This is a genomic window from Endozoicomonas sp. NE40 (genome assembly GCF_040549045.1).
GTDB lineage: Bacteria > Pseudomonadota > Gammaproteobacteria > Pseudomonadales > Endozoicomonadaceae > Endozoicomonas_A > Endozoicomonas_A lisbonensis.
Genome location: NZ_JBEWTB010000001.1, coordinates 230,685 through 288,355, shown reverse-complemented (window position 1 = coordinate 288,355; position 57,671 = coordinate 230,685). Strand labels below are relative to the sequence as shown.

Annotated in this window: 46 protein-coding genes (2 of these 46 cut by a window edge); 13 read left to right on the top strand and 33 right to left on the bottom strand. The window is 49.4% G+C overall.

Features of this window, described 5'->3' with window-relative positions; translation table 11 throughout:
- From V5J35_RS01010 to V5J35_RS00975, 8 genes are all read right to left on the bottom strand, one after another.
- Nucleotides 1–1,355, bottom strand: partial view of a glycoside hydrolase family 3 N-terminal domain-containing protein gene (locus V5J35_RS01010; protein WP_354011608.1) — the 5' portion only. It extends 811 nt beyond the left edge of the window; only the first 1,355 of its 2,166 coding nucleotides appear in the window; the start codon lies at nucleotides 1,353–1,355; the stop codon falls past the left edge of the window.
- Nucleotides 1,356–1,367: 12 nt separating this feature from the next.
- Nucleotides 1,368–1,862 (bottom strand): hypothetical protein, encoded by a 495-nt coding sequence (locus tag V5J35_RS01005; protein ID WP_354011607.1) that lies wholly within the window; start codon nucleotides 1,860–1,862, stop codon nucleotides 1,368–1,370.
- Nucleotides 1,862–2,683 carry a carbohydrate ABC transporter permease gene (locus V5J35_RS01000; protein WP_354011606.1) on the bottom strand — a complete coding sequence of 274 codons (822 nt, stop codon included), beginning with the start codon at nucleotides 2,681–2,683 and terminating at the stop codon, nucleotides 1,862–1,864. The genes V5J35_RS01005 and V5J35_RS01000 overlap by 1 nt, the downstream gene beginning before the upstream one ends.
- A 3-nt stretch (nucleotides 2,684–2,686) precedes the next feature.
- On the bottom strand, nucleotides 2,687–3,562 hold the full coding sequence (locus V5J35_RS00995) for a carbohydrate ABC transporter permease (RefSeq protein ID WP_354011605.1): 876 nt from the start codon (nucleotides 3,560–3,562) through the stop codon (nucleotides 2,687–2,689).
- A 116-nt stretch (nucleotides 3,563–3,678) separates the two neighbouring features.
- A complete protein-coding gene (locus tag V5J35_RS00990; RefSeq protein WP_354011604.1) occupies nucleotides 3,679–4,887 on the bottom strand; it encodes an extracellular solute-binding protein in 1,209 nt (402 codons plus the stop codon).
- A gap of 258 nt (nucleotides 4,888–5,145) precedes the next feature.
- Nucleotides 5,146–8,544 (bottom strand): GH36-type glycosyl hydrolase domain-containing protein, encoded by a 3,399-nt coding sequence (locus V5J35_RS00985; protein WP_354016232.1) that lies wholly within the window; start codon nucleotides 8,542–8,544, stop codon nucleotides 5,146–5,148.
- Nucleotides 8,545–8,635: 91 nt separating this feature from the next.
- Nucleotides 8,636–9,751 carry an ABC transporter ATP-binding protein gene (locus tag V5J35_RS00980; RefSeq protein WP_354011601.1) on the bottom strand — a complete coding sequence of 372 codons (1,116 nt, stop codon included), beginning with the start codon at nucleotides 9,749–9,751 and terminating at the stop codon, nucleotides 8,636–8,638.
- 616 nt (nucleotides 9,752–10,367) lie between these two features.
- Entirely contained in the window at nucleotides 10,368–11,741 is a 1,374-nt protein-coding gene (locus tag V5J35_RS00975) for a hypothetical protein (RefSeq protein ID WP_354016231.1), read from the bottom strand.
- A 301-nt stretch (nucleotides 11,742–12,042) separates the two neighbouring features.
- Between V5J35_RS00975 and V5J35_RS00970 the strand changes: the two genes are divergently transcribed.
- Entirely contained in the window at nucleotides 12,043–13,032 is a 990-nt protein-coding gene (locus tag V5J35_RS00970) for a LacI family DNA-binding transcriptional regulator (protein ID WP_354011599.1), read from the top strand.
- Nucleotides 13,033–13,107: 75 nt separating this feature from the next.
- Here V5J35_RS00970 and V5J35_RS00965 read toward each other — a convergent pair whose 3' ends face one another.
- On the bottom strand, nucleotides 13,108–14,526 hold the full coding sequence (locus V5J35_RS00965) for a CehA/McbA family metallohydrolase domain-containing protein (RefSeq protein WP_354011598.1): 1,419 nt from the start codon (nucleotides 14,524–14,526) through the stop codon (nucleotides 13,108–13,110).
- A 137-nt stretch (nucleotides 14,527–14,663) separates the two neighbouring features.
- Entirely contained in the window at nucleotides 14,664–15,950 is a 1,287-nt protein-coding gene (locus V5J35_RS00960; RefSeq protein ID WP_354011597.1) for a putative glycoside hydrolase, read from the bottom strand.
- 502 nt (nucleotides 15,951–16,452) lie between these two features.
- Between V5J35_RS00960 and V5J35_RS00955 the strand changes: the two genes are divergently transcribed.
- The 3 genes from V5J35_RS00955 to V5J35_RS00945 all read left to right on the top strand — a co-directional run bounded on the left by V5J35_RS00955 (nucleotide 16,453) and on the right by V5J35_RS00945 (nucleotide 19,614).
- On the top strand, nucleotides 16,453–17,844 hold the full coding sequence (locus V5J35_RS00955) for a putative glycoside hydrolase (protein WP_354011596.1): 1,392 nt from the start codon (nucleotides 16,453–16,455) through the stop codon (nucleotides 17,842–17,844).
- A 613-nt stretch (nucleotides 17,845–18,457) separates the two neighbouring features.
- Nucleotides 18,458–18,814 carry a hypothetical protein gene (locus tag V5J35_RS00950; RefSeq protein WP_354011595.1) on the top strand — a complete coding sequence of 119 codons (357 nt, stop codon included), beginning with the start codon at nucleotides 18,458–18,460 and terminating at the stop codon, nucleotides 18,812–18,814.
- A 236-nt stretch (nucleotides 18,815–19,050) separates the two neighbouring features.
- Nucleotides 19,051–19,614, top strand: coding sequence for a hypothetical protein (locus tag V5J35_RS00945; RefSeq protein WP_354011594.1), 564 nt, complete (start codon nucleotides 19,051–19,053; stop codon nucleotides 19,612–19,614).
- A 279-nt stretch (nucleotides 19,615–19,893) separates the two neighbouring features.
- Here V5J35_RS00945 and V5J35_RS00940 read toward each other — a convergent pair whose 3' ends face one another.
- A complete protein-coding gene (locus V5J35_RS00940; protein WP_354011593.1) occupies nucleotides 19,894–20,958 on the bottom strand; it encodes a hypothetical protein in 1,065 nt (354 codons plus the stop codon).
- A 588-nt stretch (nucleotides 20,959–21,546) separates the two neighbouring features.
- Here V5J35_RS00940 and V5J35_RS00935 point away from each other — a divergent pair.
- Nucleotides 21,547–23,046, top strand: coding sequence for a sulfatase family protein (locus V5J35_RS00935; protein WP_354011592.1), 1,500 nt, complete (start codon nucleotides 21,547–21,549; stop codon nucleotides 23,044–23,046).
- A gap of 118 nt (nucleotides 23,047–23,164) precedes the next feature.
- Here V5J35_RS00935 and V5J35_RS00930 read toward each other — a convergent pair whose 3' ends face one another.
- From V5J35_RS00930 to V5J35_RS00905, 6 genes are all read right to left on the bottom strand, one after another.
- Nucleotides 23,165–23,548 carry a hypothetical protein gene (locus V5J35_RS00930; protein ID WP_354011591.1) on the bottom strand — a complete coding sequence of 128 codons (384 nt, stop codon included), beginning with the start codon at nucleotides 23,546–23,548 and terminating at the stop codon, nucleotides 23,165–23,167.
- Between the two features lie 299 nt (nucleotides 23,549–23,847).
- On the bottom strand, nucleotides 23,848–25,317 hold the full coding sequence (locus V5J35_RS00925) for an ABC transporter ATP-binding protein (protein WP_354011590.1): 1,470 nt from the start codon (nucleotides 25,315–25,317) through the stop codon (nucleotides 23,848–23,850).
- Nucleotides 25,310–26,107, bottom strand: coding sequence for an ABC transporter permease (locus tag V5J35_RS00920; RefSeq protein WP_354011589.1), 798 nt, complete (start codon nucleotides 26,105–26,107; stop codon nucleotides 25,310–25,312). The genes V5J35_RS00925 and V5J35_RS00920 overlap by 8 nt, the downstream gene beginning before the upstream one ends.
- Nucleotides 26,107–27,054, bottom strand: coding sequence for an ABC transporter permease (locus V5J35_RS00915; RefSeq protein ID WP_354011588.1), 948 nt, complete (start codon nucleotides 27,052–27,054; stop codon nucleotides 26,107–26,109). Before V5J35_RS00915 ends, V5J35_RS00920 begins: the two co-directional genes overlap by 1 nt.
- Nucleotides 27,047–28,582: an ABC transporter substrate-binding protein gene (locus V5J35_RS00910; protein WP_354011587.1), complete on the bottom strand. Its 1,536-nt coding sequence runs from the start codon at nucleotides 28,580–28,582 to the stop codon at nucleotides 27,047–27,049. Before V5J35_RS00910 ends, V5J35_RS00915 begins: the two co-directional genes overlap by 8 nt.
- A gap of 176 nt (nucleotides 28,583–28,758) precedes the next feature.
- Entirely contained in the window at nucleotides 28,759–30,264 is a 1,506-nt protein-coding gene (locus V5J35_RS00905) for a sulfatase family protein (RefSeq protein ID WP_354011586.1), read from the bottom strand.
- A gap of 360 nt (nucleotides 30,265–30,624) precedes the next feature.
- On the opposite strand from V5J35_RS00905, the gene V5J35_RS00900 reads away from it, so the two are divergent.
- Both V5J35_RS00900 and V5J35_RS00895 read left to right on the top strand, forming a co-directional pair.
- Nucleotides 30,625–33,270 carry a glucoamylase family protein gene (locus V5J35_RS00900; RefSeq protein ID WP_354011585.1) on the top strand — a complete coding sequence of 882 codons (2,646 nt, stop codon included), beginning with the start codon at nucleotides 30,625–30,627 and terminating at the stop codon, nucleotides 33,268–33,270.
- Nucleotides 33,271–33,690: 420 nt separating this feature from the next.
- On the top strand, nucleotides 33,691–34,911 hold the full coding sequence (locus V5J35_RS00895) for a lytic polysaccharide monooxygenase (protein WP_354011584.1): 1,221 nt from the start codon (nucleotides 33,691–33,693) through the stop codon (nucleotides 34,909–34,911).
- Between the two features lie 123 nt (nucleotides 34,912–35,034).
- Here the strand turns inward: V5J35_RS00895 and tatB are convergent, their stop codons facing one another.
- The 11 genes from tatB to V5J35_RS00840 form a co-directional block, all read right to left on the bottom strand.
- The gene (gene tatB, locus V5J35_RS00890; RefSeq protein WP_354011583.1) at nucleotides 35,035–35,298 is read right to left on the bottom strand and encodes a Sec-independent protein translocase protein TatB; all 264 of its coding nucleotides are present in this window, start codon (nucleotides 35,296–35,298) and stop codon (nucleotides 35,035–35,037) included.
- 19 nt (nucleotides 35,299–35,317) lie between these two features.
- Complete coding sequence (locus V5J35_RS00885) at nucleotides 35,318–36,679, bottom strand: DUF1501 domain-containing protein (protein WP_354011582.1); 1,362 nt, start codon at nucleotides 36,677–36,679, stop codon at nucleotides 35,318–35,320.
- Nucleotides 36,680–36,681: 2 nt separating this feature from the next.
- Entirely contained in the window at nucleotides 36,682–38,214 is a 1,533-nt protein-coding gene (locus tag V5J35_RS00880) for a DUF1800 domain-containing protein (protein WP_354011581.1), read from the bottom strand.
- A 407-nt stretch (nucleotides 38,215–38,621) separates the two neighbouring features.
- Complete coding sequence (locus V5J35_RS00875) at nucleotides 38,622–39,422, bottom strand: SH3 domain-containing protein (protein WP_354011580.1); 801 nt, start codon at nucleotides 39,420–39,422, stop codon at nucleotides 38,622–38,624.
- Nucleotides 39,419–41,251, bottom strand: a complete 1,833-nt coding sequence (locus V5J35_RS00870) for a hypothetical protein (RefSeq protein WP_354011579.1) — start codon at nucleotides 41,249–41,251, stop codon at nucleotides 39,419–39,421. The genes V5J35_RS00875 and V5J35_RS00870 overlap by 4 nt, the downstream gene beginning before the upstream one ends.
- Nucleotides 41,252–41,320: 69 nt before the next feature.
- The gene (locus V5J35_RS00865) at nucleotides 41,321–43,003 is read right to left on the bottom strand and encodes a vWA domain-containing protein (RefSeq protein ID WP_354016230.1); all 1,683 of its coding nucleotides are present in this window, start codon (nucleotides 43,001–43,003) and stop codon (nucleotides 41,321–41,323) included.
- Nucleotides 43,000–44,013: a VWA domain-containing protein gene (locus V5J35_RS00860; RefSeq protein ID WP_354011577.1), complete on the bottom strand. Its 1,014-nt coding sequence runs from the start codon at nucleotides 44,011–44,013 to the stop codon at nucleotides 43,000–43,002. Before V5J35_RS00860 ends, V5J35_RS00865 begins: the two co-directional genes overlap by 4 nt.
- On the bottom strand, nucleotides 44,010–44,834 hold the full coding sequence (locus V5J35_RS00855; RefSeq protein ID WP_354011576.1) for a hypothetical protein: 825 nt from the start codon (nucleotides 44,832–44,834) through the stop codon (nucleotides 44,010–44,012). Before V5J35_RS00855 ends, V5J35_RS00860 begins: the two co-directional genes overlap by 4 nt.
- Nucleotides 44,827–45,717 carry a DUF58 domain-containing protein gene (locus V5J35_RS00850; protein WP_354011575.1) on the bottom strand — a complete coding sequence of 297 codons (891 nt, stop codon included), beginning with the start codon at nucleotides 45,715–45,717 and terminating at the stop codon, nucleotides 44,827–44,829. The genes V5J35_RS00855 and V5J35_RS00850 overlap by 8 nt, the downstream gene beginning before the upstream one ends.
- 1 nt (nucleotide 45,718) lies before the next feature.
- On the bottom strand, nucleotides 45,719–46,699 hold the full coding sequence (locus V5J35_RS00845; RefSeq protein ID WP_354011574.1) for an AAA family ATPase: 981 nt from the start codon (nucleotides 46,697–46,699) through the stop codon (nucleotides 45,719–45,721).
- Nucleotides 46,700–46,948: 249 nt separating this feature from the next.
- On the bottom strand, nucleotides 46,949–47,581 hold the full coding sequence (locus V5J35_RS00840; protein WP_354011573.1) for a hypothetical protein: 633 nt from the start codon (nucleotides 47,579–47,581) through the stop codon (nucleotides 46,949–46,951).
- Between the two features lie 282 nt (nucleotides 47,582–47,863).
- Here V5J35_RS00840 and V5J35_RS00835 point away from each other — a divergent pair, with 282 nt between their 5' ends.
- The 3 genes from V5J35_RS00835 (at nucleotide 47,864) to V5J35_RS00825 (ending at nucleotide 49,204) form a co-directional block, all read left to right on the top strand.
- The gene (locus tag V5J35_RS00835; protein ID WP_354011572.1) at nucleotides 47,864–48,100 is read left to right on the top strand and encodes a hypothetical protein; all 237 of its coding nucleotides are present in this window, start codon (nucleotides 47,864–47,866) and stop codon (nucleotides 48,098–48,100) included.
- A gap of 16 nt (nucleotides 48,101–48,116) precedes the next feature.
- Nucleotides 48,117–48,566 carry a Tn3 family transposase gene (locus V5J35_RS00830; RefSeq protein WP_354011571.1) on the top strand — a complete coding sequence of 150 codons (450 nt, stop codon included), beginning with the start codon at nucleotides 48,117–48,119 and terminating at the stop codon, nucleotides 48,564–48,566.
- Between the two features lie 185 nt (nucleotides 48,567–48,751).
- Nucleotides 48,752–49,204: an acyltransferase gene (locus V5J35_RS00825; protein WP_354011570.1), complete on the top strand. Its 453-nt coding sequence runs from the start codon at nucleotides 48,752–48,754 to the stop codon at nucleotides 49,202–49,204.
- Nucleotides 49,205–49,247: 43 nt separating this feature from the next.
- On the opposite strand, the gene V5J35_RS00820 is transcribed toward V5J35_RS00825, so the two are convergent.
- On the bottom strand, nucleotides 49,248–49,433 hold the full coding sequence (locus V5J35_RS00820; protein WP_354011569.1) for a hypothetical protein: 186 nt from the start codon (nucleotides 49,431–49,433) through the stop codon (nucleotides 49,248–49,250).
- Nucleotides 49,434–49,524: 91 nt separating this feature from the next.
- Here V5J35_RS00820 and V5J35_RS00815 point away from each other — a divergent pair, with 91 nt between their 5' ends.
- A complete protein-coding gene (locus V5J35_RS00815) occupies nucleotides 49,525–49,767 on the top strand; it encodes a hypothetical protein (RefSeq protein WP_354011568.1) in 243 nt (80 codons plus the stop codon).
- Nucleotides 49,768–50,112 (top strand): sulfatase-like hydrolase/transferase, encoded by a 345-nt coding sequence (locus tag V5J35_RS00810; RefSeq protein WP_354011711.1) that lies wholly within the window; start codon nucleotides 49,768–49,770, stop codon nucleotides 50,110–50,112.
- A 68-nt stretch (nucleotides 50,113–50,180) separates the two neighbouring features.
- On the opposite strand, the gene V5J35_RS00805 is transcribed toward V5J35_RS00810, so the two are convergent.
- From V5J35_RS00805 to V5J35_RS00790, 4 genes are all read right to left on the bottom strand, one after another.
- Complete coding sequence (locus V5J35_RS00805) at nucleotides 50,181–51,023, bottom strand: class I SAM-dependent methyltransferase (protein ID WP_354011567.1); 843 nt, start codon at nucleotides 51,021–51,023, stop codon at nucleotides 50,181–50,183.
- A gap of 5 nt (nucleotides 51,024–51,028) precedes the next feature.
- A complete protein-coding gene (locus V5J35_RS00800; protein WP_354011566.1) occupies nucleotides 51,029–52,780 on the bottom strand; it encodes an ABC-F family ATP-binding cassette domain-containing protein in 1,752 nt (583 codons plus the stop codon).
- Between the two features lie 287 nt (nucleotides 52,781–53,067).
- Complete coding sequence (locus V5J35_RS00795; protein ID WP_354011565.1) at nucleotides 53,068–53,406, bottom strand: hypothetical protein; 339 nt, start codon at nucleotides 53,404–53,406, stop codon at nucleotides 53,068–53,070.
- Nucleotides 53,407–53,603: 197 nt separating this feature from the next.
- Nucleotides 53,604–56,816: a hypothetical protein gene (locus V5J35_RS00790; RefSeq protein ID WP_354011564.1), complete on the bottom strand. Its 3,213-nt coding sequence runs from the start codon at nucleotides 56,814–56,816 to the stop codon at nucleotides 53,604–53,606.
- Nucleotides 56,817–57,229: 413 nt separating this feature from the next.
- On the opposite strand from V5J35_RS00790, the gene V5J35_RS00785 reads away from it, so the two are divergent.
- A protein-coding gene (locus V5J35_RS00785; RefSeq protein WP_354011563.1) for a hypothetical protein crosses the window boundary here: on the top strand, nucleotides 57,230–57,671 show its 5' portion. Its footprint extends 314 nt past the window's final position; the window shows 442 of its 756 coding nt (coding positions 1–442); its start codon is at nucleotides 57,230–57,232; its stop codon lies beyond the right edge, outside the window.

Here is a 57,671-nt window from a genome sequence, read left to right as displayed (position 1 = left end):
TCGTCGGTAAAGGCGGCGTCTTCCGTCAGAAGTTCAATATCCGGTGCGTTGGCTTTTATGCCTTCGTAAATGCTGGTGATGTCCTTCACCTTGCCGTCCAGACACCAGGAGCCCAGATGCTGTCGTTTGGAGTGTGCGTGAGGACCGATCACAGCGACTTTAAGCTTCTCTTTGGCCAGCGGCAGAATGCTGTAGTCGTTTTTGAGCAGTACCAGACTCTGTTCCGCCAGCTTCAGGGCTTCAGCCACATGGTCTGCACGACGCATGACTTTTTTATGGCGGGTTTCATCGGCATAAGGCCGCTCAAACAGGCCAGCACGGAACTTGGCTCGAAGCACACGGGTCACTGCGTCGTCCAGACGCTCTTCGTTGATACGGCCAGCCTTTAACAGATTTTCCAGGTGGTCTTCATAAGCTTCGTTGGTCATGGCCATATCGATGCCAGCGTCCAGCGCACATTCAGCCGCTCCGTCAGCGCCTTCTGCCACACCAAAGTACGCCAGGTCAGAGATGGAACCCCAGTCGGAGATCACCATGCCGTCAAAGCCCTGCTGATCTTTCAGCCAGCCCTGAACCAGTTCTTTGCTGCCGGATACCGGTGTACCACCAAGATCGTTAAAGCTGGACATGACCGTACCTACTCCGGCTTTAACCGCAGCTTTAAACGGCGGCAGATGAACATTGTGCAGAGTGTTGTCAGACAGTTCAGTGGTATCGTAATCACGTCCACCTTCGGATGCACCGTAACCGACAAAGTGCTTGGCGCACGCCAGCAGGGAATCAGGATTCGCCGGACTCTCACCCTGAAAGCCCTGAACGACAGCTTCCGCAAACTGGCTGGTCAGGTAAGGGTCTTCACCACTGGTTTCAATGACACGGCCCCAGCGAGGGTCACGGGCAATATCCATCATGGGCGAGAAGGTCCAGTGAATGCCCAGGGAAGCGGCTTCGCGGGCGATACCGGTATAAGCGTGGCGCACCTGTTCCGGGTTCCAGGACGCCGCCTGCGCCAGAGGAATTGGCAGTACCGTTTCCTGACCGTAGATAACGTCACGGGCAACGATTAACGGAATGCCCAGTCGGCTGTCTTCTACTGCAGCACGCTGGATTTCATTCAGTTCAACCGGGTCAACAGTCAGGCCCGGCGCATTACCTGCCCAGGCGGTGTCTGCCAGAATACGGGAACCCCAGCGACCCTGGCGAACGCCTTCAAGGTATGCTTCTTTCTTTTGTTCAAACTCCAGCATCGGGGTCTGACACAGCTGGCCAATTTTTTCGGCCAGTGTCATACGGGACAGCAGGTCTGCAACGCGCTCTTCTACGGGCAGAGCAGCATCCTTGTATGGGTAACTCATGGAGTCGTTTCCTTATACTTCTTTAAAGTCATACTCTGGAAAGGCTTCCGCCAGAAACTCTTCCATTTCTTCTGCCAGCTCCAGGTTACCCTGCAACTGACTTCTGCTCAGCAGTTCACGGGCAGCTTCCGGCACATAACGCTGGTCCAGCTGGATGTAGAGGTCAATAAACGCCAGCAGCTCTTCATCGGAGACCTGGGGCAGAAGCTCCCCGGTGGCCGCAATCGCCTGTTCATAGAAAGCCGGACGGATGCCAAAAACACTGGACTCCCAGGTTTCAATCACCTGTTGGTAACCACCGAAGTATTCATCGTCGATACGCATTTCCAGCTTGTTCATGCCTTTGAGCGCTATAACCAGATCGCCCTCTTTGTGAATGGCTCTGGCGAATTCAAAGTAAGCGCTGGACTGACGGTAAGCGTGAATCCAGGCTGTGCAGAATGTGGTGATCACCAACAGTGCGACCAGGCCAAGCTTTTTACCCGTGGTCATCTTGATAGCAGCCATTACTTAACTCCTACACCGGTAAATGCCTTGATGAAATTCTTCTGCATAAAGAAGAACACGAATACGACCGGTACAGCGATCATGGTGGTCATCGCCCACAGCTGCTCCAGGTTGCCACCCGGTACATTGGTCTGGAATTTGAACAGAGCCAGCTGCAAAGTCAGCATGGAGTCGTCGCGGATATACAACAGTGGTCCCATAAAGTCGTTCCAGGCGTTCATAAACGTCAGGATACCTACGGTGGCCAGTGCCGGACGCAGCATGGGCAGCACGATCTTGAAGAAGATGCGGAACTCACCGGCACCATCGATACGCGCGGCTTCCAGATAAGCGTTGTCGATCTGCTTCATAAACTGAACCAGCAGGAAAATGTTATAAGCGCTGATGGAACCGGGAATGATCAGGGCGCGGAAGGTGTTAATCCAGCCCCAGTCGTACATCATCATGTACACGGGAATGGTGAACAGGATACCCGGAATCATCATGGACGACAGAATCATCTTCAGCCAGAACTCTCGCCCCGGCATGTTCGTTTTCACGATCGCGAACGCTACCATCGATGACAGCAGGCAGTTCAGGAAGGTAATGGCTGATGCGACAAAAATGGTGTTGCCGAATATCCTGAACAGGTCAATGGCTTTGAAGACTTCGATGTAGCCCCTGAAAGACCACTCTTGCGGCATCGCATTAGGCGCGTGCATGATCTCCGAACCGGTTTTGAACGAGTTCATGATCATAAAGAAGAAGGGATACAGCACCATGACACTGGCGGCAATCAGGCCGCCATAAATCAACCACTGTTGCTTTCTGTTCTTGATCACTGGTTAATCTCCCTTAGCGGTAATCTTCATCTGCAGAGTGGTCAACACAAAGATGATCACAGCCAGCAGCAGGCCGATAGTAGAAGCTTCACCCATCTTCATCTGTTCGAAACCGGTCTGGTACAGATGCAGTACCGGAGTCAGGGCAGAGTTGTACGGGCCGCCCTGCAGGTCAAAGTTCATAAACACTTCCACGAACATTTGCAGGCCGTTGATAATATTGATGGTCAGGACGAAGATAATCTGCGGCTTGATCATTGGCAGGGTGATTTTAGTCACCTTGCGCCACCAGGAGGCACCGTCCAGGTCCGCCGCTTCGTACAGGGACTTGTTGATGCTGGCGATACCGCCAAGGAAGATAATCATCTGCACGCCGAACCATTTCCAGGCACTGAAGAGCGCGATCATTGGCATGGGTAGCCATTGCTCAAACTTCCAGAACACCGGCGCGGCCAGCATCCCAATGCTCTGCAGGTTCTCCTGGATCGGTCCCACCGGGCTGACCAGAAAATCAAAGATGATCATGGCCACGGTAATGGAAGTGATAACCGGAACGAACAGAATGGTGCGGAACAGGCTCGCCATGAATTCGATTTCGTTCAGCATCAGTGCCGCCAGCAGAGCCACGACAAAGCTTAGGGTGATAAAGATGATCTGGTTGAACAGCACGTTAAACAGGGACAGCCAGAATTTGCCGTCAGAGACCACCGTGATCCAGTTACCGAGACCCACAAAACGGGTGTTTTCCGGATTCAGGACGTTGATGTCCAGAAAACTGTTCTGGAACGACAGGAAAAACGGGTACATCAGGAAAACCAGAAAAAACAGTACCCAGGGTGATAAAAACAGATAAGCAACCCAATGCTCTTTAAATTTCATGACATACAGCCTGCGAACAACTCATAAATAAGTAGTACATATATCCATTGCGTTTGATGCGCAGGCCGGGTCGCACAAAGCGACACCCGACCTGCGGTCGTTTTTGCAATGACTCGCTAGTTTCTTAGCACCTTCCGGGCCTCCTGACCCGCACGGCGCACCGCTTCTTCCGGCTCCAGCTCGCCACGCAATACGACACGGGAGTAGTAACGCAGAACGATGTTGGATACGTCTGCGACGCTGGCAAACGACTCATTCATTACGGTGTTTTGTAGCTGATTCACAAACGGTATCGCTTCTTCCGTCTGGAAATGAGGGTGCTCTTTCAGAGACCGCAGGGTTGGCAGCTGCTGCAGAGCCTGGGCTGCTTTCAGGTTGAAACGGTCTTCCATCAGCAATTCAATCAGGTTCCAGCTGTGATCTTCAATTTCATGAGTGTTTTTGAACATCATCAGCGCACGGCCATCCAGGTTGGAGTAGTGTGGATCACCTTCCTTACGAACAGGCAGCGGTGCAATGCCCACATCTTTACCAATTTCCATCGGGCCGCCCAGTGCGTCCTGCATGTTCAGCCGCCAACCGAAACCGTACTGAGGCCACATACCGATGGTGCGTGAGAAAAAGTCCTGCTCCATGGTCAGCGGAGAATACTTCTGAATCTCACGCATGGTACCCATGAATTCCGCCATGCCTGCTTCTTCACGGTCAAACACCGGGTGTGTGCCGTAACGGTTCAACAGCTGGTATTCACCATTGTTGAAGTTGTAATACATCTGCGACAGCATGCTCCAGTACCAGCTTCCGGAAGCAATTTCCTCGTTCCAGAAAACAGAACCATACACACGGCTGCCGTTACTGCGGCGTGGCAGCTGGCTGATTTTTTTCGCAGCGTAAACGTACTCATCCCAGGTGACAGGCGGTTTGTCCGGATCCAGCCCGGCTTCAGCAAACAACTCCTTGTTGTAGATCATCATCTGCGTGGTGGCGTGCCATGGAATGAAATAGTTGCGACCGAAGTTTTCAGCCATGAAGTCCTGGTCCACACGCTCGGAAACGGCATCAAAGCCATCAAACTGGTTCAGGTAGGCAAGCCGTCCCAGTTGGGCGTAGCGGGCGACCTGATAACCTAAAATACCTGCGTAAACATTAGGATAATCACCCGCGGCCATACGGGTTTCGAGGTTGCCGTCACTGGTGATAACCAGTTCAACCCCAGGGTAACGGCGTTCATATTCCGGCTTGATGACGTCACTGACGAAATTCATGTAATCGCCAGGCGGAACCATAAATTCAATGCGCTCTTTTGCCCATGCAAAAGGCGTCATTATTATTAGAGCTATTGTTAACCACTTATACATTATGTTAACCGTTACTCATCAGTGCAGGTTCCTCTCCTGCATTCTGACTTTCCGGCCCCCCGATTCAGACCCGTGCTATGAAGCACATCATCCGTTTACCATGTTGGGCTGGGGGGGGATCGTACCAATCTCCCGCCAGTGTCGTTTATTCGCTGTCGCTTGGACGCCTGTCACGGTCTTCGGATAAGGAAGGCCGTGACAGGGTTTCCTGTTTTCAGACAGGATTTACAGCCAGATTTCCAGCCTGTTAGCGGCGTCAGTCAGCTGTGCTTCCAGTACCGACTTCTCAACCAGCGCGCCACCGGTACGGTAAGCATTGGCCAGTTCAGTCATGGCAATGTCAGCGCCGTTCAGCTCAATACGCTTCGGCGTGAACTCGCCCTGATCAGGGTTGATGACCAGTTCACATGGCTTGCCGTACAAGCGGAAGTTCAGGGTTACTTTGCCCAGCTTCTTGCTGACCACCGGGTCCAGCACCAGGGAGTCGCCCTCAAAGCGAACACCCAGAACGTTGCTGATCAGCTGGTTGATGTAGATGCCAGGACCACTGGAGTAAATCTTCCAGCCGCCTTTTACTTCTACTTCACCGGTCTTCAGCTTGCCGAAGTTCTCGTAAGCGTCGTAACGGTTGTTGAACTTACCGTCGGAGCTGGAGAAGTACGCGTTGGACTGGCGCAGGTCAGCGTTAGGGACCGAACCCCGGATGCCTACCGGCAGGATCTTGTACAGGTTGTCGTATACTTCATCCACCTTACCCATCTTCGCCAGAGCTTCGATGAAACGAATGTGCGCGTGGCAGTACTGCAGACCCACTTCGCGGCCCAGGTTCGCAGCCAGTTCAGCACGCTTGAAGTAAGTTTGCTTACCCGCCTTGTACTCGGCCATGCGATCCATCAGGCGGACGCCGTCCGGGTGAACCAGTTTGTCTTCGATGATAGCCATGTGCTGTTCGGCCATTTCCCTGTCGAACGTCTCGGAAATGATGGAACGGGACGCTGGCAGCAGACGGTACTTGATACCTGTCTTCTGGTCAGATGGGTGCAGCAGGTATTCCGGCTGCTCGATGTCACCTTCAGGGAAGTGCAGGAAGCCGGTGATTACGCCGTCCTTGATCAGGAACTTACGGTAGTCCGCTTCCATCTTCTCAGTCAGATCAGCGATGCGAGCTACGAATTCAGCGTACTGCTCCTGGCCTTTCAAAGCCCTGGTCATGGTCTTGAAAGTCTGCAGGGTCAGCGGAATCGTCCAGCCACTGACCATGTTCTCACGCAGGGCCTGGTTCGCTGGCTGCAGGGTATCGTCCCAGTCACCGTCGCCGTAGCAGGACAGGTGCGTACCGGGTACCAGGTTGTCGATGATGTGCTGCACCTGACGCTCAAGGTGAGCAAACAGGGTGAACTTCTCTTCGGTAAAGGCGAACTTCTGCCCGATGCTGGTGTAAGGAATCTGACGATCCAGTACCGCCACGTCGCCGGTGGTCAGGATGTAGTCAGCAACGGCTTTCAGAGGCCATACGACGATGTCACCGTGGGACTCTTCCTGCTGGATCGTGTTGTACTGGTCGAACATGAACCACTGTGGCCATGTACCGGTTTCAACGTACTGGTGGCTGTAGATGCTGTCCAGAATGTCCACGACCTTGTCGTAACGCTGCATGGACATGAAGAACTCAAATGGCCCCTGGGAAACGTCTCGGGTACCCCATGCCCCGCCGGAGTACTGCTCCAGACCGTGTGGCGTCGCGTAGTGAACCAGTGCGTTGTGGGTGAACCACTGCATGGTGTCGTTCAGTTTCTCAGCGTTGTATTCGTCGTTCTCGAAGGAAACGCGGAAGTCGTTGATCAGGTCGTTCTGTCCACGCTGGAACGCGGCTACTTCTTTATCGAAGTCCAGAGTTTCAACCGTCTGCTGGCTGGCATCGCTCAGGGAACCGGCGATGGTGACAACGACTTTTTCACCGGAGAGGTCGCTCAGCTGGCCTTTCAGCAGCAGGTAGCGAACGGAACCGTCTTCTTCACAGGTCACTTTCTCAACGTCAGTCAGGGCGTCGTCCAGCTTCATGGTGAAGCTCAGCTCCGGGTGGTGAGCCGCGACCAGTTCGTGGTTGCCGGTCACGTGGATGTTGCGGTCGTTCTGGTTAACCGTAACAACGGCTTCACCTTCGTTGTTGCCCATGGTCAGCTGATTGCTGATCAGGATGTCCAGAGGCTCCAGACCTTTGGTTTCTACTTCCATCTGAACCGTCGTCGATTCAGTCGCGCTGAAGCTGCGAACGATGATGAAGCCACCGTTGTGCTTGTATACCCAGCGGGAGAAGTTTGCGCCGGTTTCGAACGCGGATGGCATGGTCAGTACACGATACTCGCCGTTTTCCCTGACCCAGATGCGCTGGCCGCTGGACTTGAACAGGTTCAGGAACGTACGGTCTACGCCCATCATCTTGTTGAAGGAGGTGTTGCCCAGTACGACGTGAGAGTTGAACACACCGTACATGCCGTGAGTGGAGCTCATGACGGCATTGCGGAAGTCGTGACAGTTGCCGGAGGACACCATGTGACCGGTGGAACGTTCCAGATGCCGTTCTTTTTCCTGCAGGGTCACGTAACGGCTGTCGGTGTGGAAGAAGGAGAGCAGCTTGCCGTCTTTTTCTTCAGCGAAACGACGCTCCTCACCGAAGAATCCGGTGACTTCTTCAGCAGTCAGCTCTTCACCAACCAGAACGGACTCTCCGCTCAGGGGGAATTCAGGCTTGGCGATTTCTATTGCTTTGTCGAACCCCGGAGCAACGTAAGCGGCAGCAATTTCAGCAACCGGCCTGGCTTCAGCAACGTTAGAGTCAGCCATGTGCGGCTGAACTTCAACGTAGAAGACAGTGCTGTGCTTTGCACCGGCAGCCAGAACAACGTCAGCACTCTGCAGGGCAATGTAACCCATTTCGTACTGGTATTTAACGTTAGCCAGAGTTGGCTGGAAAACGGCTTCAGGCTGGTTGGTCACCTTGTAGCTCTTACCGAAGAACTGGATACCGTCGGTGGAGAAAGCCACGACTTCAGACAGCGAGCCGACCTGGGAGCATGGGTTACCCGTGCTGCCTGGCAGGTTCTGTCGGGAACAGACGGTGTAACCAGCGCCTTCCAGCTGAAACACTTCGTGGTCCAGGTACTGAGAAGCGTAAGCTTCATTGGTCTTAACTGCGCCTGCGTCAGCCAGGGCTACGTCCTGACCGAAGATAACGTCGAATGTCATGGCTTCGCCGGAGAGGTTCTCTACGTCTGCTGTGACAAAGGCAATACTTTGGTCTTTAGCCAGGGTAGCGATGACACGGGCACGGAAAAGATCGTTAGTCGTCTGCCAAACGACTTCACCAGCATTTGTACGAAACGTTTCTGTCTCAGGGCCAAAAAAAACCAGTGGAGTGACACTGATCGCTTCACCGGACTTAACACGAAGGTAAACGTTGGAAACCGCCTGTTCAAACTCTGGTGTTTCGTGCTGACCCAGCATGACAGGGCCAGCCATGATGGTTTTCAGTACGTTACGCTCGTCGTAAGACAGGGTCAGCTGTCCATTGGTGAGCTCGTGACTCTTACTGGAAAAAGAGTGGCTGGAAACTGTGTAGTTCATTGGAGTCTGATGACCTCCGGTTAAAGATTCTTAAAATACCCAATCAAATCATTGTGAGTTGCATGTTTCATACATGCTCACCAATATTCAGTTAAATCAGGGAAATATTTTCGCCGGTTTCGTTATCAAACAGGTGACACTTATCCATGCGGAACTGGATGGGCTGCTCAGCGACTTTGTCCAGAGCCTGTTCAGGGCTGACCAGCTTGCAGATCAGCTGCTTGCCTTGCGCGTCAAAATAAACAAAGGATTCGGAACCCATCTCTTCCACAGCGTCAACCTTCACCCGGAAGCTGTCGGCAGTACCGGAAGCCACGATGGCAATATGCTCCGGGCGTAGCCCCATGGAAATGTCTTTGCCTTCATAAGCAGCGACTTTTTCCTGCATCTGCGCTGGCAGCCTGAAACGCTGCCCCAGAGTTTCAGCCATCAGCTCGTCACCGTGGCGAACCAGCCGGGCATCCATCATGTTCATGGACGGGGAACCGATAAACTCAGCCACAAACTTGTTTTTTGGACGATGATAAACGTTCATTGGCGTATCCACCTGCATCACCGCACCTTTATTCAGGATGCAGACACGGTCACCCATGGTCATGGCTTCAATCTGGTCGTGGGTCACGTAGATCATGGTGGCTGGACGACCAGAGTCTTTCAGCTGCTGGTGCAGGCGACTGATTCGCATACGCATGGAGACACGCAGTTTGGCGTCCAGGTTCGACAGCGGCTCGTCAAACAGAAATACTTCCGGCTTTCGTACCATGGCGCGACCGAGGGCGACACGCTGACACTGCCCTCCAGACATCTGACCCGGCTTGCGATCCAGCAGTTCAGTAATTTCCAGCAATTCAGCCGCTTCGGCGACACGCTTTTCAATTTCTTCTTTAGGCTTTTTTGCAGTCTCCAGACCGAAGGACAGGTTTTCGCGCGCAGTCATGTGCGGGTACAGGGCGTAGTTCTGGAATACCATGGCAATGCCACGATCTTTGGGTGGTACGTCATTACAGCGCTTATCACCGATTATCAGATCGCCGGCGCTGATGCTTTCCAGGCCAGCCACCATTCTCAGGGTTGTGGATTTCGCACAGCCTGATGGTCCGACCAGAACCATGAACTCACCGTCCTGAATATCAAGACAGACGTCGTGGACAGCATGAAAACTATTGTCGTAAATCTTGTTGATATTGTGCAGCTTGACCTGGGCCATCAGGTATCCCCATCGAAAATTTTTTGTTGCCATTACTTAAAATGACCAGGCGAGAGATCATGTTAAGTAATAACAAGGTGTGTGCAGCTGGCGTAAACCACAGAGGCTATTAGATAATTAAGCAATGCCTCAGGAGAAAGCATTTACAGGTCTTTATTAATGACTACTTCATGAAATCGATCTTGCTGCCGCACATGCTGAAACGTTTCTAACAAGGTCGTAAGCCTACGGCAATTAGCAGCATAATTCAAGAATATTCACACCTCAAAACATGCGGATAAACAACTATTTACACAGTTTATACAGCCTGGCTATACAAACAACATGAGCCGGGTGAAATTGCCTAAATAATACGATAATCGATTTATTTCACTACATATACCGTATTTTGTCTGTAATAATTCTGACCTGTGCCTGTTGCAGAACAGCAACATGATCCTGACAACAGTCAGAAAGATATACACAAAACTTGACTCATGTCACTTTGTTGAAAGCATTCAGCAAAAAAACAATCAGAAGTAGACAATAGTAGACAGAAGCAACTTAAAACAGGAAGGGAGAAGGCAAATAAAAACCCACATTCGGTCAATCGACCAAATGCAGGTTTTCCAGCATTTTACTCAGCAGCTATCAGCTTCACCTTTGATGGGCGAGTATAGTTGGCAGGCTCTGGGTTACTGTAGTCATTGTAGGCGTTAAAGAATTCGGTACCCAGATATTCAGGTAGAGAAGCCAGGCCAAACAACATGGTAGAGAAGTCCACCCCCTCGATGGCGTTCGAGCGCCACTCTGGTTGTGTCTTGCTGTAACGCCACAGCACGGTGCCACCTTCCGGCAGCTCATAAACCGCTTTCTGGCTATCATCACGATACATGGCGATAAGATCATCCTTTGCCCGCTCTGAGTGGGGAATAAAGCCGGCAATGATGGTAGGGGAAATCATCATATGCGGGTTTTTGGTCTCAATGCCTTCGTGCACTATACGGTCAACACAATAACCGTCCGGGCAGGAGCCTGCACCACTGCCCCATTCAAATTCCTTCATACCTTCAAAGCCCTGACTCTGGAACCAGGAGTAGTCTGCTCTGGCTGCGTTTGCTGAAGCCTGTTGATATTCTTCCGAGGCAGAGAAGCCGTTCAGCAGGTAATGGTTGAACAGAAAGTTGAATTTGGAGGTAAACCAGGTTCTTCCTTCAGACAGAACCGGAATATCATTGTAATAGGATACTGGCAGATTCTTTGGTGTTTCATACCAGTGATTCCAGAATCGTCTTGCGTCCCGCCCCTGCCTGCCCTTTTTGAAATCAATGGCCTGCTGATTGGCCAGAGCAGCAACGATCATATATTCGTTGAATGCTTTGGTCTTTGGAGGCATATTGTTGCCATCATCATCTTGTACCAGATAAATCTGACCTCTGTTGATGTCGGCAATAAACTGGGTCAGGTCAGTCGTTTCGTACAGCTCATCAACCAGTGTGGCTATTTCCCTGTTCTCAGGGAAGTAACGTTTGATGAACAGGGCACCGCATAACATAATGGCGCTGTCGATCGGGCTCCAGTCTACTCCAATCTGCTCGCCATTCCGGGTGTCGTAAAAGTGAATATAAGTATTAGAAGGGTTACGTGGAACCGAAATGTCCGGCCCTTTGCCAGCCAGCATTCTCAGAGTCACCAGAGCCAGTTCTTCAGCGTCAGGCTCCCAGCCCATTTCATGACCGATCGCCAGAGCTATCAGGCCCATACCGGAGTTGGCAATAGAGCCTCGATTACTGCCATGCTCGAAGTACAGTTTATCTTCATAAGAGCCGTTATCATTGCGCGCCTGCTGCCAGAACTTGTAGCTGCCTTTAAAAAGCTTCTCAATAATTTCTGAATCAGTGATCTCGGCAGCGGCGACTGGCTGTGCAGTCATCGTGGTGTCTGCAGCAATTGCACTTGCCATAGGTGATAAAGCAGCACTCATTACTAGTGTGGCCAGGATTTTTTTCATATAAGGCTCAAATCTGAATAGTCAAAATCATGAGAGGAATACAGCAAATAAATCCTATCAAAAGATTTCGTTATGTTTTGTGATCTGGATCAAATCGTATGAAACGTTTCACTTTGTATGTGTGTACACTAATACGTGTATAAAATGATTTGAATTGGATAATTTCCCATATATCAATATAATTGTTTCACTCAATTACTATCATGCAACACAGCATATCGTAATCCAGAATATGCATGTGAACAGACAAAACGTTGCAGGTGAAAATGTCACCTCATCAGACCATCAGAGATGTAAACTTGTGAAAGCCACTATTAAAGATGTAGCCAGAGAAGCGGGGGTATCCATTTCAACCGTATCTTACGCAATAAATAATAAAGACAGGATCAGTTCTGAAACCCGTAAGCATGTGCTGCATGTAGCGAAGCGACTTAACTACGTTGCAAATGGCAACGCCAAACTGCTTAAGCAAAAACATACCCGTGCTATCGGTATATTTTTCAACTCATGGTTTGGCCCTATTTACAGTGAAATTGCACGGGGGATTGAAAAAGCCGTTCATCAGGCAGGTTATGATCTGGTAGCCTGCAGCCTTTATGGCGAAGAAAACTCCACGGCTTACAAATACCTGCGTGACCGTATGGTGGATGGCGCAATTATCCTTGCTGACTCATTTGATGACGACTTTCTCAAGTCTACCGCTTCCAAAGATCTGCCGCTGGTCGTGCTGGATCGTGAAGTGGAATCACCCCATATTTTCAGTGTTCTGATTGATAACTTTGGCGGAGCTTTCAACGCCACGAAAGCATTAGTACAAAGTGGATGTAAAGATGTTTACTTTCTGGGCGGCCCCAAAGGTTCTTATGACAGCCAGAAGCGACTGGAAGGTTATATTGCGGCTCTGGGTTTCTGTGGTGCCACAATAAACAACAATCATATTCTTGAATGTGATTTTACTGAGGAGGGTGCCTATCAAAAAATGAAAGTCCTGTTTAATAAAGGCACCGTACCGAACGCCATATTCTCAGCAAATGACGAGATGGCCCTGGGCATATATCGTGCCGCCCGCGAAAATAACCTGAAAATCCCGGAGAATATAAAAGTTATCGGCTTTGATGACATTCGTGAGGCAGAATTTGCAGCTCCTCCATTAACAACGGTATCCCACCAGAAATACGAAATGGGTATAAATGCTGCCGAAATCCTGTTCGAAGCCATTAAAAGCCCGGCCAAAGACTTAAATAAGTTAAGAATTCAGGCAACCAGGCTGATTGAGCGCGAAAGCGTATAACCTGTCTCGGCGATTCGGGGACCCCACTTGCGCGTGCCTGTGGGGTCCTGAATGCTGACTTAAGCGTGCATCCTGTTATTCAGACCAGAAAATCGGATTTGAGTAGAACCACAAATCTTCCCATTCGTCGTCCGGGTTATTGCGGTCAAACGGCTGAGGCTCCAGTGTATCGGTATTGGTGCCACGCAGACGTACATAGCCTTTTTCGTAGTCAAGCGGAATCTCTACATCCAGAATGATGCGACCATTTTCGATCTTCCATTCATCCTTGTGAATACGTTTCAGCACTTTAGTCGTTGAGTTTGTATCGGGTTCGAGATCAATATCAGGATGGATCGCACCGACAATAATATCGACACGGTTCAGAACAGGCAGATCACCGTTGTGGTTAGGCTCCATTGCAGCACCGATATCAATATTCAGGTGAAGTTTTTCCACACCACCACCTGTATTGAGGGTGTCGCCCATTGTCGCACCGTTCTCGCCTCTGGCAGTACTCAAGTTGAGATCCAGCGCATTAATCAGATCACCAAAGGTGACAAAGATACGACCATAGCGTAAGCCATCCATGATATCAGAGTATTCTTTCTCGGCATAAACCCAGGTTTTAGAGTATTCACCCGGCCAGTAGTCATTACCCGGAGCAAGTTCATTCGGGTTATTACGCAACGGATAAAGGTTGCTGGTATGTTTATGGAAGTCGGAATTGGAGGTAATCCAGTAAGGGCGACCACTGCCCAGAATATGGTCCCATGCACCGCCTACGACAGCTGTCATCTGATCCATGCCGCCAACAGACGGGGCACCGCCGTAACCACCACGAACAGGAGCCGCCTGATGACCCGGGGCGCCTTCCATACCCACCTGTACTTCAGGTGCCATATCGTACCAGCCTTTCATACGGGGTGGTGTAATCTGGCGGAATTTACCCAGCTCACGGGAGGATCGGCTTGGATGGTTCAGGAATACCAGGGGCTTTTCCTGAAACCTGTCCAGCCACTCCAGGCCTTCCAGCATGTAGGCGTTACGATGACTTTCAATTCCAGCTTCCTTGCGACCAAACTGGCGCTGGAAGTCACGCATAGTCTCACGCTCAAGGTCGTTGATTGGCAGAATCAGGGTGGCATGGCCGTGTACAGGAATGTTCCATTCGTGACCGTAAAAGATCACCATATCATCCACGGCTTTACGCGTCTCAAGCAGTTCAGGATAGGCATGCTCAAAGTTGATCATGGAGTGACCCGGATCACCATGATCCGTGTTAACAATCCAGCTCAGGCCGAACTTTTTTCCCATCGTCGTGTTTGTCAGATAAGAATATTTAGCATCCCCACCTTTTATAAAATTGCCATCCATATCAAAGGTCACACTCCAGTGAGTGTGAACATGGTGATCGCCAGCCAGCCACTGACGATCTTTATCATCTGCATCTGCACCAACCGATACAGCCAGTAAGCTCGCCAGACAGGCACTCAGCACTTTTCTGCGAAACATGCTATGTCTCCGTACAACCGTTTTGTTTTAAAAAAGCCCGCCATGGGGTAACGGGCAATAGGGGAGGACAGGCTCACTCGGTAGAATGAGCCTGCAAACCTGTCAGTTCTGGAAGGTGAACAGGCCGGGGTGTCGCGTCAGGGATTTGTTGTCAGCTGAATATTGGACACTCTGAACTTAACGCCATTGAGGGTATCGTTGCCGCTAACACCCCGCGCACGAATATTCAGAGCCTTGTTCAGGTTCAAAGCCAGTGTATGCTCAATGGCTCCGTTACCGCGGGTAAAGAGAGATTTCAGGGGAATAGTGACCCATTCGCCTTTATTCTCTGCAAAGCCAGGCTCAAGATAAACCACTTGAGAGTTATTGGAGCGATCACCTTCCATATTGACCTGAATCTGTTTTGTCGGGTGAGAGGCGTAATCTTCAACAATGATCCAGAAGCGCAGGTAGCCGTTGTCAATCAGACGACTTACGTCTTTGAACTCCTGATCTGCGGTACGCAACAGGACACCACCATTGCTGCCCGGACTGGCATTGTTGTAATGCACGACCATTGACTGCCCCTGCCAGCTGATTCTTGGTGACGCCGACCCCCAGGAAGCAGGTGTTCTGGCCCAGCCTGTAGAAGGGGCGTTATCATTCATTTTGTACAACCAGGATACACCCTCATCATCTGTCCGAATGACTTCATTGGTGTCTACCGGATCAGTACAGCGTAATACATCACCCGCTGTATCCGTTTCACGAATCATAGTGACTTCACTGATATCGAAACGTACGTCAGACTCAGAGTGAATTTCGAGAGGAATCACTGTCTTGTTGAAGCTTCCGAGCGTATCACGGAAACAACTGGTCGGAACTTTAATGGTCTGGTATTCCGGAGATCCCGCAATAGCGTGAAAAGCGCTGGTGAGGTCAACATAGTACGGGTCGGCAATTTCTACATTCTTATCCGTACTCGCCGTCATCCTGATGGATTTAATGTCGTAGGAACAGTTGCCCCCTAACTCATCACATACTTCAGTTTCCAGTGGCCGGTCATGAACACGAACAGCAAACTGGATAGTCCCTCCGACTTCGTAGTAACCCAGGTCGACAGGCAGGTCGTTGGCGGTTTTCAGTCGTATTTTAGCCGGCTGCCCCTTAGTGACCTGAACACTGATATTGCCCCGCTCTTCAACGGGCTTGTCCATTACGCTGGCAATAATGTTATCGCGAACAACAGGAATGCCCGGGATGACATCAGCGGTCATGCCTGCACGATCTTCAATCTGAAACATCATGTTATAGGAAGCGTCCTGACCGTACAGGTAAGTTCTTCGAGCCAGGTTCGAGCTGTAATCGAAATCATCCTCTAAACAACCGGTGAGTAGAGATACCGATAAACCACCGAGAATCAGGGACCTGACAGCATTATTCATAGAAATATCCAGCTTCTTTATAAAAAAATAGGTATTGCCAGTGATGAGGAGAAGTAACTTCCTGAAGTACCGATAATTCAAGGGACTCATCAACATGAAAATTGAAACGTTTCATTGGTGGGGTGAGAATAAGTGAGTTATCAGTCAATATCAAGACCATGCACATCCACACATGGTGATCCAGAAGCCACGCATGATGATCCAGAAACGATATGGAAACTTTCTCAAAGCCCATAAACAAAGGCTTTTCAGAAAAATATGAGCGCCTTTCCTATACGCATCCGTCTGTTTTTTTTATAGGTTTTTATGTTGATAGATTGATGTAAATCAAAAGAACATGATAAATATTGGTATTGGTTGAATCTATTTGTCTACTGCCGTACTATCGCTTTTACGGAAACGTTTCTGCAAATCATGATGATAGATTAAGTCGTTTATTGCAGGCTTGGCACACTTCAGGCTTTAACAACCACAACAGATTTCCGTGTAGTAAGGATTTTGTATGAATAAGACCGTTAAATCGATACTTCTTGGCAGTCTTTCGCTGTCAATGTTAGCAGGCTGCAATAGTGATGATAGCAGCAGTCAGGATTCAACAGACCCGGCTCCACAGCCCCCGGAAGTTGTAGCTGAGGAAGTAGTCATTTATGGCCCGGAAACCACCCGCGATTTTCATATGCGGGTTACTAACAGAAATAATTTTACATTTGATATTCCGGAAGACCTGGCTTTGCAAGCTGGTAATATGACCACTCAGCCAGTACTCACAGTCGACCCTACTAATGGTGAACAAGCGCTTTACGGAAACCCGGTCAACATAAAAATTGCTGGCAACAATAAAGGCTCTGTCATGATGACAAGCACCACCGGGCATATCATTGACCTGTCTGAGTCAACGGTTGACGGTACCTTGCAGTTTGACCTGAAAGTCAACAGCAAACCAGCAAAAGGCTCCAGGGTCTTCCTGACAATGAGCCACGAGAATCTGTCCGTTGTAAACCCACTACCGCCAATACCAAGCCCTACCGGAATCTCAGAGCAAACGATAGACATCACGGGCGCTTTCAACGCTTTCTCTGGCGGAGAAAAGCAGACGGTACGGGTTCCTCTCGCCTGCTTCAACACTGAGGAGCATGAGTTTGATTTCAGCCAGACTATCATGCCTTTTGGCCTGCACAGCGAAAACAACCTGGATATCGACCTGAGCAATATCCGCTTTGTGCCAAATTCAACAGGCCACCGTTATGAACTGCAGTGTGAACAGTCGGACAATGTCAGAACACTGTCTTCTGAATCTGCTCATAATATGTTTACGCGCAGCAACAATGCGGATATTGATGATGGCTTCACCGGTTGGGCAAGAAAATACAAAACATGGAATGGTGGTGGAACCACAAAAATCAGAACCGAGGTTGTTAATAAGGACAACAACAATACCCGTCATCTGCTAGTGACCTTTATTGAGTCCCAGCCCGCTGGCAGGGGTGGCCTGCTGCTCGACCCGAACAATAGTCATATGGACTGGTCTGAGTTTGTGGAAAATGGTGTTCTCAGATTCCAGCTGCGCGTTGATGACTACGCCCTGCACCCAACTCGCCAGTTACAGGTAAGTTTTGAAACAGAAGGACACAACTCCAACAAAATCCAGCTTGATGAAAACTGCTCCGACGGAGGCTGGGGCTGGGTTGAAGTACCCGTTAAAGAGCTGATCACCCGTGCGGACGGCACCGTTGACACCACCATTATTCAGAACGTAAAAAACGCCCTGCACCTCGCGCCTGCTGATATCAGGGGCCAGGACACACTGCAAGGCATTGCCTACAGACTGATTAACGTAACGCTCCAGCCAGCACCAGGCAATGAAATTACGGAAGGCTACTGCCAAAGGAATTAATAAGCGAATCAGGACGCTTATTATTTAAACGGTGACGCCGACTTATTTTCAAAAGCCGAATTAACATGGTTACTTGTTAGTTCGGCTTTTTTATGTTCTTTGTACCTTGCTACTCTGTATGAACAGAAAAACCAGGGCAAAAGTCTCATCAGGTCTTTTGTTCCAGGAAAATCAGTCTTAATTTTTTTTGATCGAATAATCAAATTGTAAAAACCTCCGTTTTTCTCTTACTCATGAAGACATACCCCACTGATAAGGGAAGAACTGGCGGAATCAGCTGGCATTGTAAGTTGCAAGGTTTTCCATACTTTCCCACTTCTCGCAGCCACTCAGAATACTGGCATAAGCGATGGTGACAGGCACCGGTCACTTATTTGTAAAGAAACGTTTCGAAACATTGTCATAGCTCAAAAAAAACAGCAGCAACTATAGCTAACATATCACAACACCTGCTGGCAGTTATGCACGCAGCGTTGTTCTTAATTTGTGCTGTGTTCATAAATCACCTGAAAGTTTTAGTGTAGAAAAAGAAGATTACTCCAGGCAGATTTTTATTGCCTGTCCTGATTCTCAACATAAAGTCCACAACTGTAAGAATGAATAGGAAATAACGATGAGAAAGATTACCGGCTCTATGTGCGCTCTTTTTTTAGCCATGTCTGTCACTGGCTGTGCTACAACAGATAGCGCGCCAAGTCCAGCCCGCAATAACCAGTCGAATATTCCTGCCCAGGTTCATAAAATCAACAATGAAATGGTCAAAGTTATGGGACTGGATGAGGCTGCTTCTGCAAAGCTTCTGCAACTGAACCTTAACCGTCATAATCGCTTCCATGAAATTAACAAATCTGACAAGAACGATCATCAGAAGAAAATTGCACGTGATGCAAACTTTCAGGAATTTATGGCAGGCGTGAGTGAAGTTGCAACACCTGCACAATTGTCTGCGTGGCAAAACCGTAGACGCTGATTTAAATATCACGAAGTAAAAAGATCATGATCCGGGTAATAACTGTCTGGGCATGATCTTTTTCCGTTATTGACTTAACCGTACGTATAAAGCTTTCACACTGTCAGAAAAACTGCATCAGATCATTGAAGTCAAAGCAAATATGTTTGACTATATACCCCCCTTTTAATTAACAATTGTTGTTGTCTGTTGACACGTTGTCGAATGAAGCAACAACGCACCTGTAGTAATTAACCATGTTTAGAGCTTTACTCACCACAATGGCAGCCGGTGTATTAACCTTTGCTCCCGTTAGCTTTGCTGATTCTGCGTCAACCACTGATACAATCCCAATGAAGGCCCGCTTCGATTTTGATATTAACGAACTCCATGATTGCTATAACGACGGTGAAATCATGTTCTTTCGTAATGGCAGGATGACCTACGCAGGCGACGACTTTATTCTGAGGGAGCCGAAACAGTGGCTTGTTGGGGGGGAAGTAAACCCCGGAGATAAAATTGGTTTCGAACTCTCTGAAGTCAGAATTGAACACGAAGAAATGTCCCTTACCCTATTTGACCTGAACGGCAAACGGGAACTACGTAATCAGGACAATATGCCAGAAGCTGGTGATCAGTGGGAAATCACCATCAGCGACGGCGTTGTTGCCTTTGGTATTGGTTTTGAGCACAAAACGGCTATGCTGGCACTGTCTTTTGATCTCTTTGACTTAAATAACCCTGAAAACAGGACACGACTGGATTACAGCCTGAGCTGTAACCAGGAACCGATTCCCGAACAGAACAGGCAAAAAGGGTAATGAATTCAGTCTTCGGGTCAGATTCCGGAATGAGCTGACCAGGCACCTCGTTAAACAAAATCCCATTCCCATCCAGAATCATGGGAGTGGGTTTCGCTACAGGGATTGTCAGCATGCTATGTCAGGTACAGGGGGCTTAAAAGAGATGAAGTGCTTGCGATACTAAAAAAATCCACGAATCAGTCAATGTGGGAACACTGATTCGTGGCATATCAAAAAGCAATACAGTTGGATAGGCAATCAGGAGATTTTAACAGGTGCCTCTCCAGTCAAGAGCAGTTAAAAATGGAAGTTAATGCCAGCTTTTGTGAACAACTGCTTTCTGTCACCGGCACCTCTTAAGTTTCCTGTGTAAAAACGATCGTATTTACGATAGGAGACTTCCAGTAAAGCCTGCATGGTTTCATTAATTCTGTAAGTGTTCACGAAATTATAACGGTTTATGAAATAACCGGTATCTGTATCTTTGTTGTAGTTTTTATTTCTCTGAAAAGAGAACTCTGAACGAAAACCGTTAAATAATGAATGACTGAGTGTTACTTTACCAAACTGATTCAGGTTTGTTTGACCCAGGTGATTTTTATTTTGGTTACGCGTTAACTGAAACTGAACATGGCGATTAAGGCGATAGCGATAGCCTACCTGGTAACGAGGGTCCTGCGTTTCATAATTATTAGTCTCATCAATCTCTGAGCCATCATCAATGTAGAAGCTCTGTTCTCTGTAGCGATAGTCAACATGAGCATTAAAGTTGTGGTTACCAAAACGCTTATTACCACCGACTTTAATAATATAGGTGTCTGTATTATTTAAACGTCCACCCTGATTGCTTCTGCCAAATCCACTGAAGTTGGTATATTCAAACTCGGCAAACCAGTTAGCGGTAGGGCTTAAAACCTGTTCAAATCGTGGAGCCAGTTTCATCCAGCGGGTTGGAGCATCAATCAGCTCGCCGTTTTCTCCACGGCTGACATTTGACTCATTCATGGCATAACGGATACGCCAGTTAGGATGGAATTTGGTGTTACCGTCGAACAGAACTTTTTTAAACTCGCTGCGACGCACTCTGTTTTCATAGGTGTTATCGGATAGCTCAATACCCGAAAAGATACGGGTTCGCTTCGGACCATTTTTATACAACCAAGGATTGTTTCGTCTTCTTCGCTGTCGTTCGTTGCGTGCATTACGTGCATTGTTAGCAGACATATTGTAGCTATCAAAAACATCCGCACTGATCTCAGGAAGATTCAAACTTTCTTCCCAGGCTTCAACAACTTGTTTCTCCAGTGCCGTAACAGGTAATGCAACTGAGCCAAATACAAGAGGAAGTAGTAGCTTTTTCATATGATTTTTCCGCTAATCCTTATCCGTTACCGCTGGAATATAAAAGAGCTGCATTACCTACACGGTTTCATACGGGCAGCAAATTATTTGAACAGCGTGAAAGATAAACGTTTCGACCTTTATCGTCAATATCGAGTAAGTACATTTATTTTCGTTAAAAATGGCTACAGAACCCTAAAGTCACGGCTTTTCGCAAAATTGAACACTAAAAAAGACCTGAAAAAAGCTGCCAATGTTTGACTTGTGTCATTCTTTGCCAGTTTCCTGCTGTCTAATTCAGCCTGTTGTAAATGGTAAACGTTTCACAACTCTGTATCTGCTTGTATCAGCTATTTGTGCATTTAAACAACATTACAATTAAACAGGCCTGTTGAGCGCACGAACATTGAATGATTTGGGCAGATTACTGACTTGTATCATAGAAACAATTCTTTGGTGTTTTTTTCTCAGTTTGATCCATATAGAGTGCGCAGTTTTTACACTTATGAACTCAACTTCCTATCATTGATCTATCAGCGATAACTAGAATGACTGTCGCCTGTAGTGGAAGTGGTCCTACTTTTTACAGTAAAAGGGCACGACAACCTGATGACTTTGCCGTCTTTAAAAAAAGCTGCCTTAGGGCTGACATTTTCAGCTTTGGCGTGCAGCGCCTCTGCAGGCCCGGTTCCGGCACCACGACCCGCAGAACTTCAACAGCAGCCTAATATTGTCATCATCTTTACCGACGATATGGGCTGGGGAGATGTCGGCTACCACGGCTTTGACGATATTAAGACACCGAATATTGACAAACTGGCAGCCAATGGGGCGCACTTTCCTCAGGCTTATGTTTCCGAGTCTGTTTGTGCTCCATCCCGTTCCGGTATGCTGACCGGTGTCTATCAGCAGAGAATGGGCATTTATGGCAATTCCAGCGAAAACCATATTCCCCGTGACCAGCCGCTGGCGATGGAAATAGTGAAAGACCAGGGGTATGCGACAGCTGTCATTGGAAAGTGGCACCTTGGCGACCCGACAGGTAAGCCGAATGAGCGTGGCGCTGACTTTTTTTATGGCTTTCTGGGAGGCTCTCATGACTACTTCCGTTCCCAGACCGTAGACACAGGTAAACTACTGCTGGCTCCTATCTATCGTGATGACGAAGTGGTTCCTCCCATTCAGGAGCAGAACGGCTACCTGACTGAGATGTTCACTGATGAAGCCGTTGGCTTTATTGAGCGCTCTGTTAAAAAAGACAGGTCGTTTTTCCTGTATCTTGCCCACCTGGCTGTCCATCACCCATGGCAGGTGCCGGAATCTTATGTTGAGCGACTGAAAGACCTGCCAGTGAAGGAAGGTGTTGCTGGTGAAGAACGCCGGCACTTTGCCGGAATGGTCCTCGCGCTGGACGACAGCATTGGTCAAGTCATGGATACCCTGAAAGAACAGGGTGTTTACGACAATACCCTGATTGTTTTCATGAGTGACAATGGTACTCCTGCCGGTCAGGGCTTTGCCCAGCCACGTCGCAAAAAGCGCAACGAGACCACTATGTCCAGCCCCGGTCCCTTCAATGGCTTTAAAGGCACTAATTATGAAGGAGGTATTCGTGTACCGTTTGTCATGCAATGGCCTGGCGTCATTCCGGCTGGCCTGAAGTATGAGCCAATGGTAAGCGCGCTGGATATCGTTCCAACCATCGCCTCCCTGTTTGAAGGCACCAATACAGGCATGTTCCCGTTTGATGGCACCAACCTGCTGCCTTATCTTCGCGGTGAAAAGCCTGCGGATGCCATCCCTCACGAGACATTATACTGGCGTCGTAACGAAGAGTACGCCATTCGCGATGGCGACTGGAAGCTCACTTTTAACCGTTCACATGGTCCTCGAACCATCCGTCTGTTCAATATGGCGGAAGATCCGGGTGAGTGGGATGACCTTGTCGGCAGGGAGCCAGAGAAAGCTCAGAAGCTCAAGGATAAGTTTGATGCCTGGGAGGCCAGTCTGCCGGTCAACAGGCTCAGCCACAGACCTACGAACCGAAACTTTGATTACGATAAGGGGCATCGGGTAAACGTCAAAGAGTTTAACCGTAATACACCTTAATGCCTTGATTATGCAGATGAGGGCATCTGTTGCTGATGCCCCTGGATCACAGAAGGGGTTGTTCAGGAGAAATAAAAAGAGCCTGAAAGATCAGGCTCTGTCGGTCAGGTGGCCAGTATTACGCCTTGTTGTTACGGCGTGACGCTCTCCACTTCTGCATGTCCCTGCGCTGCCTTCGTGTAAGCATGTTGTTGACGGAGTTGTTGTAACTGGCTCGGTTAGCTTTGCGGGCAGCATTACGGGCATTCTTGTCATTTGGAAACTCTTTGTTTGCGGCCTGCTGCTGTCGGTACAGATTTTTCTTCAGCTCCATCAGTTGCTTCTGCTTGTCTTCAGACAGGTTGAGTACGCGAGTCTTTTCCTGAACCTGTTGCCTGTAGCGCATCATGAACTGCGGTGGCACCTGATCGGCGTGGGCTGTTGGAGTAGCCTGAGCTGTGGCAACGCTCATGGAAGTACTCAGAACGATACCTGACAATACGCTTACGATAGCCTTTTTCATCTTTTACTCTTAAACAACAACGATTAGAAGAATTTATACGAATTGTTTCGACAATATTAACTTTACAGAAGGTAAAAGGTGAGTTCAATGCTCTTTTAACGCTTATGATCAGGAGTAGCTCAAAATATTACGCAAAGTTAAACAATTCTGATACAGGTCAATTTATTCATCATAAGAACCGGCGGTGTACTGAGTGATAGTGACCTGCTTTTAAAGTAGTTGCGAGTTGAAATGTTGCGTTTCCACCCCGGGTATGAAAACGCATGAGTAACTCAACGCTGGTCGGCTTGCGGGAAGGCTCAGTCTCCACCAAGTTTTATTATTCGGCCGCAAATTTTATTTAATGCTACCTTGTCATGGCTGATCAGTATTAAAGCGCAACCAATTCTCCGGGTATGTTTTAGCAGTAATGAGAGTGTTTCAGAAGCGACTATCGGGTCCAGCCGGGAGACAGGTTCGTCTGCAACCAGAAGTTTCGGTCTCATCATCAACGCCCTAAGTAAAGCAAAGCGTTGCAGCTCACCGCCTGAAACCTGCGAGGGTCTTCTCTCAAGCAGTTCTTTATCCAGTCTGAGCCTGTCAAGCCACTGTGGTATTTCAGCTTTATTAAGGCTGTGTAGGCTGCACAGATCGTTCAGGTTCTGGCTCAGTGTTATGGACCGGGGGAAAGCAGAGGGCGGATCCTGATACAGTTTTAACATTTTTCCACGGGTAAGTTCGGGCGAGTGCCAGACGGTCCCTTCATCGGTTTTAACAAGTCCCAGTATCATGTCTGCAAGAGTGGATTTACCGGCTCCGCTGTCCCCTGACAGGCCGATTATTTCACCTTCGGCGATGGCCAGGTCCAGGTTTGAAAACAGTGATTTGCCACCACGCGTTTTGCTGGCCTGCCTGAAAGTCACCAGAGGGCTTTTGTCGTATGAAACCTTTGTGGTTACTGCTGGGAACTCCGGGGAGTGGGCGGCAATCAGTGCCTTGCCGTAAGCAGAAGCCGGGTTTTGAAGAATGTCATGAGCTTTCCCCTGTTCAACACAAGCTCCCTGTCGCATGACTATCAGGTCACCTCCTATTGCCCTGGCGACATCAATGTCGTGGGTGATGGTGAGTAATGAGCCTTTGTCGCTTTGTTTCTTTAACAGGTCAATAACCCGTGATTTATGGCTGGCATCCAGCCCTTTGGTCGGCTCGTCTGCAATCAGGACATCTGCACCTGCCGCGGTTGCGCATAGATAAGCAAGGCGCTGCGCCATACCTCCGGATAGCTGGTCAGGCACTTTCTCTCCATCAGTGCCAAGACCCAGTTCAGTCATACGTTTCAGGGTAATGTTTGCCGATTCTTTTTCTGACAGACCATTAACCAGCTGTTCAACCAGGGCAACCTGCCGTTTGCCTGCCATAATCGGATCAAGAGAAAGCCAGGGTTCCTGGGGAAGCATGGCAATATGGCCCCCCCAGAGTTGTTCCAGCTCATCCGGCGTGTGATCGTCACGGCCAAAACGCCTTATATGACCAGAACAGGTGAGTCCGGCAGGCAAAGCCCCCATAATACTTTGGGCCAGCAGGCTTTTTCCGGAACCGGTTTCGCCAAGAATGGTAACAGGGTTGCCAGTGGTCAGCGTCAGGGATAAGCCAGAGACAATACATTCATTTGCAGAATGAATGGAAAGATTTTCTATCTCGATAACGGGAGTCAACTCTCTTGGGCCAGCGGTTGCTTCATCGAAGGAAAGCTGGCTGCGTGCTACAGAATAACCTGTAAAACTATTCACGTTCACCTCCTGCAATCAGGTGAAATCCAAGTACCAGTAAAATGACTGCGGTCAGAGGTTGGAGCAGCACCCATGCGGCGTCAGAGTAATAAGGAAACAGTTCGACCATCATCAGCCCCAGTTCTGCGTGGGGAGGTCTGAGCCCAACATAAACAAAACCAATGGAAGCCAGTGCAAGCACAGAGTTACCGGCACCAAAGCAGGCCAGGGTATAAATATCTTTCTTGCAGGCAGGCCACAGATGACGTTTAAATACATACCACGGGCCAAATCCGTACAGCAGGGAGGCTTCAACTTCCGGGGAGTTCATGACAGTGATGGTTCTGGCACGAATCACCCGAAAGTATTCGACCCACAGAACCAGAGAGATCGCTACATATAAAATGAAGAATGAACCGGGAACCAGTGCGCCAAATAGCAGCACCAGAACCAGTCCCGGCAACGCCAGCAGAATATTGACGACAATGGACAGAATCCGGTCAATCCAGCCCCGCTTCCAACCGGCGACAACGCCCAGTGACACACCAAGGGTAGCGGACGTCAATACACTGAATACAGCCATCAGGATAGAAGTCTGTAACGCTGATGAAAGACGGGCCAGGTTGCTTCGACCAAACTGGTCTGTGCCAAGAGGCTCAGCCAGGGTAGGCGCATGAAAGGCCTGATCCAGATTCTGACTTGCCGGATTGTGTCCCCAGAACAGGGTTTCCAGCACCACCAGGCTCAACAGGAACAACAGCAGTGCAGCCCCCCGGTACTGTGAGGGCCTTAATTGAATGTCGGCTTTCATTACGATAAGGCCTCTTCTCTCTGTCTCGGGTCAAGCTTGAATACAATAAGGTCTGCTACCGTATTGATCGCTACAAATATCAGGCCCATAACCAGCGCAGCCCCCTGAATCATCGGTACGTCCCGGGCGAAGATGGCATGGGCCAGCGCATGGCCGATACCCGGCCAGGAAAACAGGGACTCTATCATGACGATACCTTCAATCAGGTTGATCGCCTGTATGCTGACAAAGGCGACAACCGGTAAGGCTATATTGGGAGATGCGTGATGCGTAAAGGCCTGCTGTTCTGTTAATCCCTTGAAGCGGGCAAACCGGTAAAAAGGTGATGCCAGGACATCGCAGGTTGAATTGCGAATCATCCTGCTGGATAGGGCGGCCAGCGTCAGAGCCAGAGAGAGGGCTGGCAGAATAAGGTATTCGCTGCTGCCAAAACCGGCGACGGGAAACCATCCCAGTTGCAGGGAAAAAGCAAGAACCATCAACAGGCCAATGACAAACACGGGCTGCGCCCTGAGTATGACCGATACCATTAACGACAGTCGGTCACCTGCTTCGCCGGTATGTCGTCCGGCATAAAGTCCAACAGGGACAGCAATAAGCAGGGCAAAGAAACTGGCAAAAACAGCCAGTTCCAGGGAGCTTCCCAGCTGATGGGCAAGTTCCTGAGTGACCGGATTTTCTGAAACCAGAGAGTCACCCAGGTTAAACCGGAGCAGATTTACCAGCCATTCCAGATATTGAACAATAGCGGGACGATCAAGGCCCAGGTCTGCCCTCACGGCTTCTGCCGCCGCCTGGCTGACATAATCATAGCCGTAGCGTCCGGCGGCGATACGGTAGGCAAAGTCGCCGGGCAGCAGTCGCATCATAATAAACGTCAACGTCCCTACGCTCCAGGCAACAAAAGCAGCCTGTGCCGTACGCCTGAGAAGAATTTGCTTAATCAAAATACATCTCCGAAGTACGGTAGTTTTGCTCAAAAGGATCGTAGAAAAAGTTATTGAGTCGTTTGTTGACAGCGATCTGCTGAGTGTAAAAAGTCACCGGAATAACAGGCATCTCTTCTGCAAGAATCGAAGCGGCTTGCTGTGACAGTTTGAAATAGGCTTCGCTGTCCAGGGTCAGGGTCATTTCACTGAGAAGTTGGTTTAACTCCCCTGAGGACCAGTTCATGTGTCCCCAGTCGCTGCCAAGGTGGGTTCTGGTATCGTCAAGCAGCAATGCCAGGGGATCATTGGCCCAGGCGAAATTCCGGGCCACCAGTGCCAGTTCAAGTGTACCCTGATGATGCAGGTAAGGGATGTCACTGGAATTGCCGACATAGATAGTCACTTCAATGCCCAGATCCCAGAACTGCGCCTGGATAGCTGTAGCCACAACCGTCATTTCAGGGCGGTCGGCGTAGGTCACGAGCCCCAGGCTGAAACGTTTGCCATCGCGAACGCGAACACCGTCAGCACCGGGAATCCAGCCCTGAGCTGTCAGGATTTCTCTGGCTTTTTGCAGGTTTTTCTGACCTTCCAGCTCCTTCAGGTGCCAGTCCCCCAGGGCGGGCGGGAACAGCTGGTAGGCCTCGGAGCCGGGTACCCTGATAATTCTTTCGGCAATGCCTTCACGGTCCAGGGCAAGGCTCAGGGCTCGCCTTGTTTCAACAGTATTCAGATAAGGGTGTTCATTATTCATCTTCAACAGCAGCGCACGGGGGATAGACTCGCTGTAAACATCGACATTCGGTGCCTGCTCCAGCATGCTGATACTGGCCGGGTCAAGTGTATAGATGATATCTGCCTGTCCGCTTCGTGCCTGCAGGGCGCGGCTTTCAGCACGGTGGCCGGTAAGGTACTGAATCTGCCTGATTCTGGCCGGTTCTCCCCAGTAGTTGTCAAAACGTTCCACGTCCAGTTTGTGAGGAGGGGACAGGAGCTGGATCTGGTAAGGACCTGTGCCTTTCAGTATGGCAATAGCCCTTCCACTTTTTTGCTCAAAAGACGATGGAGAAGCGATTGCGGTTGAAAAGTGGGACAGTACGGAGAGTAATGGTCGATAGGGTTGTTCCAGTTCAAGAACGACTTCAACATCGCCTTCAGGATAGAGCTTATTTAATGGTACCTGATGAATAATTCCGGGCTTTTCCAGTGCCTGTTGCAGGGAAAAGACAACAGCTTCTGCCGTCATTACTGTCCCGTCATGGAATAGTACGTCAGGGCGCAGGGTGAAACGCCATGTCAGACGGTCGTCGCTGGTTTGCCAGTGGGTAGCCAGTTTAGGTTGTATACTGCCGTCTGGCTGAATTTCTACCAGGGTTTCAGTGACCTGAAAGCGTGAAAAGATGTAGCCGTCTTTGGATAAATCCTGGCTGGTGTACTCAAAAGGGGCGCCAATCACCAGCGTCTGATTCGGGTCAACGCCCTTATACGACGTTGCCAGCCAGAGGGTCAGTATGATCGCTACAACGATAAAAGCTTTTTTAAACATTTAGAAAATTCTTAGGTTGTACTTTGAAACACTTCTACTAATTAACTGGTGATAACAGCCCTACACGCATAAGCCTTACCGGAAGCCTGTGTCGGGGCTAAAAACGTTTTGTATGAAAAAAACCCGCTAGTTAAGCGGGCTGGAAGTAAGTGGGTAAATCGTCAGGAGATCAGTGCTTATCTGCCACTGGCTTTTTTGTTGTATTCCTTGACGTCGGTAATTTCACCAGCGTAGAAGCCCATGTTACGGTTCTGAGGTTTGTAGCTCAGCTTGTTAACAGGCAGAGTCGCTTCCCAGGCGTCAAACTTGTTCTGCAGCTCCTGGGCTTTCTCCGGGTGCTTGCTGACCAGGTCGTCCCATTCGCCCGGATCGTTTTCGATGTTGAACAGACGGATAGTCTGAGGGCCACTCTGGCTGTTCCAGGTGAGTTTCCAGTCACCATCGCGGATCGCGTAATCGTCGTCACGACGCCAGTACATGGTTTCATGGGGTCCATCTGCACCCATTTCACCTTTCAGGTAAGGCATCAGGTCTTTACCGTCAAACGGTGTAGCGCCAGACCAGGGCGCAGTGCCGGCCGCTGCGGCAATCGTTGGCAAGATGTCCATAGAGGAAACCATTTGCTTGTATTCCTGGCCTGCAGGAATTTTACCTGGCCAGCGTGCAACAAACGGTACACGGATACCCCCTTCATAGGTATCACCCTTGAAACCGTTGAATGGGCCGGGACTGGACATAGTGGTTTCGCCGCGCTGCTTCTGGACAGGCTGCGCAAAGCCCTGGCCACGGGGTGTACCGTTGTCACTCATGAAAAATACAATGGTGTTATCGTCAATGCCGTGATGCTTCAGGGAGTCCATCACTTCACCGATGCCATCGTCCAGTGCCAGGGCCATGCCTGCAAAGTGTCTGCGCTCCTCACCGGCAACGCCTTCAGCGACCGGCAAATCTTTCAGCCGTTCAACGTAGCTCTCGGGTACCTGCCATGGGTGATGAACGGCAAAGTGAGCCAGATACATAAAGAATGGATCTTCACTTTTCACTGCCTCATCAATAAAGTCAATGGCCTCATCAGTAAACAGTTCCGTCAGGTAGCCATTGCTTTGCTGAATAGGCGGCTCCATTTCGGTGTCGCGATAGATGGGCGCGAAACGCATGTGGGCATCAGGGTTGGTGGTGGACTTAAAGTAGTCGTGGCTACCGTCCAGGAAGCCATAGAAGAAGTCGGCACCTCGTTCGTTAGGCAGGCCGGTTAGTTCACCCAGATGCCACTTACCGATGACGGCAGTCTGATAGCCGATGTCCTTCATCATTTCCATGGCCAGGGGCTGGCTGGATGGAATATGGTTTTCGTTAAAGTTACCGTAGATACCAAAGCGCTGCTGGTGAACACCGGTGATCATACCGGCACGGGACGGGCCGCAGATGGAAGCGGATACGTAAGCCTGTGAAAACCAGGTGCCTTCTTCTGCCAATGCATCAATGTTTGGGGTTTTTATATCTTTGTAGCCATGGTAGCCAACGTCACCCCAGCCCATGTCGTCTACATAGATGATGATGACGTTAGGCCTGGTAGCTTCTGTATTGACAGAGGCGGCCGGTACAGGTGCTGCAACAACTGCCGCACTATGGACAGTCGCTGAAACGGCCATTGCCAGCAAAGCTTTTTTAAGCTTGGACATTCCTATTAAACCTTTTGGTGCAAATTGGTGCAAAGTGCGTATAAACGTTTCTCTTGTTTGCCGTAAATCTACAGAGTCGACATCGTTATATCAATACAGCGCTGCCAAATAATCTGATCCAGTGTACGCAATGCGCTTTAAAGTTGATGTATGTCACTTGTATTGTAATTATTTTGATTAAAGACAATAGAGGTGGTGACTTATGGGAGCGAGTGAAAGATGATGCAAAAAAAATCATGTTACGAAACATTTCTGCATTATCTGCCAACTTTTAAAGCTTTCTTCACAGGAGCTGCATCTTTATGTATCAAATGATGGGTTACAGATATAAGTCGAAATAAATACATCGAGTGGAACTCAATGATAAAGCTAAAGCGGACACTATTGTGTGTTTGTATTTCAGCCTCACTGTTAGCCGGTTGTAACGATCAGTCCGGAAGTGATAATCCCCCTTCTACTGTTGAAGGTGTGCCACCAACCGGGGACACCTCTCCAGGTACTCCTCCTCCCGCTTCAGATATCGCCACAAAGCTGCTTGTTGGATACGAACCGGACGAAACATTACCAGAACTCAGCGTGAATGGCGGAAGCGCAGCGGTTGAAATCTCAATGGTCAGACAGGGTCGTCGCGCTTATCCGACAGAAAAAGATTATTTCCTCAGTCTTGCCTGGGAAAATCATAGAGATGATTACCTGTCTATTCGCCATGATTTCTCGTCAAACGTGGTTGACTACGACAAAGCCGACTTCATTATGCTGGATCTTTATGTGCCGGAAGGGCAGAAGGTCTCTTCAGTGGAGATGAAACTGGAGGGACAGCTTTTTTCCAGTATAAGCAGGAATGTTGTCAACGGTGGCTGGTCTACAATAGCTGTTGATGTACGACAGCTTAAGGATAAAAGCAGCTCTACCCTTGAAGAGCTGCGACTGTTCACCTCTGATACCGGCGGTGAACTTTATCTCGATAATATCAGGCTGGTTTCTGCCAGCCCCGAAGCGGTGGAGGTTAACTCAGTCCACGGTGCGGCTGAAGTGGCCTGGAGACATCTGGACCCGTCTTTCTGGCTGGAAGATTTTAAAGGGTATAACGTTTACCGTTCTGTTGTTGGTAGCGACTATAGAGAGAAACTGAACGACCAGCCGGTGACCGTCAGTGCGTATATTGACTTTGATGCGGATGACTCTCAGGAAGCCGATTACTTTGTCAGTAGCGTGATTGGTAGCACAGAGTCAGAGCTGACTTATGTCGGGCGGGGCAAAGCAGCAAACCTGTCCGACGAAGAGTTCCTGGGCAGTTTACAGAGAACGACATTCCGCTACATGACGGACTATATGCATCCGCACAGTGGCATGACCCGCATTTCATACCAGAAAGCAAACCAGAGCAACAATTGCGGCCCTTTCCATACGGGCATGGCTACCATGGCTCTGGCTGCGGGGGTGGAAAATGAGTTTATTGATCGTGAGGACGCTGCCCGCCGCGTGGTGAAAATGCTGCGTTTCATGAAATCCGCCGATCGCTTCCAGACCGGCTGGCCACGCTGGGTGCGTTGTCATACCGGCAGGCTGGCAGGACTGGCCAGTCCTGATGATGGCGCAAACCTGAGCGATACCGGCATGTTCCTGCAGGGGGCGCTGGTCGCTCGTGAGTACTTCACTGAAAACAATGCGCTGGAAGCGGAAATTCGTGAACTGGCCTCAGAATTGTACCACTCGGTTGACTTCAACCTTTTCCGTGATTTTGACGGAAAAACCGAAGGCGAAGTGCTGATGTGGCACTGGTCACAAACGACAGGGTTTGAACAAAGCCTTTTGTTAAAAAGCTTCCAGGAAACCTTTGGGGTGTATGTACTGGCCCTGGGTTCGCCTACTCACCCGATACCGGCAGAGATTTACCACTCCGGGTGGGCAGCCGGTGGTGGCATCAGTTATAACCGTTACATTAACGGCGAACTGTCCAGACATGACGACACCAGGCAGCTATACAATGGCAACCGCCTCTGGGGGGGGAATAAGCAAGAACCGCTTTACTCAGTCCACCACAACTATATTGCCATAGACCCCAGAGACCTGAGGGATGACTATGTCAGCTTCTGGGACACCGCACACAGCCGGGTTGATCTGCAATATAACTACGGGTTGATGAACCCTGAAGATCACTCCGCTTATGGTGAGCTGGAATGGGGCATTATGGCTGATCACGACCCCTGGGGTTATCAACGCCACGAAGTGGAAGGCAAACCCGGTATTGACGACAATGGCACGATTTCAATGGGCGCGCTGGTCGCCTCAACACCCTATCTCCCGGAGAAAATTATTCCTGCGATTCGCCACCTTTACGATAAATACCAGGCAAAGGTTTACGGCGGCTATGGGTTTTATGACTCCTATAATAAGGATGCTGACTGGTGGTCTGCCGACCACCGGAAATATGTCAGTCTGAATCCGACTTCGAATTTTGTCGCCCTTGAAAACCATAAAACAGGTTTAATCTGGGAGCTCTATAACAAAGCCCCTGAAATACAGGAAGCCTATCGCAGAGGCGGCTTTGTCAGGGATGCTGATGCGGGGTTGATGGTCAGTTATTTTGAAAATGAAGGTCGCTGGGATACGGACAACCTGCCAGACCTGTCGGCGATGACACCTGAGTGGGAAGTTCAGGTGAGTACCTTCCACGCAACACCACGAGACCGGGCAACGAACTTCGGGCTGCTGTATCAGGGTTGGCTGACTGTCGAACAATCCGGTCACTATACCTTCTATACGGATTCTAACAGCCCGAACAGGCTCACAATTGATGGAAAAAAAGTGATAGAGGGTGAGGCAGGCATTGAAAACTCCGGCACGATTTATTTGCCAGCCGGTGAACACCCTGTATCTGCCGAGTATTTTCAATCAACCGGTATGCGGCAGTTTACGGTTTCCTATGAAGGTCCGGGGATAGAGAAAAAGGTTATTCCTGTGAAACGACTGCGGACTTCGTTAAATGCAGCGATAGCTCCATAGTTATTGAGTTCCTGATATACGCCCATGATCGTTTTATCATTCATGGGCAATTCTGACATCTCTATTTTCGCTGATGTCTCTCATGGTCACCCTGTCGGAAAACTGTCCGAATCATTGTTACTAAGGGAAGCAGCAGGTAAAAACATCCTATCGTCATCCCCGCGAAGGCGGAGACCCACTGTTCGTGTCAGATTCCCGCCTTCGCGAGAATGACGGATTACTGGTATGTTCTGTAGTGCTGTTTCCCTAAGCTTCTGCAAAAATCGAGTCTGACCTTCAGACTCCAGACCAGTTTTTTCACCACTGGAAACAAGTATTGAATTAATGGCAACATAAATAACGGCACCATAATAGTGTCACAAGGAAGTAACAGAAAATCGATAATAATTGATTAAGTATTCATGAACGCAAGGAAGATGAATGAGAAACAATCTTATGAAACTGCTACTTTTACCTTTGGTAATAGTGTGTAGCTTTTCCTACGGCCATGGCTGGACCGATTACCCCAAAGCACGACAAACTATCTGTGCTGACGATGGGGGTTACTGGTCGTCTACTGATGGATCAACGATTCCTAATGCCGCCTGTCGGGCAGCATTTTTACAGTCAGGCACTTATCCCTTTGTACAGAAGAATGAGTTTTCTGCCAATGTTATTGATTACCTGAATCAGGGTGCGGTAGAGGCTGTTGTTACCGATGGTGACCTCTGTAGTGCGGGAGCGACTAGTAAGTCGGGAATGGATATCCCTTCTGCAGCCTGGCAGAAAACCGTTCTGCAACCTGGCAGCCATACACTGAGGTTCAGGGCTACTGCGCCACATAACCCGAGCTTCTGGAGAATCTACCTGACCAGGTCTGGTTTTGACTCTGCCAGTCAGCGACTGAACTGGTCAGACCTGGAGCTGATTAACAGCTATGATAATCTCCCGGTTGTAAACGGCTTTTATGAGATGGATATCAACATTCCTTCAGAACGTAGTGGAACCGGAATCCTGTATGTTCGCTGGCAAAGGTATGACGCTGGCGGTGAGGGGTTCTATAACTGTTCCGATTTGGCTTTTTCTGACGACGCGACTACAACGCCTCCACCAGGACCAGATCCAGACCCATCTCCCAATCTGGTTAATATCGGTTCTTATGTGACCAGTGCCCATGATATTGCCGAGGTGAATGACACCGTAAGGTTCCGTCTGTTCAATAGCTCCGGTCAGGAAGTAGTGGATGAATCCATTGTCGTCACTGCAGGCAACCTTGATATCAGTGTCTGGGCAAGGGACCTGGCATTGAAAGTCAATGACATCCATTCAAACCAGATGTTTATAGGCATCTGGCATGAAGAGATGAATCATCTGATGTACGACGAAGACAATGTCTTCAGTAACCGGGTCTGGGCAACGGATACAAACTTCAGCTACTCAACCTCCGTTATTAAGTCAGACGACCAGCCACCCGTAACGGATTATGATTATGCATACCCTGAAGGCCTGGGCAGCTATCAGCCAGCAACTAAAGTGAAGGGTACCGATGGCAACATTTACCAGTGCAAGCCATTCCCGGACTCAGGCTGGTGTAACCTGAGTTCATTTTATTATGCTCCGGGAACAGGGTTAGCCTGGCAGGATGCGTGGATAAGGTTGTAAGTTAATGGAGTCAGGCACTGTTTTTTCAGTGCCTGACAATTCACACTTTAGCGAAATATAAGTGATCAGAACTGCCGGGAAACCCTGTACTTTCAGTGGATTTCAAATAGCTGTAGTCAGAAACTAAATGTCATCACGCTTCAGACTGCGGGAACGTTTTGTAGCAGCTTCAAGGCTCTTTTTCCGGGTGTAGTCAAGCCTCTGTTTCAGCTCCTTCATTTTTAACTCCTGTTCATATTGATGGGCCAGCGACGTGAAAGAACCTCTAACGACTCTGACCCAGTCAGAAGCCTGTTTGATGACAACAGGAAGACGCTCAGGCCCGATTACCAGCAAGCCCAGAGTCATGACAACCAGAATTTCAAAAAATCCAACACTATCAAGCACAGCGCCTTCCTTTGTCTATTCAGCTGATAAAATCAAGGGTTTCCTGTCCGGGGAAGTTTTTTAAACTTTCAAACAGTCCGCTGAGTTGACTATCTGTAGCACCAAACCATTTTGCCAGTGTCGCATTAACCTGGTCAGAGGCAATGCCGGGAATCATTCGCCCATTGCCATAATCATCTTCACTGTTGAGGCTAAGGTCAGGCCAGTTACCATAGGCTCTGGCACCATTAACGGCTCCTCCCATAATAATCTGATGCCCACCCCAGCCATGGTCTGTACCGGTATTATTTGCAGGTAAACGTCGCCCGAAATCAGACATAGTGAAGGTGGTAACACTATTCTCAAGACCATTAGCTTCGAGTTCGGCATTAAACGCACCCATTGCTTCGGCCACCTGCCTTAACAATCCGGGGTGAAGGTTTTGCTGATCCTGATGGGTATCAAAACCACCAAGCCCAACCAGAATAACCTGGCGCTGCTGACCCAGTTCCGCCTGTGCCCGAATCAACTGGCCTGCCACTTGTAGCTGACCAGACAACGAACCACTACTATAGCCCCCCGCTTTGGGATGATTCTTCAGGGCTGTATTGAGGATACTGTGGTCATCGTAAACATCGAGCATCAACTGGGAAAAGTGATCCTGGTAGATATTGTTGTAAGCCTGAGCGCCATGCCATTTATAAACCCCATCAATACCTCCCAGTATTCCGTAATTTGGGAAATAATAAGGACTGAGGCCTGAAGTACCTAAACCGATCTGATTCAGGTTAGTATGGCGCAGCCACTTTCGCTCCCCGGATAAGCAATACAGAGGGGCAACCTTTCCTGTGCCGATGCCGGTCATCTGCAACAGACGTCCCCCCCAGCCCTGAAGCACTTCCAGTTCCAGACTGCCACTTTCCCACATTGCCTGTTGCATGTTATGTGCCATCAGAAACTTGGGCAGGCGCTCACTGGCTGTTCCAAGATCACTTCTCCGGGTTGGCTTTACCAGTGTGCCGGAATTAATAATGGCAGCGGCCCGGCCTCCCCGGAACAATGGCTGCAGGGATGACATGGCGTCGTGTATACCGATTCTGACGCCATTATCTGTAAACATACCTGTATCGAGGATTCTGTCTGCCGCTAAGCCAATAGTCGGTCGTACACTGCGGTATTGCTGATACGCTGTCGTTTGCCCTGAAGCACTGTCGCCAACAGAGTGGTACGGATATGGCACCAGCATATTGTATGCATCATTGCCTCCGAACAGAAAAACACAGACCAGAGCCTTGTAATCCTGCGTTGCACCATGAACAACCGGAACCAGAGTGGTCGCTGTCGCAGTGGCTGCCGTGGCCAGTGCAGTGTTTTTTATAAAGTCGCGTCGTGTCAGTTTCATGATCAGACCTCGCAGCGAAATTCGGGTGAATTCTGGGCGGTATAAAGCATGACTCTGACGATTTCCTTGTCCGAACGATTTGGGTTATCAGTGAAAATGCTGTGTGTCTCTCTCAGGTAGGCCTGCAGCCGGTCCGACATTAAACCACCAAAGAGTCTTTCATTGATGATCTGAACCAGTGCCGTGCCATCCTGCACATGGACACGAAAGTCCGTTGAATCCCAGGTGGTGTTGCGCATGCCAGTTCCACCGTTATCCTGATCAGCCCAGATAAAGTTGTCGTACTTATTGTGGATACTGTTCATATTGGTCAGATTCAGAATGGTGAACTCTGGCGCAGTCAGCTCTGCTTCGCTGATAGCCCCGGGAGGCGCATCCGTAGGGGTATAGAAATTAAAGACACTGGGTGCCATTAACAGAGCCTGCCCCAGCGTATCGATAGTGCTGAAATCGCCCCAGAGCGCTTGATGACTGTCGAGCCCCAAAGCCCGAAACAAGTTTGCCATGGCGATAACTGGTTCTTTAACTTTGCCAAAATTCTCAACACTGGTGCCGGTTTTAAAATTGTCTCTGCCTCCGTGGCCATTCAGTGCATCCTTATCCGTCAGAATGGCTTTAGTAACAGCAAACAGGTCACCACGCACCCCCTGTCCATTATCAATGAAGACATTGGCAACCGCCTTGATGTAACGACGGCGGGGGTTGCTTGTCACCAGTCGTTTAATCAACTGGGTTGCCACCTGGGCCGGTGTGGCTGGATGATTGAAGACCAGGTCAAGTGCCTGTTCCAGATCCTGCTCTGCGGTCTGCCCTGCGGGAAAAACCGTACCCAGAACGACTTTCTCACCCGTATCATGATTTGCTTCCACTGCGATCATCGGGTCGTGTCTGCCACTACTGCGTTTCCAGCCGGTCAGCACACGTGCCATTTCCTGAACATCATAATGTGTATAGGTGGGAATCAGTTCGCCATTATCATCCAGAACAGGTATACCGTTGTCTTTCAGCTTATAAAGGCCAATGGTGAAGAGCTGCATTAATTCGCGTGCATAGTTTTCATCAGGAAAGGTGTTTTTAACCGGGTCATGTTTTTTACTGTTCTGCAGGCTGAGATACATGCCCATTGCCGGGTGAAGCGTGACTTCTTTCAGTAAGTCACGATAATTCCCCAGGGCGTGCCTGCTGAGAACATCAAAGTAATGGGATAACCAGTCAAACCAGACACCACCATGGTAGGAGACTACTAGAATCTGGCTCAGTGCAAACGCCATGCGCTGGCGGAGCTGGTCTTCATCGTGGCAGACTTTATGCCAGTAGGCACCATAAAAACTCAGGTAATCCTGATACTGTTTGTCCCTTTCTTCACCCAGTGACTGGGAAAGCTCAAACAGGCTGGTAACTGGTGCATTATACTGCTCATCGAACCAGGCATTGACTCCAGTCTTTACAAGGTAGTCAATATCGGACATGCCTTTTTTCGGACCATAGGTGGCCCGATAGATTAATTTTGCTGCTTGTGTTTCCGTTAAAGCCATATTCTTTTCCCTGAATATATCCCTGACGTATAACGACTTATAAGCAATCAACCCTATAAAATCGTATTTTCTGATTCATTGCTCAGGCGCTTCCGGCAACGGCTCCTGCCTCCATGCACAGCGACTGCGTTGCAGCTTTCGTCATATCACCTGCCTGATAAGCCAGAAATATTAGATTCCATAGTGACGAGTACTCAGAGCCATTATCGAATGGCTACAGCTTATTTTTAAATACAACTCAGAAGCCGACTTTGATAAGTCTGAAATCCGAATCAGCAAAGTCAACAAATACGGTAACAGATGTTTGTACAAATAATAAACATGCAGTGAAGAAAGGTATTTCAGAAAGCATGTGGAAAAGCTCCCCCACCCCCATGCACAGTTCCGGGGGTGAGGATGGCATAACGTTAACTGTCCTTCCTGATCGCAGTTGCTGCACGCTTCGGCAGCCAGGCTTTTGTACCATTACTTAACAGCACCTCCTGCCAGTTCTCCGATTCCTGTAGCAAAATAAACTCGGTTCCCTGATTCAGCGGATTGGTGAAAGCAGGGGCATAGACTATGCCGGGGCCTTTACGGGCAGTGACGTCCATTGCCGTGATGACTCCTGTACTGACTGCCGGCGTATAGTTGATCTTGAAAACGGTCAGCACAGTGGTCAGCAGCATAATGCTACCTGCGATGATAATGCGACTCTTCTCCGTTCGGTCAGAACGGATATAGCCCCACACCAGCCACCAGAACACCAGATAAACGACTAAGGAGAAAAACAGCCAGGTGTCGGAGCTGGCTATCTGGTGGGCTGTTGCCAGCCATGGGTTGCCAAAGCTGTCAGGCAAACTGTCGAGCCTCTGTGTACGGGCGTATTTGAGATTGTGCGTCAGCTCATTACTGTTATAGCCAAGCTCTTCCGCACGACGATACCAGAGAATGCTTTCCCCATAGCGATCTGCAAGGAACCAGCTGCTGCCAATGTTGTAAGCCAGAATCGCCTGGTTAATGCCATCAACATTCCACAAAGCCCGTTGTTTACCCGCCATCAGCGTGTGGGCTTTACGAGCCCTGTGTGGATAACTCTGGCTCAACTGCAATGCCTGCTTGTGTTCCTTTCTCAATGCCTGCAACTGGCCATCCAGGTCAGTGGCTTCTGCCTGGCTGATACCAGGCAATGACAACAGCATCAGGGTGAATAGTAAAAACTGTTTCATGACCGTACTCCTTTGGCTGCTGGCACTCTGTCACCGGGCAGGGCTTTATCAAGGCGCTGCATCAGACCGGCAAGTGCTTCATGCCGGGCTGATGCAGGCTGAGTGTCGTTAGTCCGGGAGGCATAATCCTGTTGATATTGATCCAGCCACTGACAGACCTCCTGATTCAAAGCATCGCTGATACCCGACTGTGACAGTGCAACGGCCAGAGCCTGGCTATTGAGTTTCGACGGTGGCAGCGCTATACGACGATAAAAGTATGCACTCAGCGGAGCCAGGGGGTCACTGCCTGTTTTCAGCTCATCACACAGCTGTGTAATTGCACTGTCGCCACGACAGGCTTTCCACTTTTCCTGAATAGTCGATAGAGCACCGAACACAATCAGTCCGGGCGGTGAGACCAGCAAAGCAAACAGAAATAACGCCCGGAACCGGTTTTTTTCATGAGCCTGGCTGACCAGTTCTTGCGACCAGTTATGTGACCAGATGCCACTCTGGTCAGGTTTAACCGGGTTTCTCAGTTCCATATCGTCAGACAGCGCGCTGGTACTGACGTTAAACCGCTCGACAGGCATCACGGTCAGGGGAATTGACGGTGTGGTGTAGTTGTGGAAATGCCCGGTTTCCGGGTCAAAATAACTGAAGATCACAGAGGGAATTTCCGTTGTATCAGCATTTCCCGGAAACAGACTCTGTCGTACGATTTTTACACCATTTTCGTAGGTTCCCGGCCCGATATCTGCCGGGACATCGAAGCTGTTGGTGAACGCTGTCATCGTATGCAGTTCGGGCAGTCTGGCTACCTCAGGGTCTGGGTGCGTAATCTCAAAGCGTAATTGCATGGGTTCGCCCTGATGCACTTCATCCGGTTCGGCAGCAACAATAATGTCCGGGCGACCAATCATGCCTGAAAAGTTTTCAGGTACTTCCGAAGGTAAAGACTTAACTTCAAATCGCAGAGGTTCCGCTCTGGTCATCAGCCGAACAGGGGGCTCACGGGTTACGCCTCGTTCCGCCTGGAAGAAGTTGTTGTCAAAATGAGCAGGAAGCCGTGAGCCCCTGAAATCCTGAGGGCTGTTTCTCATCAGTACGGGGTCCGCACTGGCCAGCAACAGGGCAGGAGGCAGTTCAAAAACACCTGCCTTCTGAGGCTGCACCTTGTAATGAAAATGAATGCGGAAGCGATCGCCGCCCATACGATGCCAGCGTGCAATAATACGACGGCTGCCAACCGGCAGGCCGATGGCGTTCTGGTCAGATGAGACAAAAGCATCCCAGGGTTCAACCGGCAGAATGTCGGCGTGCTCAAACACCGGCAGCAGAATGTTAACCGCTTGCAGCGCATTCGGATGAATAGAGGTGATCCATTCAAAATTCACACTCAGGGTCTGCCCCAGATAAACGCTGTCTGTATCGAAGCTGACATGAATGCTCATATCGTCGGTTTCCACAGGCGTGGAAACGGTGACGCTTTCAGAACTGCCGGTCTGGTGACTGCCCAGGGTGAAGACGGGTAACGTCAGCTCACCGGCTTTCAACGGGGTTAGCCTCACAGGAAAAGCCAGGGCAGGCTGATTGTTGCGCTCCAGTCGCACCGCCGACCGCGTGGCAACGGCAAAATCAGCAGTGTCCGCAATCTCCAGCTCCATCTTCCCGGCTGGCGGATTCAGGGCAAGAATAAGGAATTCTGCAGACTGTCCCTGCCACATTTTGCCTTCCGGTTTTTCCAGCACAAGCTGCCAGTCATTAGCGGCACTGCTGGCAAAGGCTGCCGGAAGCACCAGCAGCAACAGCAGACCGACCATCGGTTGCTTTAAAAAACGTTTCATAAACATAACGATTACCAGTCCCGGTCAACAGCATTCTGACGTTGCTGATCCAGTTGTTGCAGTTTGCCCTCAAGTGTCCGGGCCTGATCCATAATGTCGACAGAGGCTGGCTGACGGAGTCGACTCCATCATGTCGCTAAACATCGTATCCAGATCACCGAAATTGGGGTCGCCCTGACTGCCGCGGCCGTCCTCTGCGGCGTCCTCCCCTTCCTGGTCGGAATCGCCGCTGCCTTCATCGGCCTCGTCAGTATCCTCACCCTGCATGTTGGACTCAGCATCCTGCATCTGCTCCTGCTCGATAAACTCTTCATCCTGTTTAAAGGTACTGACCAGGTCTTCATCCATGCCAGACTGTTCCCGGGCCAGCCATTCCAGATTCCTCCGGCTGGCTTCGTGGCTCGGATCGGTAAGCAGGATGGCACGCAGTACATGCCGGGCTTCACTCAGGTAAACCTCCGGATCAATAAACTCTCCCTCATCCTCTATGCCGTCGATAAAATCAAGCCCCATTGCCGCGTCAAGACTCTGGTTGGCAAGAAAAATCAGCGTAGTGGCAAGGTTGTAATTGGCAGTCACCGTCGTATGCTGGTCGTCGGCAAGATTTGCCATTCTGCGATAGGTATTGGCTGCCTCTGTATAGTTTCGCTGTTCTGTCAGGGCAACAGCCTGCTGTTCCAGGTCGTGTACGGTTTCCGGTGTGTCGGCATGTGCCATATTAACCATCAGCAGTAACAGGCATGACAGCGCAGCCGAATGCTTCACCAGTGCAGGCTTCTGCATCAGGAAAATCAGCAGCATGGAGATAGCGATGGTTATCAGGTAAGGGTAACCTTCAACATATTTCATCACCTCTCCCTGATCCCTGCTGTTTGCCGGCCACATGGCCTGCATCTGACCGAGCAGTGCCGACAGGTCCAGCCAGGTGGTGCCAATCGGGAAGTAAATACCCTGCTCAGCCCGCTGCGCCAGAGACTGAAGACGATTGTCGTCCAGTCGGGACCAGTGCTCACGTCCCTCGTCCAGTGTCCAGCCAGTGCCGTCGCGGTTAGGAATTCTGGCACCAAACTGGCTGTCACCCAGGCCAATGACCATCAATCTAACGCCCAGCCGGTTCAGCAACGCCATGGCCTCAACCGGCTCATCACCCATATCTTCACCATCAGTGATCAGGATAATATCCACCGCTTCCGGTGCATTGTCGTCTGTACTGCCAGCATCGACCATATTGTTAAGTACCATCATCAGGGCATCCCCGATATGGGTCCCGCCTGTGGCAACACTGCCCGGGCCAATGCTATCGAGCAAGGTATTCAGAAAGACACGGTCCCGGGTGACAGGCGACCTGATCGAAGCCTCACCGGCAAAGGCGACCAGCCCGAACCGGTCGTTGGATGGCAGGTTAACCACTCGTTTTATAGCGGCCCGGGCCACTTCCAGACGGTTAGGGCGGGCATCTTCTGCCAGCATGGACCGGGATACGTCCAGCAGGAAAACAATGTCACGTCCCTGGTCCTGTATTCCCACAGGCCGGGGGTTCCATGCCGGACGGGATAAAGACAGGGATACCAGCGCAATAGCAAGCAGCATCGCCCCGAATCGTCGGTTAATGGTTGGCAGCGACAGGGCTGAACTGAGTTTCTTCAGGTCACGCCTGCTTTTCTGGTGCTGGTAGAACGCCAGACAACAAGAGACCGGCACCAAAACCAGCAGCCAGAGCCACTGGGGTGCAAGTAATGTCAGTTGGTTCATCCCAGCCTCCTTAACCAGGTCGCGCTCAGCAACACAGACAACATCAGAAACAGCAGAGCCATCAGGGCGAAAGGCTGATAGGCAGGTACCCGGTCGGTAAAGACAACGGTCTGCAATTTAGAGGTTTCCAGCTCGTTAATGGCCTGATATCCGGCGACCAGCGACTCATAGTCATACGCGCGTTTATAAACGCCCCCCGTCGTTTCAGCCATAGCCTTCAGTACCCAGTCGACCCGCACTTCTTCATTGTCATCATCGAGCATGTCTTCTGGTTGGGTGCCAATAAAAATGGTGTAGATCTTAATGCCCCATTCTTCTGCCAGGGCTGCAGCCATCATGGGCGAGTACTGGCCTGCATTGTTTTCACCATCGGTAATCATAATGATGACCTTGCTCCTGACTTCCTGATCCTCTCCCTGGCTTTTTTCATATTCCCTGAGCTGGGCAGCAGCCAGGGCCGTGGCATCGCCTATTGCCGTACCGTCTTCATCAAGACGAACCGGTGGCTGAACATGACGTGCCATGGCAACCAGAGCATCGTGGGAGTCCGTCAGAGGGCTTATCACCCTGGGGTAACGGGCAAACGAAATCAGGGAGATCAGGTCAGCATTGCGCCCTTTCAGCTGATCATCATCACCGATAATGAACGCCTCCAGCACGTCTTTTGCCACTGCCATTCGATTGCTGCGTTTACCGTTCATCTCCATACTGATATTCATGGAGGAAGAGACGTCGAGTACGATGGCGATGGCAATGCCTTCCTGCTGTTCCGACAGTTCGGAAACCTCACGGTAGGGCTGAGTCAGGATAACTATCATGCCAGCCAGCGCCAGCAGTGGCAGTGCCGTTGTAAGCCACATCCATTTCTGCCGATAGCTGACCGGCAGGTTCTCAACCAGCGGCAGGTGGGAATAACTAATTCCCTGTCGTTTATTCCGGCGCCACAGATAAACGGCCAGCAGCGGTATTGTTAGCAGCAACCACAGCAGCATTGGGTATTTAAAGCTCATCCCCACTTCTCCTGACACTGGTGACAGTATTCGACAAACTGCTCTACAGCGTCTTCCGGTGAGCTGCTTTCACTGAACCTGAGCCATTGATAACGATGCAGCAGGGGTTCATCAGTGGTCAGCTTGCCGGTCGGGTCAGACCCTGTTGCCACCATTAGCCACTGCCGTAAGCCATCCCAGTCTGTTAAACCCGAGGCATGAGCCTGTCTGGCAATATCTGCGGCAGAAGGGAGAATGGCAGGCCGTTGTTGTATTTTCTTTCTGCACCTGACCAGGAGGACGGATACCAGACCGGCCAGAGCCGTTATCAGCCAGAAGATGGTAGCCTTTGCCATGGGAGCTGTCGCCTGTTCCGGCTCGTCCAGTCTTATAATGCTCTGCACATTAACCTGCAGCTCATTAAATGTTGATCTGACACCTACCGTCCCGGGCTGCGTGTGCAATTGCCAGTGATCCGGGCCTTTGAATACATCGACACTGAAGGCTGGTACCTGGTGCTGCCCTGGCAGCAGGAAGGTGACATCCATATAAATGATGTATTGCCACAGGCCGTCAACCCAGTGAAGCGGGGCAACCTGACTCGATAACAACTCCATTGCGCCCCATTCCTGGGCTTCAGGATCAAAGATAATTTCAAGGTATTCATCGTAACGAACGGTCAGGGCCAGCTCGATTTGCTCCCCCGCCGTGATGGTGTCTGGAAAAGGTTCCAGCGATACCGTTACCTGATCCTCCATAGCCAGGGCCGGTTCAATCCAGAAGAATGCCAGCCCGGCCAGCAGCAGTGATGAAAACAGTGTGGTATAAAATGATTTAGCCACCGGTTGCTCCTTCAACCCTCTCTTTTCGGGCATGAAAGAAAGACAGTAGCGTTTCCGCCGGGTCATCGTTCACATGATGCACAACCAGATCCACTCCCCATTGCGCAAAGGCCTGTTCGCGATCTTTTAAACGTTTATCCATACGACGGTTAAATACTTTTTGCAGAGAGCGGTTAGCCAGGTCGAGCCATTGGGCCTCTCCGGTTTCGGCATCCCGCAGGTGCATCAGCCCGCCACCGGTCAGTGATGTCTCTCCGGGGTCATCAACAGCAATGGCTATGACTTCATGGTGATGGCTGAGCATGGCAAGATGTTCCATAAAGCCTTCCATGAAGAAATCAGAAATCACAACAATGATTGAGCGTTTCAGCTGTAACTGGTTCAGGTGATCCAGCGACTCTGTAACGCAGGTGTTAGAAACCTTTTTTGGCTCTTCCAGCACAGACGACAAACAGCGCATAAGCTGGTTACGGCCTCTGGCCGGCGGCAAAAAACTGTCCATTGTGTCACTGAACCTGAGCAAACCGATCCGGTCATTACTGCTTAATGCCGACATACCTAACAGACCGCACAGCTTTGCAGCAACGGTCTGTCGTTTATTGTCGGTACTTGACCAGACGAATGAGGGCGAATTATCGACCACTAAAATCAGGTTGATTTCCCTCTCTTCATGGAAACGCTTGATATGCACTTCGCCACTACGAGCCGTTACGTTCCAGTCAATCGTACGAACATCGTCGCCCGGGCTGTACGCTCTGACCTCATCAAATTCCAGTCCCTGACCTTTGAAAGTCGAGCGATATTGCCCTGTCAGCAGGTGGTCAACCCGGTGCTTGCAGAACAACTGCAATTGATGCAGTCGCTGGGTTAAATGGTCATGCATATCAGTTGGGAATGGCTACTTGCACGAGAATCTGCTCGATCAGGGCATCGGATGTCATACCCCTGGCTTCGGCCTTGTAGCTCAAGGCAATCCGGTGGCGCAGAATATCCGGAGACAGGGCGCGGATATCTTCAGGCAGAACATGGTCACGACCATTAATCACAGCCGCCGCACGAGCCGCCAGAGCCAGGTTAATGGTGGCTCGCGGAGAAGCGCCGAAACGCACCAGATCTGCAATATCCAGCCCGTACTCTTCAGGATTACGGGTCGCAGAAATCAGATGCACAATATATTTTTCCAGTGACGGAGCCATATGAATGTTTTCAATTTGTGCCGTCAGGGTTTCCAGATCCTCCCTGGTCAATACACTGTTAACGTCAACGTTCTGCTTTGGCCGGGACATACGACGCATTACTTCCAGCTCTTCGTCAAACGCAGGGTAGTCAACTTTCAGTTTGAACATGAACCGGTCAACCTGGGCTTCAGGCAGTGGGTAGGTACCTTCCTGCTCAACAGGGTTCTGTGTCGCCAGAACCAGAAACGGGTGTGGCAGCGGACTGATTTCCTTACCCAGGGTCACCTGCTTTTCCTGCATCGCCTCCAGCAGTGCAGACTGCACCTTCGCCGGTGAACGGTTGATTTCATCAGCCAGAACGATATTGGCAAAAACCGGGCCTTTCTCTGCGGTAAATTCGCCGGTGGACGGGTTGTAAATCAGGGTACCGGTTACGTCGCCCGGCAAAAGGTCAGGTGTAAACTGGATACGACTGAAATGGAGCCCGAGGGCTTTGGACAGGGTGTTGACTGTCAGGGTTTTTGCCAGACCGGGAATGCCTTCAATCAGAACATGGCTCCGACACAACAGGGCCAGAATCAGGCGGTCGACCAGGTCTTCCTGACCGACGATTACTTTGCCAACTTCCTGACGGAGGATGGCAATTTTTTCCAAAGCTTCAACAGGCTGGCTGATAGCGACTGTCATACAATGAATACTCTGTATTGGTCTGTCGGGTGAAAGCAAGTGATGTGAGATGTCAGCGCTTCTTTTGCGGGAAAGGTTTGCTGTGAGACACTTCAACAATAGAAACGTTTAGACTATCTCAAAAAAATCTATATAAAAAAGAAAGAATGCTGACTCAAGTCGATAGTCAGGGAACTGACATTCTGTCGTCATCCCCGCGAAAGCAGGAATCCACTGTTCCTGATGGATTCCTGCCTCTCATTCCGGGTATCAGGCGTTACGCTGCGCTCTTCTCCACTTCTGCAGGGCTTCACGCTGCTTCTGTGTAGTCATCTGCTCAAACCTGGCGTTGTAAGCCTCACGGTTAGTTCTGCGGGCCGCGTTACGAGCCTCTCTGTCATGGGGAAATTTGCGATTAGCAGCCTGCTGCTGGGTGTACAGGTGCATCTTCATTTCAAGCAATGCCTGCCTTTCTGCTTTGGATAACCTCATCACCTTACCTTTTTCCTTGACCTGCTTTTCATATCGGTTCATGAAATCGGCAGGAACCTGCTTGCGCAGTTGGGCCAGCTCATAATCACGAACAGCTTTCTGCTGCTTTTTGGTCAGTAGTTCAGCAAAGGCTGCATCGTACCGATCCTGGTTGGCCTGACTAAGAACGCGCATTGAATGTTCGTCGTGACCATGAACAGCTTCTACATTGCGGTTATGGCGGTACAGGTCGGTTTTCAGTTTTAACAGTGCTTCAGACTGTTTCTGGCTCAGGTTGATAGTGTCAGACTGTTGCTGAATTTCTTTTCTGAACTGAGCCAGCGTTGAATCAGGGATCGACTGATCAGCAACAACACCCATAGAAATGCTCAGGGCAAATCCGGCAAAAATGCCTGCGACAGATTTCTTCATAACGACTCCGGAGAAATAATAGAAACGTTTCAAGCGATCTATTTTATATCAGCACTGTCTCAAACAGTAAAGAAACCTTCGCATAAAATACCAGTTGAGTATCCGTATTTGTGCTTTATACCAATCGCACAAAATAACTATTCGATAACCGCCCAGCTCCGAAAGCAGAGGCTGGCTATTCGACCAGTCTCTGCAACCAGCTTATTCCAAGAGTCGCAACAGGCATCGACAATAGTTATTTCGTATGATTGGTATAACCTGATCATCAGCTTCTGTTACCGCATGCGAACAATTATTGATGCAGGCAAAGTCCACGCTTCAACGGAACAAATGGAACACAGTTCCAAAGTCGTCACGGACTTCCCAAAGTTGGCTAAATTTCTGAAATGGTTCCCTGTTCGGAACTCAAACCTGACTCAGGAAGAACTGAACGCCGTTGCGTTGCCTATGGCATTCTGCCGAAAGAACAATTCTCTGTACTGGCTGAATTTCTGGATGGGGAGTCCTTCGATAAGCTGAAATAGCCAATATCGTAATGTTTGTTGGTGACCGAATCGGCATGTGGGATAGCTTTACCCACATGAAGGATCGCTACACCAAACGAAAAAACCCTTTACCACTGGTGATAAACGCTTGCTTGCTTTCAGAAGCCTTTGGATTTGGCGCTCTTAAAATGGCTGATATGTCGGATCTCGAATTGAACCAGTTACGCTCCATACGGGAGGATTTTGTTCGTGTTGATACCCTGTGTGAGGCTAATGATATAGTCAGCAACCATATTCACTCGCTGCCAATTTTCAAACAGTGGAATCTCATGAGCGAAAAGGTACTGGCAGATACAGACGGGCAAAAATTCACAACCACCGATAGCACTATTCGAGGGTTGGCCATTAAATCGGGAAAATGCAGCCACATTACGCATAAGATATTGATTTTAAAATTAAACACACTATTGTGGACACAGCTTGGATTACTCAATAACTAACATTTAGCGCCATAGGGCTTGCGAAAATATGGCAGGAAATAGAAACTTGGTCTCAAGTTTTGGCAGCTTCCAGCTACATTGTAAGTTCTCTCCCTACTGTAAGCTGCTGAGAGGCGAACTGGACTGTCATTAAGTTATTAAGCATTTCTGCCTAAATAGTACCATATGCTTTGGGATGGATTTACATGAAAAAAATTTGCTCAGCCATTCGGGATGTCGAAGCAGGTGATGGAGTGGTGATTATCGAGCCAGCAAATATCTATGAATGCATGCTTGGAGATAATGTATTCATTGGCCCGTTCACTGAAATACAGAAAGGATGCAAAATAGGAGATAGCTCTCGTATACAGTCACATACTTTCATCTGCGAAAATGTAACAATGGGCAAGAGGTGCTTTATTGCACACAGCGTAACTTTCGCTAACGATTTGTTTAAGAGTGGTGAGCCTAACCCTGATCCTGAAAGCTGGATGGAGATTATTTTAGGTGATGATGTAACTATAGGTAGCGGAGCAATTATTCTCGCTGAAGAGATTTGCAGTGGGACAGTTATTGGCGCTGGCAGTGTTGTTACTAAATCGATACATAAAAAAGGGGTTTATGCTGGAAACCCTGCAAAACTGTTGAGAGAACTATGAGAATCTGCCCACTAATGTGGGCAGAATGAACAAGAACAAACTTTTATGAAAGATATTTTTGACTGTATGTAAGCTCTACAGGGATCGCTTTAGATGGGCTTATTAATGATACCTTATCTATGTCATCTTTGGTGATATGGTTTAAATCTGCAAGTTTCGCTAACTCTTCACTTGTAAATCCAGCTAGAATTCGATGCTTTGCCTCATCAAGATCAAAAATATTATCCATAAAGCCAGGTTCTGATTGAGCTGGGGGAGTGGCCAAAAACTCAGGCTTGACAGTACTACTTACGATATTCCAGTAATTACTAAAGTCATTTTTGGGGTTTATTCAGTCACGCTATTCCAAAAAATACCTGGGCAAAGGGCGAGGTATATCCCTTTACACCTTGCTCGCCAACCATGTCGCCGTAAACGCCAAGAACATTGGCCTGAATGAGATTGATGTAGAGTCCATGGCGCGAATATTGGAAGACCATGTGAAGCAACGCTTTTGGAGTGACGAGGGGGAGGAGCTGAATCAGGAAAGGGTGGTGCAGTCAGAGCCTGATATCGTGCATTGAATTCCCACTCGTCATTTTCGAGGGTTCTTCCACAGGCCCCGTATTTATCGCAATGATGAGCCGGTGCCAAACTTTGATGAATACCTGACCGACCGCTTTGGTTCAGAAGCCATCGATTACATCGAGAAGCGAAAGGACGAGCCTTTCTTTCTGTTTGTACCATTCAACGCGATTCATGGCCCTCTGCAAGCCAAAGAAGAAGACCTTGAAAAGTTCAAACACATCGAGGAAGCAAAACGTCTGCAGAAAGATTTCGACCAGTGGAACGCGAAGAACGAGCCGTCCAGGTGGGGCTGGAATAAGCAGAATTTCCCTTACACGAATGGCTGGCGTAAACACGACTGATCAACGGTAATCGTTGATTATTAGGCCGTGCCTGCCCTGCAAGGGTTGGCACGGCCGGGAACTGTTTGCTATGTAGCACTTCCATTCGCTACCAGGATATAACTCATCGGTATTTCAATACCTGCTTCTTTACTCGCTTCCTGGTTTCGGCTGTGCATTTCAGAAACATCATGGCTGTATTCAACAAATCTCGAAATATTAAAACCCTGATCAATAATTGCCATCATAATGTCTGAGATTTTCCAGACGAACCAGTATCGCGTCGATGTTTCTTCATCGGTTTTTCCTACATAGTCCAGGCCAGCAGTATCTTCATAGGGCTCATTCTTAAAGTAAGGTTCCATGATCTGAAGTGGATGGGCTTCATGATCGCCATCTGTAGGCAACATTTCTGTCACCGGATGTATCTCATAGATAAAAATGGCCCCTGTTGGCTTCAGAATGTCCTTAACTTTTTTGAAGAAGGCATTAATGTCAGGCATCCAGCCCAATGCACCAATGGTGATATAGACAATATCAAATGTTGAATTGTATTCTTCCGAAATATCAAAAACATCCGTACACACAAACTGGCATTCATTGTTTGAGGTCATTGCCCTGTGTTGGGCTTCTTCTATCGCGAGATCACAAATATCAAATCCCACACAGTGACCAGCCCCCATATTTTTCAGAGACATTAACTCGATGCCATTATTACAACAGAGGTGTGCAATATCTTTCCCTTTGAAGTCGAGTTTTCTCCACTCATCCATTTCCGGGCTTTTAATAACGCTATGACTGCTATTTTTGAAGGCTTCATCAAGCCTGGCCCGGGCTGCCTTCTGATGTGCTGGCATAATTTGATTCCATGCCATTCTGTTTGATTGGGTATAATCTTTAATACTACGCATATTGATGTCACTGTTTTTCATAGTGTTTACTCCAGTCCAAGCCGGGCAGTGATTTGGGCAATGGCTTCCCGCCACTCCTGTTGCAGCCTCGGTTTCTGATGTTTCGGTTTGCGTTCGAGGTCAGCCTCCAGTCGGGCTTCCAGATCGATCAGCTGTTCAAACAGGGCGTCCTCATGGCTGGTTTCTGCTGTCTGGACAGCATTCACATCCGGGGTCGGAAGCGCATCATCCTGCTGCAATGAAACCGTCTGTTCTGCGCCCATCGCCGTATACATCGCCTCAGGGTCCAGCCACTCTTCCAGACGATGGTCGTCTACAAGCCAGTACCGGTTACAGCTTTTTTCAATCAGGTCACGGTCATGACTGACCAGTATAAAACCACCGGCAAACTGGCTGAGGGTTTCTGCCAGCTCTTCCTTGCCTTCCAGGTCCAGATGGTTAGTAGGCTCATCCAGAAACAGCAGATGATGGTTAGCCAGGGTCAGGCCAATAAACAACAGTCGGGAACGCTCGCCACCACTGAGTTCCCGGACTTTCTGTGTGTGCCTGAGATAGGGGAAACCGGCACTGATCAGCGCCATTTTTCGCTCCCTGTCCGGCAGTGGCGCAAAGTGACGCAGGGCATCCAGCAGGCTGTCATTGTCGTTAAGCTGTTGCAGGCTCTGGTCGTAATAACCCAGACGACAGCGGGGGTGAAACTGGATGGTTTTACCGGGACTGTACTCGGCAGATGTCTGATACACAGCCCACAACCGTCGCAGTAAAGAGGATTTACCACAGCCGTTGCGCCCGACAATAGCCACCCGGTCTCCGCTTTTCAGCTGCTGATCGAGAATATGGAACAGTGTCGGTGCATCGGTTGCAGGTTGCACATCCAGGCTGGTAAGGCTTAGCAGCCGGTCAGCAGGCAGAGCCTCCCCGGTCAGGCTCAGACGCCAGGGCGTCCCGGCCGTTAACTCAGTCTGTTCGTCTTTGAGGCGTTCAACCCGTTTTTCCATGTTTTTGGCTTTGCGGGAAAGGTCTTCGTTGTCGTACACCTGCCCCCATAACGCCAGACGTCTGGCACTCTTTTCAACCCGGTCAATTTCCTTCTGTTCGGATTGATGGCGAAGCTCATCGGTTTCATCTTTTTCCGCCAGAGCTTTCCGTGCTGAAGAGCAGGGCAGGCGGAAAAACTGCAGGGTTTTATCCCGCATAATCCAGGTGCAGTTGGTGACGTTATCCAGCAGACGCTGGTCGTGAGATACCAGCACAAAGCTGCCCTGCCAGTGTCTCAGAAAGTTTTCCAGCCACAGGAGCGTAGGCAGATCCAGATGGTTACTGGGTTCGTCCAGCAATAACAGATCCGGCTGATTAATGAGCGCCCGGGCCAGCAACAGGCGGGTGTGCTGTCCGCCACTCAGGGTTCCGGCGGTCAGTTGCCAGTCGGAGTCGTCAAACCCCATGTCTGCCAGCAACCGTTCTATGCGCCAGCCTTCAGCAATACGCAGGCTCTCAGGCAGCTGTGCCGCTACTGCGTCAAACATGGATAGATGTTCAATAGTTTCAGGAAGGTGTTGTTCAACCCGTTCCATCAGACACTGACTGGACTGGGAGACAGAGCCGGAAAGGGCATTCAGGTCGCCGCTTAGCAGTTTAAGAAGGGTACTTTTGCCACAGCCGTTGTGGCCAATAAGGCCAATCCGGTCGCCTTTCTTCAGGGTGAAAGAGATCCCTTCAAGCAGTGGGCCTGAAGTCAGGTCGTAAGAGACAGATTGTGCAGATAGTAAAGTGCTCATTGCTTACTCAAGTTTTACAGGCGCTCTTATCTGCAAATGTTTTTTTCAGATAAAGGAGTGCCGATCGTCATACATTGCTGACGATAACCGGGTAAGCCAGAGTGAAGAAAATCTGGTCTGAATGTTAAAGTCTTCGCTCAAGCAGAGGTTATCGCAGCACGATACCGGTAAAGCTTGAGCTGTGCGCATAACCAAAGAAGTGCGCGAAATTTAATTCACACATAAGCTGTCGTTCCTCCTCTTTTCATAGTCAGGTTAATAGTCAGTTGATGGGAAACGTCAGGATATTAAGGTGACAGGGTGTTGTCTATGAGCAGATGGCGCAATGGGCAGTCATCCGCGCCCCCTGCACCTGTGATGTCCATCCGGTCGTTGATCAGGTAGCTGGCGCATTTATCGATAGCCTCCCTTTTTTTCAGACCTCTCTTGCTGGCACTTTGCCTGATGCCTCTGGCCACTCTGTCAGACTGTCCACACAGGACTTTGAGGGCGCGTTCTGCTACCCAGTTTTCGACCGCATCATCGCCTTTTTCATGCCGACATGCGCTTGCGGTCTTTTTTCTCACCCGGGCTGAGGCGGGTCTGCTGTTTCTTCTGGCTTTTCCCGGCATTTTTGCGGGTGCCATCGGGACGCATGACCAGCCCCTTTCTTCCTCATGCGCCCGTTTATTTCTGCCGCGTCGCTGACGAGGGCTTATTTCATTATGGGCAGCTGATAAAAGACACTTGCAAGGTTTCTCTGGCGGACCCGGATACATCTTGTGACGCGCGTCGTACAATGTTTGAATCGAAGGGTTTTGATGTACTTGTTTATTTTGTCGCTTCAGACTAATCCGTTTTCCAAATCATCCGTCCAGCCTCTTAAGTCGGGGAACTCATTGCCGGGATTCGCTGACAGGGCTTCTGTGGCGATCTGTGACAGGGTTGCAGAGGTGGTCGGAGCATCTGATTCTCCGGGCATCATGACGTCCATGACGTCCATGACGGCCAACAACTTAGAATAATCCTTTTGTTGTTGATCTAATTGCTGCATGGCTGACTGAAAAGTCAGTTCCGCTTGAGCCCTATAGTTTTGCAGGCTTTTATTTTCCTGATCTTTCTGTTCGAGTTGTTGTCTGAGTGAACTGATCTGCTGCTCGCTCACTGCCAGCTGATTTTCAAGAGTACTGACCTGCTGTTTGCTTACTGCCAGCTGATTTTCAAGAGAACTGGCCTGCTGTTTGCTTACTGCCAGCTGATTTTCAAGAGTGCTGACCTGCTGTTTGCTTACTGCCAGCTGATTTTCAAGAGTGCTGACCTGCTGTTTGCTTACTGCCAGCTGATTTTCAAGAGTACTGACCTGCTGTTTGCTTACTGCCAGCTGATTTTCAAGAGTACTGACCTGCTGCTTGCTCACTGCCAGCTGATTTTCAAGAAAACTGACCTGCTTCATTAAATTATTCTGAAGCTCCTCAAGCTCCATATTCCTTTTAATGTCTTCAGCACCCTTGGAAATTAACTGTTCAATTTTCTCATTCTGATTGGCAATTGTTTGCCTGGCATCAGCAAGCTGCTGCTGGAACGCCTGCTCTTTTACCGTTATTTCATTCTGTTGTCGCTGGTTAGTCTGCTCTAACTCATCAATTTTTTTATTCAATGCCACATTGTTATTTTTCTGAATTTTAAGCTTATGCTTTTTCAGGGTGTTTTTAGAGGTTAATAATCGCACCTGTTCTTTCAGTTGGCTGTTAGTGGCATCAGACTTATTCAACCTGGTATTGGCATCTGCCAGTGCCATTTCATGGCTGGCCCTGTCTCTAAGGATGTCAGCATTCAGTGAGGCTACTGCTTCTTCTTTGACACCGAGTAACGATTGAAGATCAGAAATAGTTTGCAAGGATTGTTCTTGCTCATCCAGAAGCTTCATTTTCAAAGATTCATTAACGCTATTCAGTTCCTGAACAGCATTGAGTTGCTGATTATATAATTCTTTAGCGCTTCTGAGGTTTTGCTGCAATGTCTGAATTTTAGTTTCCAGAGCTGCTTTGTCGGATTCAAGCAGTTGGTTTTTACCGGTCAGTGCTTCAAATTGCTGTATATAGCTTTCTTCATTGTCCAGGCTCTCCTGATAACGAGACTGAAGGGTCTCAAACGCTTCCTTATTTTCATCAAGTTCAGTGTTGAGCGCTTCGTTATCAAGCTTCAGCTCTTTAAGTTCATTGGCCAGTGCTTCAGTTGCGCCATCAGAATGCTGCCTGTCGGTTTGAACCCCTACCGTATTGAACGTTTTTTCAACCGTTCTGCTTCCTGTTTTATGAGAGGAAGAAGCCTTTCGCCTCCGTTTCGGTTCCGGTGATTCTGACGCCTGACCTGATGGTGCCGAACGCTTTTTCTTTGCCGGCTTCAACGACCGCGCCTGTTCAATCTGTTCACTCAACTGATCGTAGGCCATTTGCCGGATAATATGCACCTTGCCACGGGCCTCATCAATTATCTGGCTGGCAGAATCCGGATCACCTGCGGCAAAATACAAGCGTGCAGCTTCGAGGTGAGCGTTAGTTCGAATATCGAACTCTCTAAACTTTTTCAAACATTCAACGGCACCTTTGGAATGCCCTTCCCTGAGGTGAATCCAGCCTCTCAGCAACATGAGGGCAGGTCGTTCATAGCGATAAACCCCCGTCTGGCCTACCAGCTTTTTTGCCTGCTCCGTGTCACCTTTGTGAACAGCGTCCACAGCATCCAGCCAATCCCGGCGCAGTAATATTCCGCACCTTTCCGCAAAAATTCTCTCCAGCTCCTTTCTCACCTCATACGGCACATTACCAGGGCTGAGCTCTGTAACCACCTCATTGATAAAGTCAGTAACAACCGGCGGGTAAGGTTGTGCAAGCATGCCCAGTTCCTTCAGGTAGATGATATTTCCGGCAAGCACATTTAAAATGTCACTCTGGTGCCCCTGAATGATCGGTCTACGACACCTGAAGCCAAATAACAGTAAATCATAACCATAAAACAAAGTATTCCCCTGCTTTTCAACGGAGTCACTGCCTTTTTTATAGTGGGGGTGGTGACGCCATTTCTCATTCATCGCTCTGCATCCACAGCACATAATCTCAACGGCTTCAGGGGTAACCCCCTGGATGAGAAACCGTTTGTGCTGTTGCTTCAGAATCTTGAGTGCCTGCTCAGGATTTTCAGCGGATGAGACGGCTACTGTTATTTGCACGATCTTCTTTGCATGCTGACCTTCGGGTGACTTTGCAAACTCAGGGTCTTTCAAAATAAGTTGTGAACAGACTTTTTCGTAGCAATCTAACCACCGTTTATGAATACTATTGGCTATCATCCTGCTGTTTCTGGTCCAGAGCAGATAGTTTCTGGCAGCGTTCAGACGATCAAGAGCAGCCTCCTCTGATTGATCAGAATGCAATTCATCATTCAGCAAAAAGTAATCAACAAAAATGAGAGTATCGCTACAGTCTTTGAGTTCTGGATTTAAGACATTGGCAGATAAGTCGGTTTGCCATTTTATGGTGGGGGTGCTATCTCCCTGAGTCGACTTAGTTTCTGTTCCAGAAGGGTGGTATATGCGGATCATCTTCAGCGATGTGTCTATATAGCCCAATTTCTGAAGCATTTTCTTATCTTCATCACTAAGTTCGTGCTTTTTAATAAAAAACGGTAGGTGTCGCCAGGTTAATTTTAACGTTTCAGCCATTTCGTCTAACTTTTTTCTGGCCTGATCAAACTTATGAGAGCGCATGTCCTCAGAGCAAGCTGCATAGACATTCCGGATTTGGCTGGAAATATCCCTGTCAGAACGACCCCGCCGACTGGGGAATTCACTCTTTGGCGATCTTGCCGGGGCTGAATAGCGAGTTGTCACTATGGTATCAGGCTTCCTGTCATCAGGCTCGTCACGACGAACACCCGAAGCCTCATGCCGCCTGACATGCCTGGAGCCATGACCGGCACCTGAAGTCTGCTCTTTCCTGTATTGAGGCTTCGGCCAGTACCTTGAAGAAGGGGCTGACCCGGTTCCGTCTGTATGCATGATATCTTCCGTGATACTGATATTTATCGTTTTTCGACCTTCCTGCGCTGAAGGAGTTCCGCTAATGGCTGCTTATTTATCTGATGAATATGTCCCGGTTAATCCGCTGAATTTGTTTCGCCCAGAGTCGCTTTTTGATCTGCAATGAGTTTGGTCAGACCCTCTTTGATGTCGAGAAGTTGCTTAAACACTTGCTGGTCGTTGTCTATAACGTTACTAGACTGAATCGAGCAAAAAGTGTTCTTCATTTGTTAGCAGAACTAACGGCATTGTTCATTAAGGCATTGTTCATTAAGCGTCTTTCACCCTCCTGTGTCAGCGATTCTAACCGGAAGGTTACCGGTTTTTCTGAACCTTTATGATATTTGATCGCCTAATCCTTTAATGAAGGAGAAAAGTGGAGTGCAAAGACTATGAAAAGATTCGGGGTCAATCAGCGGTTGGGATCGTTTTTTCGAGCCCTGTTGGTGGTTATTTTTTTCAGCTTTGGGCTTTCAACACTGCATGCCGCAGCGTTGCCGATACAAGACTGGTCACTGTGGGTGAGTGAAGGAAATACACCCACCTTTACTCAGGAACTGGCCAACATAGTAGAGTGCGTTGAAAAAGAAGGCGTTAATGTGGATCGCTTGCCTGCAAACGTTGACGATATGACCCCATGCCAGCGGCAAGTCCGGAATGCGGTGACCTATCGGGATTCTGAAGGACGCGATTTATTACAGATCTATTTCAAATACAGCGAACCGAATTATCTGAAAGACCCTTACTCTGTACTCATTATTGAAGAGGCGATGGAAGTCATCGAGCACCTGAATAAGCTGGGTATGATTCTGGCGGACTGGGAAAATGAAAGAC

What these genes read in the sequence shown, in the direction of transcription:
- V5J35_RS00895 (WP_354011584.1), top strand. Translation starts at nt 33,691, where the DNA reads ATGAGAAACAATCTTATGAAACTGCTACTTTTACCTTTGGTAATAGTG.
- V5J35_RS00845 (WP_354011574.1), bottom strand. Translation starts at nt 46,699, where the DNA reads ATGACAGTCGCTATCAGCCAGCCTGTTGAAGCTTTGGAAAAAATTGCC.
- V5J35_RS00960 (WP_354011597.1), bottom strand. Translation starts at nt 15,950, where the DNA reads ATGAATAATGCTGTCAGGTCCCTGATTCTCGGTGGTTTATCGGTATCT.
- V5J35_RS01005 (WP_354011607.1), bottom strand. Translation starts at nt 1,862, where the DNA reads ATGGCTGCTATCAAGATGACCACGGGTAAAAAGCTTGGCCTGGTCGCA.
- V5J35_RS00875 (WP_354011580.1), bottom strand. Translation starts at nt 39,422, where the DNA reads ATGAAACAGTTTTTACTATTCACCCTGATGCTGTTGTCATTGCCTGGT.
- V5J35_RS00860 (WP_354011577.1), bottom strand. Translation starts at nt 44,013, where the DNA reads ATGAGCTTTAAATACCCAATGCTGCTGTGGTTGCTGCTAACAATACCG.
- V5J35_RS00930 (WP_354011591.1), bottom strand. Translation starts at nt 23,548, where the DNA reads ATGAAAAAGGCTATCGTAAGCGTATTGTCAGGTATCGTTCTGAGTACT.
- V5J35_RS00870 (WP_354011579.1), bottom strand. Translation starts at nt 41,251, where the DNA reads ATGAAACGTTTTTTAAAGCAACCGATGGTCGGTCTGCTGTTGCTGCTG.
- V5J35_RS00850 (WP_354011575.1), bottom strand. Translation starts at nt 45,717, where the DNA reads ATGCATGACCATTTAACCCAGCGACTGCATCAATTGCAGTTGTTCTGC.
- V5J35_RS00910 (WP_354011587.1), bottom strand. Translation starts at nt 28,582, where the DNA reads ATGTTTAAAAAAGCTTTTATCGTTGTAGCGATCATACTGACCCTCTGG.
- V5J35_RS00840 (WP_354011573.1), bottom strand. Translation starts at nt 47,581, where the DNA reads ATGAAGAAATCTGTCGCAGGCATTTTTGCCGGATTTGCCCTGAGCATT.
- V5J35_RS00990 (WP_354011604.1), bottom strand. Translation starts at nt 4,887, where the DNA reads ATGACGCCTTTTGCATGGGCAAAAGAGCGCATTGAATTTATGGTTCCG.
- V5J35_RS00955 (WP_354011596.1), top strand. Translation starts at nt 16,453, where the DNA reads ATGAATAAGACCGTTAAATCGATACTTCTTGGCAGTCTTTCGCTGTCA.
- V5J35_RS00795 (WP_354011565.1), bottom strand. Translation starts at nt 53,406, where the DNA reads ATGGCACCCGCAAAAATGCCGGGAAAAGCCAGAAGAAACAGCAGACCC.
- V5J35_RS00820 (WP_354011569.1), bottom strand. Translation starts at nt 49,433, where the DNA reads ATGGATAATATTTTTGATCTTGATGAGGCAAAGCATCGAATTCTAGCT.
- V5J35_RS00935 (WP_354011592.1), top strand. Translation starts at nt 21,547, where the DNA reads ATGACTTTGCCGTCTTTAAAAAAAGCTGCCTTAGGGCTGACATTTTCA.
- V5J35_RS00940 (WP_354011593.1), bottom strand. Translation starts at nt 20,958, where the DNA reads ATGAAAAAGCTACTACTTCCTCTTGTATTTGGCTCAGTTGCATTACCT.
- V5J35_RS00965 (WP_354011598.1), bottom strand. Translation starts at nt 14,526, where the DNA reads ATGTTTCGCAGAAAAGTGCTGAGTGCCTGTCTGGCGAGCTTACTGGCT.
- V5J35_RS00805 (WP_354011567.1), bottom strand. Translation starts at nt 51,023, where the DNA reads ATGAAAAACAGTGACATCAATATGCGTAGTATTAAAGATTATACCCAA.
- V5J35_RS00975 (WP_354016231.1), bottom strand. Translation starts at nt 11,741, where the DNA reads ATGAAAAAAATCCTGGCCACACTAGTAATGAGTGCTGCTTTATCACCT.
- V5J35_RS00835 (WP_354011572.1), top strand. Translation starts at nt 47,864, where the DNA reads ATGCGAACAATTATTGATGCAGGCAAAGTCCACGCTTCAACGGAACAA.
- V5J35_RS00885 (WP_354011582.1), bottom strand. Translation starts at nt 36,679, where the DNA reads ATGAAACTGACACGACGCGACTTTATAAAAAACACTGCACTGGCCACG.
- V5J35_RS00830 (WP_354011571.1), top strand. Translation starts at nt 48,117, where the DNA reads ATGTTTGTTGGTGACCGAATCGGCATGTGGGATAGCTTTACCCACATG.
- V5J35_RS00880 (WP_354011581.1), bottom strand. Translation starts at nt 38,214, where the DNA reads ATGGCTTTAACGGAAACACAAGCAGCAAAATTAATCTATCGGGCCACC.
- V5J35_RS00790 (WP_354011564.1), bottom strand. Translation starts at nt 56,816, where the DNA reads ATGCATACAGACGGAACCGGGTCAGCCCCTTCTTCAAGGTACTGGCCG.
- V5J35_RS00945 (WP_354011594.1), top strand. Translation starts at nt 19,051, where the DNA reads ATGTTTAGAGCTTTACTCACCACAATGGCAGCCGGTGTATTAACCTTT.
- V5J35_RS00800 (WP_354011566.1), bottom strand. Translation starts at nt 52,780, where the DNA reads ATGAGCACTTTACTATCTGCACAATCTGTCTCTTACGACCTGACTTCA.
- V5J35_RS00995 (WP_354011605.1), bottom strand. Translation starts at nt 3,562, where the DNA reads ATGAAATTTAAAGAGCATTGGGTTGCTTATCTGTTTTTATCACCCTGG.
- V5J35_RS00900 (WP_354011585.1), top strand. Translation starts at nt 30,625, where the DNA reads ATGATAAAGCTAAAGCGGACACTATTGTGTGTTTGTATTTCAGCCTCA.
- V5J35_RS00985 (WP_354016232.1), bottom strand. Translation starts at nt 8,544, where the DNA reads ATGAACTACACAGTTTCCAGCCACTCTTTTTCCAGTAAGAGTCACGAG.
- V5J35_RS00950 (WP_354011595.1), top strand. Translation starts at nt 18,458, where the DNA reads ATGAGAAAGATTACCGGCTCTATGTGCGCTCTTTTTTTAGCCATGTCT.
- V5J35_RS00980 (WP_354011601.1), bottom strand. Translation starts at nt 9,751, where the DNA reads ATGGCCCAGGTCAAGCTGCACAATATCAACAAGATTTACGACAATAGT.
- V5J35_RS00825 (WP_354011570.1), top strand. Translation starts at nt 48,752, where the DNA reads ATGAAAAAAATTTGCTCAGCCATTCGGGATGTCGAAGCAGGTGATGGA.
- V5J35_RS00905 (WP_354011586.1), bottom strand. Translation starts at nt 30,264, where the DNA reads ATGTCCAAGCTTAAAAAAGCTTTGCTGGCAATGGCCGTTTCAGCGACT.
- V5J35_RS00865 (WP_354016230.1), bottom strand. Translation starts at nt 43,003, where the DNA reads ATGAACCAACTGACATTACTTGCACCCCAGTGGCTCTGGCTGCTGGTT.
- V5J35_RS00920 (WP_354011589.1), bottom strand. Translation starts at nt 26,107, where the DNA reads ATGAAAGCCGACATTCAATTAAGGCCCTCACAGTACCGGGGGGCTGCA.